This is a genomic window from Streptomyces sp. NPDC101194 (assembly GCF_044767885.1).
GTDB lineage: Bacteria > Actinomycetota > Actinomycetes > Streptomycetales > Streptomycetaceae > Streptomyces.
Map to the genome: position 1 here is coordinate 631,960 of NZ_JBIWOS010000001.1, position 47,357 is coordinate 679,316.

Annotated in this window: 42 protein-coding genes and 1 pseudogene (1 of these 43 running past the window's edge); 31 read left to right on the forward strand and 12 right to left on the reverse strand. The window is 70.9% G+C overall.

What is annotated here, in order from left to right; all coding sequences use genetic code 11:
- Together ACIRP2_RS02735 and hemW are read left to right on the forward strand one after the other, a co-directional pair.
- Positions 1–1,240, forward strand: the 3' portion of a protein-coding gene (locus ACIRP2_RS02735; protein WP_404247137.1) for a SpoIIE family protein phosphatase. 692 nt of this gene lie to the left of the window's left edge; 1,240 of the gene's 1,932 nt are visible here — the last part of the coding sequence; its start codon lies off the left edge, out of view; its stop codon occupies positions 1,238–1,240.
- A 146-nt stretch (positions 1,241–1,386) separates the two neighbouring features.
- On the forward strand, positions 1,387–2,628 hold the full coding sequence (gene hemW / locus ACIRP2_RS02740) for a radical SAM family heme chaperone HemW (RefSeq protein ID WP_404245825.1): 1,242 nt from the start codon (positions 1,387–1,389) through the stop codon (positions 2,626–2,628).
- Positions 2,629–2,671: 43 nt separating this feature from the next.
- On the opposite strand, the gene ACIRP2_RS02745 is transcribed toward hemW, so the two are convergent.
- The gene (locus ACIRP2_RS02745; RefSeq protein ID WP_404245827.1) at positions 2,672–3,493 is read right to left on the reverse strand and encodes a DUF3097 domain-containing protein; all 822 of its coding nucleotides are present in this window, start codon (positions 3,491–3,493) and stop codon (positions 2,672–2,674) included.
- A 25-nt stretch (positions 3,494–3,518) separates the two neighbouring features.
- Positions 3,519–4,241 carry an MBL fold metallo-hydrolase gene (locus ACIRP2_RS02750; RefSeq protein ID WP_404245829.1) on the reverse strand — a complete coding sequence of 241 codons (723 nt, stop codon included), beginning with the start codon at positions 4,239–4,241 and terminating at the stop codon, positions 3,519–3,521.
- A gap of 198 nt (positions 4,242–4,439) precedes the next feature.
- On the opposite strand from ACIRP2_RS02750, the gene hrcA reads away from it, so the two are divergent.
- From hrcA to ACIRP2_RS02795, 9 genes are all read left to right on the forward strand, one after another.
- The gene (gene hrcA / locus ACIRP2_RS02755; protein WP_376210749.1) at positions 4,440–5,456 is read left to right on the forward strand and encodes a heat-inducible transcriptional repressor HrcA; all 1,017 of its coding nucleotides are present in this window, start codon (positions 4,440–4,442) and stop codon (positions 5,454–5,456) included.
- Complete coding sequence (gene dnaJ, locus ACIRP2_RS02760) at positions 5,457–6,593, forward strand: molecular chaperone DnaJ (protein WP_376210752.1); 1,137 nt, start codon at positions 5,457–5,459, stop codon at positions 6,591–6,593. It begins immediately after the preceding gene.
- Positions 6,594–6,717: 124 nt separating this feature from the next.
- Positions 6,718–7,794 (forward strand): nitronate monooxygenase, encoded by a 1,077-nt coding sequence (locus ACIRP2_RS02765; RefSeq protein WP_404245831.1) that lies wholly within the window; start codon positions 6,718–6,720, stop codon positions 7,792–7,794.
- Positions 7,791–8,537 carry a 16S rRNA (uracil(1498)-N(3))-methyltransferase gene (locus ACIRP2_RS02770; RefSeq protein ID WP_404245833.1) on the forward strand — a complete coding sequence of 249 codons (747 nt, stop codon included), beginning with the start codon at positions 7,791–7,793 and terminating at the stop codon, positions 8,535–8,537. Before ACIRP2_RS02765 ends, ACIRP2_RS02770 begins: the two co-directional genes overlap by 4 nt.
- 99 nt (positions 8,538–8,636) lie before the next feature.
- On the forward strand, positions 8,637–9,170 hold the full coding sequence (locus ACIRP2_RS02775; protein WP_404245835.1) for a hypothetical protein: 534 nt from the start codon (positions 8,637–8,639) through the stop codon (positions 9,168–9,170).
- Positions 9,171–9,250: 80 nt separating this feature from the next.
- A complete protein-coding gene (locus ACIRP2_RS02780; RefSeq protein ID WP_404245837.1) occupies positions 9,251–12,517 on the forward strand; it encodes a S41 family peptidase in 3,267 nt (1,088 codons plus the stop codon).
- A 142-nt stretch (positions 12,518–12,659) separates the two neighbouring features.
- Positions 12,660–13,019 (forward strand): histidine triad nucleotide-binding protein, encoded by a 360-nt coding sequence (locus ACIRP2_RS02785; protein ID WP_404245839.1) that lies wholly within the window; start codon positions 12,660–12,662, stop codon positions 13,017–13,019.
- An 18-nt stretch (positions 13,020–13,037) separates the two neighbouring features.
- The gene (locus tag ACIRP2_RS02790) at positions 13,038–13,946 is read left to right on the forward strand and encodes a ribonuclease Z (protein ID WP_404245841.1); all 909 of its coding nucleotides are present in this window, start codon (positions 13,038–13,040) and stop codon (positions 13,944–13,946) included.
- Between the two features lie 90 nt (positions 13,947–14,036).
- Positions 14,037–15,029: an adenosine deaminase gene (locus ACIRP2_RS02795; RefSeq protein ID WP_404245843.1), complete on the forward strand. Its 993-nt coding sequence runs from the start codon at positions 14,037–14,039 to the stop codon at positions 15,027–15,029.
- On the opposite strand, the gene ACIRP2_RS02800 is transcribed toward ACIRP2_RS02795, so the two are convergent.
- A complete protein-coding gene (locus ACIRP2_RS02800) occupies positions 14,993–16,351 on the reverse strand; it encodes an MFS transporter (RefSeq protein ID WP_404245845.1) in 1,359 nt (452 codons plus the stop codon). The two genes, ACIRP2_RS02795 and ACIRP2_RS02800, sit on opposite strands and share 37 nt — an antisense overlap.
- Before the next feature lie 339 nt (positions 16,352–16,690).
- Between ACIRP2_RS02800 and ACIRP2_RS02805 the strand changes: the two genes are divergently transcribed.
- The 5 genes from ACIRP2_RS02805 to ACIRP2_RS02825 all read left to right on the forward strand — a co-directional run bounded on the left by ACIRP2_RS02805 (position 16,691) and on the right by ACIRP2_RS02825 (position 21,132).
- Entirely contained in the window at positions 16,691–17,815 is a 1,125-nt protein-coding gene (locus ACIRP2_RS02805; protein ID WP_404245847.1) for a carbohydrate kinase family protein, read from the forward strand.
- A gap of 139 nt (positions 17,816–17,954) precedes the next feature.
- Positions 17,955–18,983 (forward strand): PhoH family protein, encoded by a 1,029-nt coding sequence (locus ACIRP2_RS02810; protein ID WP_404245849.1) that lies wholly within the window; start codon positions 17,955–17,957, stop codon positions 18,981–18,983.
- Positions 18,984–18,995: 12 nt separating this feature from the next.
- Positions 18,996–19,493: an rRNA maturation RNase YbeY gene (gene ybeY / locus ACIRP2_RS02815; protein ID WP_351079104.1), complete on the forward strand. Its 498-nt coding sequence runs from the start codon at positions 18,996–18,998 to the stop codon at positions 19,491–19,493.
- Entirely contained in the window at positions 19,490–20,782 is a 1,293-nt protein-coding gene (locus ACIRP2_RS02820) for a hemolysin family protein (RefSeq protein ID WP_404245852.1), read from the forward strand. Before ybeY ends, ACIRP2_RS02820 begins: the two co-directional genes overlap by 4 nt.
- Positions 20,779–21,132 (forward strand): MmcQ/YjbR family DNA-binding protein, encoded by a 354-nt coding sequence (locus tag ACIRP2_RS02825; RefSeq protein ID WP_404245854.1) that lies wholly within the window; start codon positions 20,779–20,781, stop codon positions 21,130–21,132. Before ACIRP2_RS02820 ends, ACIRP2_RS02825 begins: the two co-directional genes overlap by 4 nt.
- Positions 21,133–21,189: 57 nt before the next feature.
- On the opposite strand, the gene ACIRP2_RS02830 is transcribed toward ACIRP2_RS02825, so the two are convergent.
- Positions 21,190–21,621, reverse strand: a complete 432-nt coding sequence (locus tag ACIRP2_RS02830; RefSeq protein WP_404245856.1) for a hypothetical protein — start codon at positions 21,619–21,621, stop codon at positions 21,190–21,192.
- A 402-nt stretch (positions 21,622–22,023) separates the two neighbouring features.
- Here ACIRP2_RS02830 and ACIRP2_RS02835 point away from each other — a divergent pair, with 402 nt between their 5' ends.
- From ACIRP2_RS02835 to ACIRP2_RS02850, 4 genes are all read left to right on the forward strand, one after another.
- Entirely contained in the window at positions 22,024–22,377 is a 354-nt protein-coding gene (locus ACIRP2_RS02835) for a cytidine deaminase (protein ID WP_404245858.1), read from the forward strand.
- A gap of 216 nt (positions 22,378–22,593) precedes the next feature.
- Entirely contained in the window at positions 22,594–23,976 is a 1,383-nt protein-coding gene (locus tag ACIRP2_RS02840) for a beta-xylosidase (RefSeq protein WP_404245860.1), read from the forward strand.
- 83 nt (positions 23,977–24,059) lie between these two features.
- Entirely contained in the window at positions 24,060–25,004 is a 945-nt protein-coding gene (locus tag ACIRP2_RS02845) for a WxL protein peptidoglycan domain-containing protein (RefSeq protein ID WP_404247139.1), read from the forward strand.
- A gap of 62 nt (positions 25,005–25,066) precedes the next feature.
- Positions 25,067–26,095, forward strand: coding sequence for a GTPase Era (locus ACIRP2_RS02850; protein ID WP_404245862.1), 1,029 nt, complete (start codon positions 25,067–25,069; stop codon positions 26,093–26,095).
- Positions 26,096–26,177: 82 nt separating this feature from the next.
- Here ACIRP2_RS02850 and ACIRP2_RS02855 read toward each other — a convergent pair whose 3' ends face one another.
- Both ACIRP2_RS02855 and ACIRP2_RS02860 read right to left on the reverse strand, forming a co-directional pair.
- Positions 26,178–26,444, reverse strand: a complete 267-nt coding sequence (locus ACIRP2_RS02855; RefSeq protein ID WP_404245864.1) for a protealysin inhibitor emfourin — start codon at positions 26,442–26,444, stop codon at positions 26,178–26,180.
- Positions 26,445–26,481: 37 nt separating this feature from the next.
- Positions 26,482–27,558: a M4 family metallopeptidase gene (locus tag ACIRP2_RS02860; protein ID WP_404245866.1), complete on the reverse strand. Its 1,077-nt coding sequence runs from the start codon at positions 27,556–27,558 to the stop codon at positions 26,482–26,484.
- A gap of 294 nt (positions 27,559–27,852) precedes the next feature.
- On the opposite strand from ACIRP2_RS02860, the gene leuA reads away from it, so the two are divergent.
- From leuA to ACIRP2_RS02885, 5 genes and pseudogenes are all read left to right on the forward strand, one after another.
- Positions 27,853–29,649 (forward strand): 2-isopropylmalate synthase, encoded by a 1,797-nt coding sequence (gene leuA, locus ACIRP2_RS02865; protein WP_404245868.1) that lies wholly within the window; start codon positions 27,853–27,855, stop codon positions 29,647–29,649.
- A gap of 238 nt (positions 29,650–29,887) precedes the next feature.
- The gene (locus ACIRP2_RS02870; protein ID WP_404247141.1) at positions 29,888–30,565 is read left to right on the forward strand and encodes a TerB family tellurite resistance protein; all 678 of its coding nucleotides are present in this window, start codon (positions 29,888–29,890) and stop codon (positions 30,563–30,565) included.
- A 363-nt stretch (positions 30,566–30,928) separates the two neighbouring features.
- Positions 30,929–31,163, forward strand: a pseudogene (locus ACIRP2_RS02875) (response regulator transcription factor); the annotation flags it as partial.
- A 57-nt stretch (positions 31,164–31,220) separates the two neighbouring features.
- Positions 31,221–31,967, forward strand: coding sequence for a DNA repair protein RecO (gene recO, locus ACIRP2_RS02880; protein ID WP_376210805.1), 747 nt, complete (start codon positions 31,221–31,223; stop codon positions 31,965–31,967).
- A gap of 35 nt (positions 31,968–32,002) precedes the next feature.
- On the forward strand, positions 32,003–32,824 hold the full coding sequence (locus ACIRP2_RS02885; protein WP_404245871.1) for an isoprenyl transferase: 822 nt from the start codon (positions 32,003–32,005) through the stop codon (positions 32,822–32,824).
- Between the two features lie 33 nt (positions 32,825–32,857).
- Here ACIRP2_RS02885 and ACIRP2_RS02890 read toward each other — a convergent pair whose 3' ends face one another.
- The 4 genes from ACIRP2_RS02890 to ACIRP2_RS02905 all read right to left on the reverse strand — a co-directional run bounded on the left by ACIRP2_RS02890 (position 32,858) and on the right by ACIRP2_RS02905 (position 36,025).
- Entirely contained in the window at positions 32,858–33,292 is a 435-nt protein-coding gene (locus tag ACIRP2_RS02890; protein ID WP_266361624.1) for a Fur family transcriptional regulator, read from the reverse strand.
- Positions 33,293–33,357: 65 nt separating this feature from the next.
- A complete protein-coding gene (locus tag ACIRP2_RS02895) occupies positions 33,358–34,251 on the reverse strand; it encodes a metal ABC transporter permease (protein WP_404245873.1) in 894 nt (297 codons plus the stop codon).
- A 2-nt stretch (positions 34,252–34,253) separates the two neighbouring features.
- A complete protein-coding gene (locus ACIRP2_RS02900; protein ID WP_404245875.1) occupies positions 34,254–35,033 on the reverse strand; it encodes a metal ABC transporter ATP-binding protein in 780 nt (259 codons plus the stop codon).
- A 38-nt stretch (positions 35,034–35,071) separates the two neighbouring features.
- Positions 35,072–36,025 (reverse strand): metal ABC transporter substrate-binding protein, encoded by a 954-nt coding sequence (locus ACIRP2_RS02905; protein ID WP_404245877.1) that lies wholly within the window; start codon positions 36,023–36,025, stop codon positions 35,072–35,074.
- 211 nt (positions 36,026–36,236) lie between these two features.
- Between ACIRP2_RS02905 and ACIRP2_RS02910 the strand changes: the two genes are divergently transcribed.
- The 3 genes from ACIRP2_RS02910 to ACIRP2_RS02920 all read left to right on the forward strand — a co-directional run bounded on the left by ACIRP2_RS02910 (position 36,237) and on the right by ACIRP2_RS02920 (position 38,484).
- The gene (locus ACIRP2_RS02910) at positions 36,237–37,619 is read left to right on the forward strand and encodes a glycine--tRNA ligase (protein WP_351079148.1); all 1,383 of its coding nucleotides are present in this window, start codon (positions 36,237–36,239) and stop codon (positions 37,617–37,619) included.
- Positions 37,620–37,735: 116 nt separating this feature from the next.
- On the forward strand, positions 37,736–37,939 hold the full coding sequence (locus ACIRP2_RS02915) for a hypothetical protein (protein ID WP_404245879.1): 204 nt from the start codon (positions 37,736–37,738) through the stop codon (positions 37,937–37,939).
- Positions 37,940–38,235: 296 nt separating this feature from the next.
- Entirely contained in the window at positions 38,236–38,484 is a 249-nt protein-coding gene (locus ACIRP2_RS02920; protein WP_404245881.1) for a DUF6243 family protein, read from the forward strand.
- An 89-nt stretch (positions 38,485–38,573) separates the two neighbouring features.
- Here the strand turns inward: ACIRP2_RS02920 and ACIRP2_RS02925 are convergent, their stop codons facing one another.
- Positions 38,574–40,043, reverse strand: coding sequence for an MFS transporter (locus ACIRP2_RS02925; protein WP_404245883.1), 1,470 nt, complete (start codon positions 40,041–40,043; stop codon positions 38,574–38,576).
- 101 nt (positions 40,044–40,144) lie between these two features.
- Here ACIRP2_RS02925 and ACIRP2_RS02930 point away from each other — a divergent pair, with 101 nt between their 5' ends.
- The gene (locus ACIRP2_RS02930; RefSeq protein ID WP_404245885.1) at positions 40,145–41,056 is read left to right on the forward strand and encodes a helix-turn-helix transcriptional regulator; all 912 of its coding nucleotides are present in this window, start codon (positions 40,145–40,147) and stop codon (positions 41,054–41,056) included.
- On the opposite strand, the gene ACIRP2_RS02935 is transcribed toward ACIRP2_RS02930, so the two are convergent.
- Positions 41,029–42,513 (reverse strand): MFS transporter, encoded by a 1,485-nt coding sequence (locus tag ACIRP2_RS02935; RefSeq protein ID WP_404245887.1) that lies wholly within the window; start codon positions 42,511–42,513, stop codon positions 41,029–41,031. The two genes, ACIRP2_RS02930 and ACIRP2_RS02935, sit on opposite strands and share 28 nt — an antisense overlap.
- A gap of 70 nt (positions 42,514–42,583) precedes the next feature.
- On the opposite strand from ACIRP2_RS02935, the gene dusB reads away from it, so the two are divergent.
- Both dusB and ppdK read left to right on the forward strand, forming a co-directional pair.
- Positions 42,584–43,732, forward strand: coding sequence for a tRNA dihydrouridine synthase DusB (dusB, locus tag ACIRP2_RS02940; RefSeq protein WP_404245889.1), 1,149 nt, complete (start codon positions 42,584–42,586; stop codon positions 43,730–43,732).
- A gap of 672 nt (positions 43,733–44,404) precedes the next feature.
- Positions 44,405–47,152: a pyruvate, phosphate dikinase gene (ppdK, locus tag ACIRP2_RS02945; protein ID WP_404245891.1), complete on the forward strand. Its 2,748-nt coding sequence runs from the start codon at positions 44,405–44,407 to the stop codon at positions 47,150–47,152.
- Positions 47,153–47,357: the final 205 nt, after the last annotated feature.

Here is a 47,357-nt window from a genome sequence, read left to right on the forward strand (position 1 = left end):
CGGCCAGCTCGACGAGGACATCGTGGCGGCGCTGGCCGGACAGTTACTGGTGCCCAGACTCGCCGACTGGTGCGCGGTCTGGCTGGAGCCCGAGAACGGCGGCCCTTCGGCCGTCCCCCGGCTCGCCAGCGTCTGGCACCGGGACGAGGCCGAGACCGGCCCGCTGCGCACGGCGCTGGAGCAGGACCCGATCCGGCTGCCCGAACGCGTGGGCACCGGACCCGTCTCCATGCCCTGGCCGGGCGGCGAGGAGGACGGCGGTGAATCCGCCGGACACGCCGCCGGGTCCGCCCTCGCCTACCGGATCACCTCGGGCGGCCGGACACTCGGCGCCGTGCTCCTGGGCCGGGAGGGGCTGGCACGTGTCCCCGACGAGGTGACCGCCCTGATCGAGGACTTCGTACGCCGCGTCGGCCTCGCCGTGGGCGCCGCCCGCGCCTACACGCGGCAGGCCACCATCAGCCGCATCCTGCAACGCGCGCTGCTGCCCGGCAAGGTCGCCGACATACCGGGCGTCACCAGCTCCCTGGTGTACGAACCCAGCGACGACGGGGTCGTCGGCGGTGACTTCTACGACATCTTCCCGTGCCCCGGCGACCGCTGGTGCTTCGTCCTCGGCGACGTCCAGGGCAGCGGCCCGGAAGCCGCCGTCGTCACCGGCCTCGCCCGGCCCTGGCTCCGGCTGCTGGCCCGTGAGGGGTTCGGCGTCGGCGAGGTGCTCGACCGGCTCAACCGGCTGCTCCTCGACGACGCGATGGAGGCCGCCGAGGCGGCCGCGCTCATGGTGGCCGCGGCCGGCGGCCAGCAGACGGCCGACACCGGACAGTCCCGCTTTCTCTCCCTGCTGTACGGGGAACTCGTGCCGCTGCCCGACGGCGGCGTGCGCTGCACCCTCGCCAGCGCGGGCCACCCGCTGCCGCTGCTGCTGCGGCCCGACGGAGAGGTGCGCCCGGCCGCCGAGCCGCAGATGCTGCTCGGGATCTTCGACGATGTCGCGTACGAGAGCCAGAGCTTCGACCTGGCGCCCGGCGACAGCCTGCTGTGCGTCACGGACGGCGTGACGGAGCGGCGCTGCGGGCCGCTCATGTTCGACGACGGGGACGGCCTGGCCCTCGCGCTCGCCGACTGTGCCGGGCTGTCGGCGGACGGGATCGCGGACCGGATCAAGCGGGCCGTGCACGAGTTCGCCGAGCGGCCGCCCGACGACGATCTGGCCCTGCTGGTGCTCCAGGCGGGGTGAGGACGAGAACGAGGGGACGAGGGGGGAGCAGGGGAAGGACGAGGGGACGGTGCGGTGCGGTCGCCGGGGGGCGGCCGTGCGGTCCGTGGGCGCCGTCGTTCCGTGATCACGGGCGTGGCTCGGAGGTTCCCGGACGGCGAGCGACAATGGGCGGTATGCCTTCCGTACTGCCCGCTGGTGAACCCGTACCCGACGACGGGGCGCTGCCCCGCCATGCCCTGGAAGGCGCCGCCGCCCGGCCGCTCGGCTTCTACCTGCATGTGCCCTACTGCGCGACCCGCTGCGGCTACTGCGACTTCAACACGTACACCGCCACCGAGCTGCGCGGCTCCGGCGGCGCCCTGGCATCCCGAGACAACTACGCGGCGCATCTGATCGGCGAGGTCCGCCAGGCCCGCAAGGTCCTCGGCGACGACCCGCGCCCGGTCCGCACGGTCTTCGTCGGCGGCGGTACGCCGACCCTGCTGGCCGCCGCGGACCTGGTGCGGATGCTGGGAGCGATCCGCGAGGAGTTCGGGCTGGCGGACGATGCCGAGATCACCACCGAGGCCAATCCGGAGTCCGTCGGTCCGGCATATCTGTCCGAGCTGCGGGAGGGGGGCTTCAACCGGATCTCGTTCGGGATGCAGAGCGCGCGGCAGCACGTGCTGAAGATCCTGGACCGTACGCACACGCCGGGACGGCCCGAGGCGTGCGTAGCCGAGGCGCGGGAGGCGGGCTTCGAGCACATCAACCTCGACCTGATCTACGGCACGCCCGGGGAGTCCGACGACGACTGGCGGGCCTCGCTGGACGCGGCGATCGGAGCGGGGCCGGACCATGTGTCGGCGTACGCGCTGATCGTGGAGGAGGGGACGCAGCTGGCCCGCCGGATCCGGCGCGGCGAGATCCCGATGACCGATGACGACGCCCATGCGGACCGTTACCTGATCGCGGACGAGGCGATGGCCGCGGCGGGCTTCTCCTGGTACGAGGTGTCGAACTGGGCCCGTACGCCCGAGGGCCGCTGCCTGCACAACGAGCTGTACTGGCGCGGCGCCGACTGGTGGGGCGCAGGTCCCGGGGCGCACAGCCATGTCGGTGGGGTGCGCTGGTGGAACGTCAAGCATCCGGGGGCGTACGCGCAGGCCCTGGCCGAGGGGCGGTCGCCCGGCGCCGGGCGCGAGATCCTCACCGCGGAGGACCGCCGGGTCGAGCGGATCCTTTTGGAGCTGCGGCTCGTGGACGGCTGCCCGCTGGCGCTGCTGGCACCGGCGGGGCTGGCCGCGGCGGGGCGGGCGGTGGAGGACGGGCTGCTGGAACGCGGGCCGTACGAGGAGGGGCGGGCGGTGCTCACCCTGCGCGGGAGGCTGCTGGCGGACGCGGTGGTGCGGGACCTGGTGGACTGAGGGGCGGAGCGGGGCCGGGCTCCGACCCCGGCCCTCGGAGGAGCTACTCGGGCGGCGCCGTCACGAAGTCGATCAGATGCTCCACCGAGCCCAGCAGTGCCGGTTCCAGGTCCCGGTACGAGCGCACCGTGGAAAGGATCCGCTGCCAGGCCGCCCCCGTGTTCTCCGGCCAGCCCAGCGAGCGGCACACGCCCGTCTTCCAGTCCTGGCCGCGCGGCACCACCGGCCATGCCGGAATGCCCACGGACGACGGCTTCACCGCCTCCCACACGTCGATGTAGGGGTGGCCGACCACCAGGACGTCCGCGTCAGAGACCAGGTCCGCGATCCTGGACTCCTTGGAGCCGGGGACCAGGTGGTCGACCAGGACGCCGAGCCTGGCGTCCGGGCCGGGCGAGAACTCGCGCACGATGGCCGGGAGGTCGTCGATGCCCTCCAGGTACTCGACGACCACGCCCTCGATCCGCAGGTCGTCGCCCCAGACCCGTTCGACCAGTTCCGCGTCGTGGCGTCCCTCCACATAGATCCGGCCCGCCCGCGCCACCCGGGCGCGCGCCCCGGGGACCGCGACCGATCCCGAGGCCGTACGCGTGGGACGCACGGGACCGGCGGCCGACGGGCGTACCAGCGTGACCACCCGGCCCTCCAGCAGGAAGCCGCGCGGCTCCATCGGGAACACCCGGTGCTTGCCGAAACGGTCCTCCAGGGTCACGGTCGGCCCCTGGGCCGTCTTCTCGCAGCGGATCACCGCACCGCAGAATCCGGTGGAGACCTCCTCCACGACCAGATCGGGCTCGGCGGGGACCTCGGGAACGGGGGCGGACCTCTTCCACGGCGGGGTCAGGTCCGGCTGGTAGCTGCGCATCGGACGACGATAGGACGACAACACCTCACGACACGCCGAAGAGGGCGGCCAGCCGGTCGCGCTGGGCCCTGACGAACGCCGCGTCCACCACCGCCCCGTGTCCCGGGACGTACACCGCGTCCTCGCCGCCGAGCGCCAGCAGCCGGTCCAGCGCGGCCGGCCAACGGGAAGGCGCCGCGTCCGGGCCCGCCTGCGGTTCGCCGGACTCCTCGACCAGGTCGCCGCAGAGCACCACCGTCGGGGAGCCGGGGACGAGGGCCACCAGATCCTGGCCGCTGTGGGCGGGGCCCATGTTCACCAGCAGCACCTGACGGCCGCCGCCCAGATCGAGGGTCCACTCGCCGCACACCTCGTGTTGAGGCGCCACCAGCACACCGGCGGCCTCCACCGCGTCGTGCTCGGGCACCCCGTGGCGCACCGCGTCGGAGCACAGCTCGTCCGCCCCGCGCTCCAGGAGACCGGCCATGCCGACCGCTCCGTACACCTCGGCGCCGGAGAAGGCCGCGGTGCCGAGCACATGGTCGAAATGGGGGTGGCTGAGTGCGATATGCGTCACCCTCCGACCCAGCAGGGCCTGTGCCTGGGCCCGCACCTGTGCCCCCTCGCGGAGCGTCGATCCGGTGTCGTAGAGCAGCGCGCCGTCCGTTCCGGCCACCAGCGCGACCGTCGCATCCCACCCGGGAAGCCGCCGCCGGCCCACTCCGTGACCGAGTCGCTCCCAGCCGAACTCTTCCCAAGAGGCGTTCATACCGCGACGCTATCCGCAAAAGACCTGCACGGTATCGCGGCAGGGTGGCCGGTCGCCCTTGCTAGGCCCCCACTCGTCCGCCGTACACTGGCCGGGGGGTTGCTGGCACTCACATCGACAGAGTGCCAGGAGGATTCCTGGGAAAGAAACAGGAACGGCCCGAGAACCACCGAGGAAACACAGCTGGAGGTGTGCGCGATGCTCAGCGAACGCAGACTCGAAGTGCTGCGCGCCATCGTCCAGGACTATGTCGGCACCGAGGAGCCCGTCGGCTCCAAGGCGCTCACCGAACGGCACAAGCTGGGGGTCTCCCCGGCCACCGTCCGCAACGACATGGCGGTGCTGGAGGACGAGGGCTTCATCGCCCAGCCCCACACCAGCGCGGGACGCATCCCGACGGACAAGGGCTACCGGCTCTTCGTCGACAAGCTCGCGGGCGTCAAGCCCCTCTCGTCGCCGGAACGTCGCGCCATTCACAACTTCCTCGACGGCGCTGTCGACCTCGACGACGTCGTGGGCCGCACCGTTCGGCTGCTCGCGCAGCTGACCCGGCAGGTCGCCATCGTGCAGTACCCCTCGCTGACCCGGTCCACGGTGCGGCATGTGGAACTGCTCTCGCTGGCGTCCGCCCGGCTGATGCTCGTGCTGATCACGGACACCGGCCGGGTCGAACAGCGCATGATCGACTGCCCCGCTCCGTTCGGTGAGACCTCTCTCGCCGATCTGCGGGCCCGGCTCAACAGCCGGGTCGTCGGGCGCCGCTTCACGGACGTCCCGCAGCTGGTGCAGGACCTGCCGGAATCCTTCGAGAGCGAGGACCGGGGAACCGTGTCCACCGTGCTCTCCACCCTGCTCGAAACCCTCGTCGAGGAGACGGAGGAGCGGCTGATGATCGGCGGCACCTCCAACCTCACCCGGTTCGGGCACGACTTCCCCGTGATGATCCGGCCGGTGCTGGAGGCATTGGAGGAGCAGGTCGTGCTGCTGAAGCTGCTCGGCGAGGCCAAGGACTCGGGCATGACCGTACGGATCGGGCACGAGAACGCCCACGAGGGCCTCAACTCCACGTCCGTCGTCGCGGTCGGCTACGGTTCGGGCGACGAGGCAGTCGCCAAACTCGGCGTGGTCGGACCGACCCGCATGGACTACCCCGGAACGATGGGAGCGGTACGCGCAGTGGCACGTTACGTCGGACAGATCCTGGCGGAGTCGTAAGTGGCCACGGACTACTACGCCGTACTCGGCGTACGCCGCGACGCATCTCAGGACGAGATCAAGAAGGCATTCCGGCGGCTCGCCCGTGAGCTGCATCCGGATGTGAACCCCGATCCGAAGACCCAGGAGCGGTTCAAGGAGATCAACGCCGCCTACGAGGTGCTGTCGGACCCGCAGAAGAAGCAGGTCTACGACCTCGGCGGCGACCCGCTGTCCGCCTCCGGCGGCGGTGGCGCGGGCGGATTCGGACAGGGCGGCTTCGGCAACTTCTCCGACATCATGGACGCGTTCTTCGGCACGTCGTCGCAGCGCGGACCCCGTTCGCGCACCCGGCGCGGTCAGGACGCGATGATCCGGCTGGAGATCGACCTGGCAGAGGCCGCGTTCGGCACCACCAAGGACATCCAGGTCGACACGGCCGTCGTCTGCGCGACCTGCAACGGCGAGGGCGCCGCGCCCGGCACCTCCGCCCAGACCTGTGACATGTGTCGCGGCCGCGGTGAGGTCTCCCAGGTCACCCGGTCCTTCCTGGGCCAGGTCATGACCTCGCGGCCCTGCCCGCAGTGCCAGGGCTTCGGCACGGTCGTGCCGACCCCCTGCCCGGAGTGTGCCGGCGACGGCCGCATCCGCTCGCGGCGCACACTCACCGTGAAGATCCCCGCAGGTGTCGACAACGGCACGCGCATCCAGCTCGCGGGCGAGGGCGAGGTCGGCCCCGGCGGCGGCCCGGCCGGCGATCTCTACGTGGAGATCCACGAGCTGCCGCACCCGGTGTTCCAGCGCCGCGGCGACGATCTGCACTGCACGGTCACCATCCCCATGACGGCGGGCGCGCTCGGCACCAAGGTGCCGCTGGAGACGCTCGACGGACTGGAGGAGGTCGACATCAGACCCGGCACCCAGTCCGGCCAGTCCGTCCCGTTGCACGGACGCGGCATCACGCATCTGCGGGGCGGCGGGCGCGGCGATCTGATCGTGCACGTCGAGGTGATGACCCCGACGAAGCTGGATCCGGAGCAGGAACGACTGTTGCGGGACCTGGCGAAGATGCGCGGAGAGGAGCGGCCCACCGGCCAGTTCCAGCCCGGACAGCAGGGGCTCTTCTCCCGGCTGAAGGACGCCTTCAACGGCCGCTGACGGTCCCCGCACACCGTTCCTGACCGCCGGACGGGCTCGCTCACCGGGCCCGTCCGGCGTTTAAGGGCAAAATGGACCGCAGGCCGCGCACGCCGAGGCGTGCGGGACGTGACACGATGCGGTCATGTCATCCGTGTTGACCGATCTCTGCCGGTATCCGATCGTGCAGGCCCCGATGGCGGGTGGGGCGTCCTGTCCGCAGCTCGTCGCCGCCGTCGCCGAGGCGGGCGGGCTGGGTTTCCTCGCCGCCGGGTACAAGACCGCGGACGGCATGTACAACGAGATCAAGCAGCTGCGCGGGCTGACCGGTCAGCCCTTCGGCGTCAACCTCTTCATGCCGCAGCCGGGGCTCGCCGACCCGAGCGCCGTCGAGGTGTACCGGCACCAGCTCGCCGGTGAGGCCGCGTGGTACGAGACCCCGCTCGGCGACCCGGACTCCGGCGGCGGCGACGACGGCTACGAGGCGAAACTCGCCATCCTCCTGGAGGACCCGGTCCCGGCCGTCTCCTTCACCTTCGGCTGCCCGACCCGCGACACCCTCGACGCGTTCGCCGGAGTCGGCACCTGCACGGTGGTGACGGTCACCACGCCCGAGGAGGCCCAGGCCGCGCAGTGGGCGGGTGCCGACGCGGTCTGCGTCCAGGGCATGGAGGCGGGCGGCCACCAGTCCACCCACCGGGACGACCCGCAGACCGACGGCACGGGGATAGGACTGCTCTCCCTGGTGGCCCAGGTCCGCGAGACGGTACAGGTGCCGATCATCGCCACGGGCGGGCTGATGCGCGGATCGCAGATCGCCGCGGTGCTCGCCGCGGGCGCGGAGGCGGCGCAGCTCGGCACGGCCTTCCTCGTCTGCCCCGAGTCCGGGGCGCATCTGCTGCACAAGCAGGCACTGACCAATCCGCTGTTCGTACGGACCGCCCTGACCCGGGCGTTCTCCGGTCGCCCGGCCCGGGGCCTGGTCAACCGTTTCATGCGTGAGCACGGTCCGTACGCCCCGGCCGCCTACCCGCAGGTCCACCATCTGACCGCCGGCCTGCGCAAGGCGGCGGCCAGGGCCGGGGACGCCCAGGGCATGGCGCTATGGGCGGGGCAGGGGCATCGGATGGCACGCGAGCTGCCGGCCGGCCGGCTGGTCGGCCTGCTCGCCGAAGAACTGGACGCCGCACGGACGGCAGTGAGCACAGGGAGTACGCAGTGACCGCACCGGTCTTCGTCGTCGAACAGGTTCCCGACGGGCCCGAGTTCGTCCTGGAAGGGGCCGAGGGCCGCCACGCCGTGTCGGTGAAGCGGCTGCGCGCGGGTGAGGACGTCGTGCTGACGGACGGCCACGGCCGTTGGACGGAGGGCGTCGTCAGGGCCGCCGAGGGAAAGGACCGGCTCGTGGTCACCGACCTGGTCGCCGTCCACGAGGAGCCCCGGCCCGCACCCCGTGTCACCGTCGTCCAGGCCCTGCCCAAGGGCGACCGCGGCGAGGTCGCCGTCGAGACGATGACGGAGACCGGTGTCGACGCGATCGTGCCCTGGCAGGCATCGCGCTGCATCACGCAGTGGAAGGGCGACCGCGGCCTCAAGTCCCTGGCGAAATGGCGCAACACCGCCCGGGAGGCGGGCAAGCAGTCGCGCCGGGTCCGCTTTCCCGAGGTCGCGGACGCACTGACGACCAGACAGGTCGCCGCGCTCGTGGCCACGGCGGACTTCGCCGCCGTCCTGCACGAGGAGCGGGGGTACGACAGCGAGCCGCTGGCCACCGCCCAACTCCCCACCCAGGGCGAGATCGTGCTGGTCGTCGGCCCCGAGGGCGGGGTCTCACCGGACGAACTGGAGGCCTTCGCCGCGGCGGGCGCCCGGATCTGCCGGCTCGGCACGAGCGTCCTGCGCACCTCGACGGCCGGTACGGCGGCAACGGCACTGCTGCTGGGGCGCACCGGCCGCTGGTCGTGAGACCGACCCGTCCAAGCCCCCTTTCGTGCGCCGGAGCCGCCCCTGATGTGTCCGCAAGCCGTCTACCGCCCCGCGGGGGAACGGTGGGAAGCTGCCCGTATGGGGACATCAAGGGCATGGGGTCAGGGAAGTATCCGTCGCTTTCTGGCCGCGTCCGCACTCGCGGGCGCGGCGGTCGCAGGTGTCGTGGCCTGTGAACCCGCGGGCGAGTTGAACTCCGCATCCATCGCCGTGACCACCGACCGGACCGGCACCAGCGCCCTGGAGCGCAACGGGGTCGATGTCCAGTGGCTCAGCTGCACGGCCGACGTGGTGGGGGACCGGATCAAGATCGCGTCGCCCTCCGCCTCCGCGCGCCGGATCGCGGACGTCGACTGCACCGGGAGGACCGGCCAGGGCAAGGCCATCACGATCGCAGGCCAGGTGACCCAGGCGCTCGACGAGCGTTGCGTGCGCGGGGATCTGACCGGGAAGGCTGCCGGGAAGGTCGTTTTCCGGGCAGATGTGCTCGGCGACTGCAACGCCGCCCCGTCGGCCGTTGCCGTGAACCCGCCCCTCGGCGGCGGCAACGGCGGCGCCCGGCCGACGGTCACCGTGACGGTCACGGTGACCGAGGCGCCCCGGGGCAAGTGATCGCGCCCGCCGTCCGGCCGCCCGGCGGAGTCCGGCCAACTCGGTTCCGCGGAGCACGCCCGCGGCCTAGGGTGATCGGTGTGACGCAGCCTGCCTACCTCCGATACCCCCATGTCCAGGGTGATGTGATCGCCTTCACCGCCGAGGACGATGTCTGGCTGGCGCCGCTGGACGGCGGCCGCGCCTGGCGTGCCAGCGCCGACAACCGACCGGTCACCAACCCACGGATATCTCCCGACGGAACCCGGGTCGCCTGGACGTCCACCCGGGACGGGGCCCCGGAGGTTCACATCGCGCCGGTGGACGGCGGCCCCTCCGAGCGGCTCACGTACTGGGGCGACGCCCGGACCTCCGTCCGCGGCTGGACGCCCGAGGGCGACGTACTGGTCATCAGCGCCCAGGGGCAGGCGTCGATGCGGCGCAGCTGGGCCAGGGCCGTCCCGGTCGACGGCGGTCCCGCGCGGACCCTGCCGTACGGGCCGGTCGGCTCCCTCGCGTACGGGCCCGGCGGACGGATCCTGCTGCTCTCGGCCACGATGGGGCGCGAGGCCGCCACCTGGAAGCGCTACCGGGGCGGCACCGCGGGCAAGTTGTGGATCGCGGCAGAGGGCGCGAGCGACGGCCCGGCGGAGTTCGTACGGCTGCACGAGGACCTCGACGGGAACATCGAAGCCCCGATGTGGGTGGGCGGCGGGGCCTTCGCCGACCGACCGGAGTCGCGCACGTCGGAACGGGTCGCGTTCCTCTCCGACCACGAAGGGGTCGGTGCGCTCTACTCCTCGCTCCCCGACGGTTCGGACCTGCGCCGCCACAGCGGCGTCGAAGGCTTCTACGCCCGTCACGCGACCACCGACGGCACCCGCGTCTGCTATGCCTCGGCCGGTGAACTCTGGCTGCTGGACGACCTGGAAGGAGCCGAGCCCCGCCGCCTCGACATCCGGCTCGGCGGCCAGCGCGCCGACCTCCAGCCGCACCCCGTGCACGCGGGCAGCCACCTCGACTCCGCGTCCCCGGACCGTACGGGACGCGGCAGTGCCGTCGGGACGCGCGGTGCCGTCCACTGGGTCACCCACCGCGAGGGCCCGGCCCGCGCGCTCGCCGTGGAACCGGGGGTACGGGCCCGGATGCCCCGCGCCTTCCAGGCGGACGGCGACCAGCACGCCGTCTGGGTCACCGACGCCGAGGGCGACGACGCCCTGGAGTGCGCCCCCGCCACGGGCACCGCACCGGGTGCCGTACCGCGTCGCCTCGCCGCGGGCCGTATCGGCAGGGTCCTCGACCTGGCCGCGGCACCGGACGGCAGCCGGTTCGCCGTCGCCGCGCACGACGGACGGGTGCTGATCGTCGAGCGGGAGAGCGGTGAGGTCCACGAGGTGGACCGCAGCGAGCACGGCGACGTCTCCGGGCTCGTCTTCTCGCCGGACTCCTCCTGGCTGGCCTGGTCGCACCCCGGACCCGATCCGCTCAGACAGCTCAAGCTCGCGCACCTCGCGGATCTGTCCGTCGCCGAGGCCACCCCGCTGCGTTTCCGGGACTTCGCCCCCGCGTTCACCACCGACGGCAAGCACCTCGCGTTCCTGTCCGAGCGGTCCTTCGACCCGGTCTACGACGCCCACGTCTTCGACCTGGCCTTCATCGGCGCCTGCCGTCCGCATCTGCTGACGCTCGCCGCCACCACGCCCTCCCCGTTCGGGCCGCAGCGCCACGGCCGCCCGACCGAGAAGGAGAAGGGCGGCGACGGCGAGGACAACCCGACCGCGCTGCCCGTCACCCGGATCGACCTCGAAGGACTCGCCGAGCGGATCGTGCCGCTGCCCGTCGAGGCCGCCAGCTACTCCACGCTGCGGGCGGCCAGGGACGGGCTGCTGTGGCTGAACCATCCGGTGACCGGGGTGCTCGGTACGAGCGGTGCCACCCCCGACTCCCGGCGGCCCGAGACCGTCCTGGAACGGTACGACCTGGAGAAGCTGCGCTGCGAGGAAATCGCCTCGGACGTCGGCGGTTTCGAGGTCAGCGGCGACGGCAAGCGGATCGTTCTGCGGACCCGGGGCAAGCTGCGAGTCGTGCCGTCCGACACCCGCGTACCGGCCGGGGACGACGACCACGACGGCGACAGCAGCGTCACCGTCGATCTCTCCCGGATCCGCCGGATCCTCGACCCGGCCGCCGAGTGGCGTCAGATGTACGACGAGGCCGGGCGCATCATGCGGGACAACTTCTGGCGTCCCGACATGGGCGGCGTCGACTGGGACGGAGTGCTGGACCGCTACCGCCCGGTGCTGGAGCGCGTCGCGACCCACGACGACCTGGTGGACCTGCTGTGGGAGGTGCAGGGAGAACTCGGCACCTCGCACGCCTATGTGACGCCGCCCGGCGGATGGCGTGACGAATCGACCCGGCAGGGGCAGCTCGGTGCGGACATCTCCCGCACCGAGGAGGGCGGTTGGCGCATCGACCGCATCCTGCCCTCCGAGACCTCCGATCCGGCGGCCCGGTCGCCGCTGACCGCACCCGGCGTGGCGGTGCGTGTCGGGGACACGATCCTCGCCGTCGACGGGCAGCCGGTCGACCCGGTGACCGGACCCGGACCGCTGCTCACCGGTTCGGCCGACAAGCCGGTCGAGCTGACCGTGTCGCCGGTGGACGGCGGCTACCCGCGCCATGTCGTCGTCGTACCGGTCGCCGACGAGGAGGCGCTGCGCTACCACGCGTGGGTCGCCGACCGCCGGGCCTACGTCCACGAGCACTCCGGCGGACGTCTCGGCTACCTCCACGTGCCCGACATGGTCGGCTCGGGCTGGGCCCAGCTCCACCGCGATCTGCGCCTCGAAGTGGCCCGCGAGGGGCTGGTCGTGGACGTCCGCGAGAACCGCGGCGGCCACACCTCGCAGCTGATCGTGGAGAAGCTCGCCCGGCGCATCGTCGGCTGGGACATGCCGCGCGGGATGCGACCGTACAGCTACCCGGAGGACGCGCCGCGCGGACCCGTGGTGGCCGTCGCCGACGAGTTCTCCGGCTCGGACGGCGACATCGTGAACGCCGCGATCAAGGCGCTGCGCATCGGGCCGGTGGTGGGTACGCGTACCTGGGGCGGGGTGGTCGGCATCGACAGCCGCTACAAGCTCGTCGACGGGACGTCGGTCACTCAGCCCAAGTACGCGTTCTGGTTCGAGGGTTACGGCTGGGGCGTGGAGAACCACGGGGTCGATCCCGATGTCGAGGTCGTGGTGACGCCGCAGGACCACGCGGCGGGCCGCGATCCGCAACTGGACGAGGCGATCCGGATCGCGCTGGCGTCGCTGGCGGAAACGCCGGCGAAGCGGGCGCCGGAGCCGCCGGGGATGTAGGGGGTGGACGAGGGAGGGGGCGGGTGCGCCCGCGGTCGGCCGGTCGGCCCGCTCGCCCCCTCCCGGTACGGGGAACGAGCCCGCCGCCGGCGCCCCGATACCATGCCGTACAACGATCACCACCGACCGAGGAGCCGACCCCATGGCGGGAGAACCGCAGCCCGACTGCCTGTTCTGCAAGATCGTCTCGGGTGACATCCCGGCGACCATCGTCCGGGAGACCGACACCACCGTCGCCTTCCGGGACATAAACCCCCAGGCCCCCACCCACGTGCTCGTCATCCCCCGCGTCCACCACCCGGACGCCGCCGCCCTCGCCGCGGCCGAGCCGGCCATCGCCGCCGACGTACTGCGCGAGGCCGGACACGTGGCCGCCGACGAGAAGATCGTGGACACCGGCTACCGGGTCGTCTTCAACACCGGCTCCGGTGCCGGCCAGACCGTCTTCCACGCGCACGCCCATGTCCTGGGCGGCCGCGGACTGCAGTGGCCTCCCGGCTAGAACGGCCGATCGCACACCGTGTCCGTACGCGAACTCGTGGTCCTCGGCACCGCCAGCCAGGTCCCGACCAGACACCGCAACCACAACGGCTATCTGCTGCGCTGGGACGGCGAGGGCATCCTCTTCGACCCGGGTGAGGGGACCCAGCGCCAGATGCTGCGGGCCGGCGTCGCCGCGCACGACATCGACCGGATCTGCGTCACGCACTTCCACGGCGACCACTCGCTCGGCCTGGCCGGGGTGATCCAGCGGATCAACCTCGACCAGGTCCCGCACCCGGTCACCGCGCACTACCCGGCGAGCGGACAGCACTTCTTCGAGCGGCTGCGTTACGCGACCGCCTACCGCGAGTCCGTCGAGCTGACCGAGGCCCCGGTCGCGGCCGACGGGGTGCTCGCGGCCACGGACGCGTACACGCTCAGCAGCCACCGGCTCTCGCACCCCGTCGAGTCGTACGGCTACCGGCTGGTCGAACCCGACAGACGCCGCATGCTGCCCGCAAGGCTCGCCGAGCACGGCATCAAGGGGCCCGACGTGGGCCGGATCCAGCGCGAGGGCTCTCTCGGCGGTGTCGCGCTCGACGACGTCTCCGAGCGCAGGCGCGGCCAGCGGTTCGCGTTCATCATGGACACGAGGCTCTGCGAGGGCGTGCACGTGCTGGCCGAGGGATGCGATCTGCTGGTCATCGAGTCGACCTTCCTCGACGAGGACGAACGACTCGCCACCGACCACGGCCATCTGACCGCCGGCCAGGCGGGCCGGGTGGCCCGGGACGCGGGCGTACGGCACCTCGTGCTGACCCACTTCTCGCAGCGCTACGACGACCCGGCCGTCTTCGAGTCGCAGGCCCGCGCCGCGGGGTTCGAGGGCGAACTGACCGTCGCCCGCGACCTCGGCCGGGTTCCCGTGCCCACCCGGCGCCTCTGAACAGGGCGGCTGCCCCGCCACCTTTGAACACGGGTGTCCACCGGCACCCGCGAACACATCAGCACCACCCTCTGTGAGCGTGAAAGACCCGTGCACCTCCCCAAAGCCGAACTCCACCTCCACATCGAAGGCACCCTCGAACCCGAGCTGGCCTTCGCGCTGGCCGAACGCAACGGCGTGACGCTGCCGTACGCGGACACCGAAGAGCTGCGCACCGCCTATCTCTTCGACGATCTGCAGACCTTCCTCGATCTGTACTACGCCCTGATGGCGGTGCTCCGGACCGAGGAGGACTTCGAGCAGCTCGCCGACGCGTATCTCACCCGCGCCGCGGCCCAGGGCGTCCGGCACGCGGAGATCTTCTTCGACCCGCAGGCCCACACCGCCCGCGGCGTCCCGATCGGCACCGTCGTCGAGGGGCTCGGCCGGGCGCTGGACCGCAGCGAGGAGAAGCACGGCATCTCCACCCAGCTGATCATGTGCTTCCTGCGCGACCAGTCCGCCGAGTCGGCGCTCGGGACCCTGGAGGCCGCGAAGCCGTATCTGCACCGGATCAGTGCGGTCGGCCTGGACTCGGCGGAGGTCGGGCATCCGCCCGTCAAGTTCCGCGAGGTGTACGAGGCGGCCGGGGCGCTCGGGCTGCGCAAGGTCGCCCATGCCGGTGAGGAGGGCCCGCCCGAGTACATCCGCGAGGCCCTGGACGTCCTCGGGGTCGAGCGGATCGACCACGGGCTGCGCTGCATGGAGGACGCGGACCTGGTGGGACGGCTCGTCGCCGACCGGGTGCCGCTCACCCTGTGCCCGCTGTCCAACGTACGGCTGCGCGCCATCGACACGCTGGAGGAGCATCCGCTGCGGGCCATGATGGCCGCCGGACTGCTGTGCACGGTGAACTCCGACGACCCCGCCTACTTCGGCGGCTACGTCGGGGACACCTTCCACGCCGTGCACGAGGCGCTCGGTCTGGACCACGAGCAGCTGCGCACCTTGGCCCGCAACTCCTTCGAAGCGGCCTTCCTCGACCACGACGAGGATCGCAGGGCGCGCTATCTCGCCGAGGTCGAGGCGTACGAGTTCGACTGACCGGCACCGCCCGACGGGCCGGCCGTCCGGAACGCGTTCCGGACCGGGCGCCTGCGGCGCAGCGCGGGCAGGCTGATCTCCGTGACGGCCTGCTCGGGCGCACCCAGCTTGGGCACGGCGCCGGGCACCGCTCCGGTGGTGACGGCGAGCAGCGCGGCCGGGGCACCGCCCCTGCGCCGCACCGATCCGGGCACCAGCGGCCGGCCACCGGTGTGCAGGGCGACGGCCGTGACCGGGGCCGCGACCAGGAGCGTGACGGTGCCGAGGATCAGTCCCATGACCGGGTAGCCGGCCTGCTCGGACAGCACACTGCCGAGGACCGGTCCGCAGGCCACCCCGACGGATGAGGCGGAACCCGCGAGCACGGCCCATCGGCCGCGCACGTCCAGGGAAGCGGCCAGCCCGATCAGGTACGACAGGACCACCGGGTAGACCGTGTTCCACAGGATCTCGCCGGTCGCGAACGAACCGAGACTCCCGGCGGACGAGCTGAGCACGATGCTCGCCGCGATGATCACGGTGCCCAGGCCGATCGGCACCGCCCGGCCGAGCCGGGCGCCCAGCACTCCGGCGCCCATCACGCCGAGCAGGCCCGCACCGAGCGCGGCGGCGAACACGGCGCCGATGGTGACCTCGGAGAGACCGGCCTGGACCACGCCGATCCGGCTGCTGACACCCCACAGCGCGTTCTGCGCCATGGACCAGACGAGCATGCCGCCCGCCAGCACCAGACCGGAGCGCCGGTGCGGCAGCCGGCCGACGACGGGGGCCGCGGGACCGGCGGGCGCGGGGCCGCCGAGCCGTGCGGTGGCGGGCCAGACGAGCAGGGCGACCAGGGCGATCGAGGCGAACGGCAGGCGGTGGCCGCCGCCGAGGTGCGGGATCGTCAGATAGAGGGCGCCCGCCGTCGCGGAGACGCTCAGCAGGCCGAGCGACGAGGTCCGGTGCGGATCGCGCTGGGCCGCGATGCCCGCCGCGGCCACGGCGGTGGCCGTACCGGAGCCGAAGCCGCCGATCATTGCGCCCATGACCACCAGCGGCACGGAGCCCGCCAGCGCGGCGCAGCCGTATCCCGCCATGGCCAGCACCAGCCCGATCCGTGCCGGGCGTCGTGGCCCGTACGTCTCGACCCGGCCCGCCAGCGTGAATCCGGCCGTCGCCGAGCTCAGCAGCAGGGCGCTGCCCACCAGACCTGCCTGGGCGGTACTGAGGCCGAGATGGACGGAGAGCCGCCCGACGATGGTGGGGAGCAGATAGGCGGCGAGGTAACCGGCGGTGAACACGGCGACCAGGGGCCACGCGGCGCGAGGGCGCGAGGACATGGGCGTTCCTGAAGACATGCCGAAGGAGGCAGAGAAGGCAGGGGAGGGCAATGCGGGACATACAGGGGGAGACGGTGCACGCGTCGGCAACTGCCGCCAACGGGGCTCGCGGGCCAATTTGTATCAACTGCGTCCAGCCCACCGAAAGCCGCCCTGATGTGATCTGAATCACATATGCGTTTGCGCTTCGGATGCCCGGGTAGCCGCCCATGTTTGTGCAGGTCAGCGCGTTGGGATGCGGAGTCGGTGCGGGCCCCCGGGAGGGGGCGGCGCGGACCCTCCGGATACAGGAGCGGATCGGGCACACTGGCCGCATCTGCCACGACCGGGGAGCGCAAGGTGAGCACGGACATTCCAGCCATCGACCCACTGGACGGGCTGCGTGCCCCGCAGGACCCGGACTGCGACGTCTTCCTCACCGGCACGGTCTTCCTCGACATCATCTTCACCGGCCTGGACAGCGCCCCGGTGCGCGGTACCGAGTCCTGGGCGCGCGGCATGGGCTCCAGCCCCGGTGGGGTCGCCAACATGGCCACCGCGCTCGCCCGGCTGGGCCTGCACACCTCACTGGCCGCGGCGTTCGGCGACGACCACTACGGGGAGTACTGCTGGGACGCCCTGGAGCAGGGCGAGGGCATCGACCTGTCCATGTCGCACACCGTCCCCGGCTGGCACTCACCGGTGACCGTCTCCATGGCGTACGAGGGCGAACGGACGATGGTCTCGCACGGCCACGAGGCCCCGGGACCCGAAAGAGCCCCCGGCGTCGTGCTCCCGGCCGAGGAGTCCGCCTTCCCGCGCTGTCCGCCCCGCGCGCGTGCCGCCATCGCCTCGCTCGTCCCCGGGCGCAGCGAGCCCTGGGTCGCCAAGGCGGCCGGGAACGGTGCCCGGATCTTCGCCGACGTCGGCTGGGACGAGACCGGCCGCTGGGACCTGGGCGCCCTGGCCGACCTGGAGCACTGCGAGGCGTTCCTGCCCAACGCCGAGGAGGCGATGCGCTACACCCGCACCGACTGCCCGCGCGCCGCCGCCCACGCCCTGGCCGAACGGGTGCCGCTCGCCGTGGTCACCCTGGGCTCGGAGGGCGCGTACGCGGTGGACGCGGCGACCGGGGCGAGCGCCGAGGTGCCCGCCATCGAGGTCGAGGCGCTGGACCCGACCGGGGCGGGCGACGTCTTCGTCGCAGGCTTCGTCACCGGCACCCTGGCGGACTGGCCGCTGGCCGATCGGCTGGCCTTCGCCGGACTGACCGCGGCGCTCTCGGTGCAGGAGTTCGGCGGTTCGCTGTCGGCACCGGACTGGGAGGAGATCGCCGCCTGGTGGCAGCAGGTGCGCACCTTCGCGGACCAGGACCCCGCGGCGCTCCAGCGGTACGCGTTCCTGGAGGAACTGCTGCCCGCGGCCGCCCGGCCGTGGCCGCTGCGCCGGGCCGTCCCGACGATCGGCTTCCGCCGTCCGGCCTGAACGGGGCAGTGGTGTTCGCAGCCCTGTGCGAAAAAGCCCTCGGTGTTGTCGGTGCGGAGTCGTACGCTTGGTAATCCAGAGGTTGTCGATCGGCGAGAACCCTGCAACAGGAGGTATGTGCAGGCCACAGAGCCGGCCCATGACTCAGACACCCACAGCCCAGACCCTGGCGCCGGGGCAGGCGCGAGCCCAGTTCACCGTTCCGGCCAAGCATCCGATGGTGACCGTCCTGGGCTCCGGTGACGCCCTGCTGCGCGTGATCGAAACGGCCTTCCCGGCGGCCGACATCCATGTCCGGGGAAACGAGGTCAGCGCCGCCGGAGACGCGACGGAAGTCGCCCTGATCCAGCGCCTGTTCGACGAGATGATGCTGGTGCTCCGCACCGGTCAGCCGATGACGGAGGACGCAGTGGAACGCTCGATCGCCATGCTCAGGGCGAGTGAGAGCGGCGACGGGGACGGCCAGGAGACGCCGGCCGAGGTGCTCACCCAGAACATCCTCTCCAGCCGCGGTCGCACCATCCGTCCCAAGACCCTCAACCAGAAGCGGTACGTCGACGCGATCGACAAGCACACGGTCGTCTTCGGCATCGGCCCCGCGGGCACCGGCAAGACCTATCTCGCCATGGCGAAGGCGGTCCAGGCCCTGCAGTCCAAGCAGGTCAACCGGATCATCCTGACCCGGCCCGCCGTCGAGGCGGGCGAGCGTCTCGGCTTCCTGCCGGGCACGCTCTACGAGAAGATCGACCCGTATCTGCGTCCGCTCTACGACGCCCTGCACGACATGCTCGACCCCGACTCGATCCCGCGGCTGATGGCGGCGGGCACGATCGAGGTCGCGCCGCTGGCCTATATGCGTGGCCGCACGCTCAACGACGCGTTCATCATCCTCGACGAGGCCCAGAACACCAGCGCCGAGCAGATGAAGATGTTCCTGACCCGGCTCGGCTTCGATTCGAAGATCGTCATCACCGGTGACGTCACCCAGGTCGACCTGCCGAACGGGACCAAGAGCGGTCTGCGTCAGGTCCAGGAAATCCTGGACGGCGTCGAGGACGTCCACTTCTCCAGGCTCACCTCCCAGGATGTCGTCCGGCACAAGCTGGTCGGCCGTATCGTCGACGCGTACGAGAAGTACGACAACCGAGACAGCCACAACGGGAAGTAGTCGCAGCGCACCATGTCGATCGACGTCAACAACGAGTCCGGAACCGAGGTCGACGAGCAGGCGATCCTCGACATCGCCCGCTACGCGCTGGCAAGGATGCGGATCCACCCGCTCTCCGAACTCTCGGTGATCGTGGTGGACACCGACGCCATGGAGCAGCTCCACATCCAGTGGATGGACCTGCCGGGGCCGACGGATGTCATGTCCTTCCCGATGGACGAACTCCGTCCGCCGTCCAAGGACGACGAGGAGCCCCCGCAGGGGCTCCTCGGTGACATCGTGCTCTGCCCGGAGGTCGCCAAGAAGCAGGGCGAGGACGCGGAGACCCGGCACTCCATGGACGAGGAGCTCCAGCTCCTCACCGTCCACGGAGTGCTGCATCTCCTCGGGTACGACCACGAGGAGCCGGACGAGAAGGCCGAGATGTTCGGCCTCCAGGCCGCGATCGTGGACGGCTGGCGCGCCGAGCGAGGCCTGACCGGCCCCTCGCCCGCCCCCACCGTCTCGTGAGCGTCCCCCTCGTCCTCGGTGCCGTTCTGCTGGTCGTCGGCGGCTGGCTGGCGGCCTGCGCGGAGGCGGGCATCGCCCGCGTGTCCAGCTTCCGGGCCGCCGAGGCCGTCCGCTCCGGGCGGCGCGGCAGTCGGAAGCTCGAACAGGTCGCGGCCGATCCGACCCGGTATCTCAATGTCGCCCTGCTGGTGCGGGTCGCCTGCGAGATGTCGGCCGGTGTGCTCGTCACGTACGCCTGCCTGAAGGAGTTCCCGCAGACCTGGGAGGCGCTGGCCGTCGCGATGGCCGTGATGGTCCTCGTCTCCTATGTCGCCATCGGCGTGTCGCCGCGCACCATCGGCCGCCAGCACCCGCTGAACACGGCCACCGCCGCCGCCTACGTGCTGGTGCCGCTGGCCAGGGTCATGGGCCCGATCCCGCAGCTGCTGATCCTCATCGGCAACGCGTTGACGCCCGGCAAGGGGTTTCGCAAGGGACCGTTCGCCAGCGAGGCCGAACTGCGGGCACTGGTCGACCTCGCCGAGGCGGAGTCGCTGATCGAGGACGAGGAGCGCCGCATGGTGCACTCCGTCTTCGAGCTCGGTGACACGCTCGTGCGCGAGGTCATGGTGCCTCGGACCGACCTGGTCTGCATCGAGCGTTACAAGACGATCCGGCAGGCGCTGACCCTGGCGCTGCGCTCCGGTTTCTCGCGGATCCCGGTCACCGGGGAGAACGAGGACGACATCGTCGGCATCGTGTATCTCAAGGACCTGGTCCGCAAGACGCACATCAACAGGGAGTCGGAGGCCGATCTGGTCTCCACGGCGATGCGTCCGGCGGCGTTCGTGCCCGACACGAAGAACGCCGGCGATCTCCTGCGCGAGATGCAGCAGGAGCGCAGCCACGTCGCCGTCGTGATCGACGAGTACGGCGGCACCGCGGGCATCGTCACCATCGAGGACATCCTCGAAGAGATCGTCGGCGAGATCACCGACGAGTACGACCGTGAACTCCCGCCGGTCCAGGAGCTGGAGAACGGCTGCTTCCGGGTGACCGCCCGCCTCGACATCGGCGACCTGGGGGAGTTGTTCGGCCTCGACGAGTTCGACGACGAGGACGTGGAGACGGTCGGCGGTCTTCTCGCGAAGGCGCTCGGACGGGTTCCGATCGCCGGTGCGTCCTCGCCGGTCGACCTGCCCGACGGCCGCCGGATCCGGCTGACCGCGGAGTCCCCGGCGGGCCGCCGGAACAAGATTGTCACGGTGCTGGTGGAGCCCGTGGAGCCGGAGGGGGTGGAGGAAGGGTGACTCCGCAACAGCTGAGGGCGTTCTGCCTGGAGTTCAACGCGAGCGTCGAGGAGTTCCCGTTCGGGCCGGAGGCGTCCGTCTTCAAGGTGCTCGGCAAGATGTTCGCGCTCAGCACGCTGGACGCACGCCCGCTGACGGTGAACCTCAAGTGCGATCCGGACGAGGCGGTGCGACTTCGCGAGGAGTACGACGCGGTGGTGCCGGGCTGGCACATGAACAAGCGGCACTGGAACACGGTGACGGTCTCCGGGGTGCCGGACCGGGTGCTCCGTGAGCTCGTCGAGGACTCCTACGACCTGGTGGTGGCGGGCCTGCCGAAGGCGGAACGGCTGCGACTGGACCGGGCGTAGGAGACGGCGAACCTGTTCCCCGGTTCCTGACGCCTCTGTTCACTCGTGAGGGGGCAGTCAGCGTGCCAGGGGCAGGGCGACCGCCATCGCGTTCCGGTCCGTGCGGCTGATCAGCGGGAAGACGATCTTCAGACCCTGCTCGCCTTCCGGTGAGGAGATGACGAAGGACGAGTTGAGTATGCGTTCCTTGACCTCCGAACGGACGAGGCCGGCGCGCGGAATCGTCATCAGGTGTTCCTCCGGCCGAGCGAACGTCGGGTTCGCCCGGAAGATGAAGATGCGACGGTCGGTCATTGCCAGATACATCGGGGTCGGCACCGGGATCACGGCCATGCCACCGCTCGCGATCGCCGAGGCCGCCGCGAATGCCGCCGTCCGGCGCACAGAGACAGAACTCAGGTTCACGATGGTCGCCACCTCGACCTGCTCCTGGGGATCGAGCATGGGGCTGAGGGCGGCCAACAGCAGCCGGCGACGCTTTCCGTTCACGGGCGACACTCCTGAAAGGTTGGGCGTGAACCGGACGGCACGCTCCCGTCCGGCAGGTGACTTCCCGGGCGCTGCTGCAGGGTCCTTGTGCCCGCCGCGGGCCGGACTCTTCCGCGAAGCCCGGTCGGCGTGAGTCGTGCACACCTTGCCATACACGGGATCGCGGACCGTGCCTCGGTCGGACAAGGGGACTTCGCGGTGACAGGAGGCGTCCGGTGAGCGCGTGTCATTGCAGCGGTCCACCGGTACCGGCCGCCGCACCGGCACGCGATCGCACCGCAGGTCGTCGCTCGGTTCCGGACGGCGTGCCCGGACTGCTCCGCGGACGCCCGGTGCCGGGGTGGCCGCGCGCCACCGGTGCCCGCGGACCGTACCCGTCCGTCCGGTTCGTATGCTCGGCACATGACTGAGAGCACCGACCTCGGCCCCGAGGACCGCAAGATCGTCACGCTGGCGCGCAGCGCCCGCGCCCGCAACGGCGTGCCGGAGGGCGCGGCCGTACGGGACGAGACCGGACGGACGTACGTCGCGGGCACCGTCCGACTGGAGTCGCTGAAGCTCAGCGCCCTGCAGACCGCCGTGGCGATGGCCGTGGCCAGCGGCGCCACGTCGCTGGAGGCGGCCGCGGTCGTCTCCGAGGCGCAGACCCTGTCGGACGCGGACCGCGCCGCGGTACGGGACCTGGGCGGCCCGGACACCCCGGTCCTGCTCGCCGGGCCCGACGGCGCGCTGCGGGTCAGCGTGACGGCGGGCTGACGGCGACAGGATCCGCACACGGTGTACGAACGCCCCGCACCCCACCGGCGCGGGGCGTTCGCACACCAGGTGGGAGAAATGCGGATCTTGACACCATCTGATGGTCCATCAGTCGGTGCGTTTCGCTTCCATTGACTTCTTTTCGGCCGGAGTCGTCAATGGGCCCCCTGTCGGCGCAGAAGAGCCGCTGCGCCGCATCCGGCAGGAGGGGGCTCCATGCGTCCGACCGTTCGAAGCATCAGCATGCGAAGATCCGGCGCGCGAAGACGTTCCGGGCGCGGCCGTCGCTGGGGCGCCGCGCTGGGCGTGGGTGCGCTCGTCGTGGCCGGGGGCGGGGGACTCGCGGGCCCCGCGCAGGCCATGGTGACGGCCTCCGTGCCGGTGGACTTCCCCACCCACTGCATCCCGCCGGCCATCGCGGGCATCCCCCCGATCGACGGGCCGACCAAGGCCGAGATCACCGTCGACAACGCCGCACCCATGGTGGGTGACACCGTCACGGTCACGTACACCGTCGTCGAGCCCGCCGCGGGCAACCCGGTCGATCTGGCCCTGCCCGCCGACATCATGACGCCGACCGGCAAGGTCACCGTCGGCGGCGCGCAGTCCGCGAGCATCACCGTCGCGGGCCCGAAGAAGAACGCCCCGGTACCCGGCAAGGGCGACTTCCCGTCGTTCTCGATGACCGGCACGTTCACGGTCACGGCGCCCGGACAGATCACGCTGTCGCCCGGTGACTACAACATCCACACCAGCTACATCATGGAGCTGGACACCCCCTGCACGGTGACGGATCCGCCCGCCCCCGTCTCCGAGACGATCCTCGCGACGGACGGCGGCGGCCAGGTCAACGAGCGTGCCATCCGGCTCGGGGCGGCGTCCGGCAAGGCGGGCGACGCGGTCACCGTGACCGGGTCGAAGTTCACCGCGGGCGCGGACGTCACGCTGGCGGGCCGGGCCGGGGACAACCAGACCGCCGACACGGCCACCGTCAAGGCGGACGGCTCCGGCGGCTTCAGCGGCCGGCTCACCGTCAACGATCCGGCGACCACCGGCATCGTGGCCTACGAGGGCGGCGGCTGGGACGCGGCCAAGGGCGCGGGCCCGCAGGCCTACACCGTCACCGGGGGCGGCGGCGGGATCCCGGACGGCAGCCAGCGGCTCGACTCGACCGTGAAGGCGGGCACGCTGTCCATGGTCCAGGCCGGGGACACGGTCGAGATGTCGGCGGTCGACTTCGGCCGGGGCGGTGCCTCCCGGGGCTCCCTGCAGACGGTGACGGTCGAGGACTACCGCGGCGGTCCCGCCGGCTGGTCCCTGACCGGAAAGGTCACCGACTTCAAGGGCCCCGGCGGCGCCACGATCGGGGCGTCCGAACTCGGCTGGACCCCGGTCTGCGCGACGAAGGCCGGAAGTCCCAGCACCTGTGCGGCCGGTTCCCAGGGGCCGGTCGGCAGCGCGGGCGCCACGCTGGCGTCCACGCCGAACGGGACCTTCACCGGCGGCGAGTTCACCGTCGACGCCCGGCTCGCGCTGAACGTACCGGCGTACACCGCCCCCGGCGCGTACTCCGGCGTGCTCACCCTCACGCTCACGTGACCGAGCAGCCCCGACCGATCCGGTGGACCGGGCGCGCACCCGCCCGGACCACCGACGACACGACCACCCGGGGGTCCCGCACCGTGCGCAAGCTGTCCGTACTCCTCCTGGCCGGCGCCCTGCTGCTGTTCGGCGCCCCCGCGGCCCACGCCGCGGACAACGGCAGCTGGTCGGTCTACCCGGCCATCGCCCGGGCCGGTCAGCGCCCGTACTTCTACCTCTCCGCCGACCCCGGCACCACGCTCGACGACCGGGTCACCGTCACCAACAAGACGGACCGGCCGCAGACCTTCCGGCTGTACGCGGCCGACGCCTACAACACCCCGCGCGACGGGGGCTTCGCCGTCCGTGCGCAGAACGAGAGACAGCGCTCGGTCGGCGCCTGGGCCAGGACCGGCCGCGACCGGGTCACGGTTCGGCCGCACGGCTCGGTCACCGTGCCGGTCACCATCACCGTTCCCGAGGACGCCGAGCCGGGCGACCACCCCGGCGCCCTCGTCGCCCTCGACGAACGTGTCGACCCCGCCGACGCGGGAGCGGTCGCCGTCGGCATCCGCAAGGCGGTCGGTGCCCGGATCTATCTGCGGGTGAACGGACCGACCATGCCCGCGCTCTCCGTCGACGACGTGAAGGTCGAGCACACCCAGCCGCTGGTCCCGGGCACCGGGAAGAGCCGGGCCGTGATCTCGTACACGCTCCACAACCGGGGCAACGTGACCCTCAACCCCAAGGTCGCCCTCAGGGCCGAGGGCCTCTTCGGCCGCACCCTGCTCGCCCGCGACCTGAAGAAGATCCCCTCCGAGCTGCTGCCCCGCCAGCAGGTCCGGCTGACCGAGCAGTGGGCGGACGCGCCCCAGCTGGAATGGGGCGAGATCGAGGTGACCGCGAGCGCCCGCGACACCCGCGAGTCCGCCGCCGTCGGGTACTTCGCCCTGCCCTGGCTGATGGCCGGGGTCCTGCTGGTGATCGTCGGCGCAGGCGTGGGGCTGTGGATCCGGGCCCGTCGCAGCCGTACCGGCACGGCCTGAGACGACGCGCGACAGGCCCCGGCGCGCCCCTTGGTACGGCGGGGCCGCCGGGATCGGGGACAATGGGCGCCATGAGCGTTCGACCTGACACAGAAGCCGCTGCACAGCAGGCTGCGAACAACGCCCCGCACCGGGCCGGTTTCGCCTGCTTCGTGGGCCGCCCCAACGCGGGCAAGTCCACCCTCACGAACGCTCTGGTCGGCCAGAAGGTGGCGATCACCTCCAACCGGCCCCAGACCACCCGGCACACCGTGCGCGGCATCGTGCACCGCGAGGACGCGCAGCTGATCCTGGTCGACACCCCGGGCCTCCACAAGCCGCGCACCCTGCTCGGCGAGCGTCTCAACGACGTCGTGCGCACCACGTGGGCCGAGGTCGACGTCATCGGCTTCTGCCTGCCGGCCGACCAGAAACTGGGCCCCGGCGACAAGTACATCGTCAAGGAACTCGCGGGCATCAAGAAGACCCCGAAGATCGCCGTCATCACCAAGACCGACCTGGTCGACTCCAAGCAGCTCGCCGAACAGCTGCTCGCCGTCTCCCGCCTCGGCGAGGAGCTCGGCTTCGAGTGGGCCGAGATCATCCCCGTCTCCGCGGTGAAGGCGGAGCAGGAGGCGGGACGCAGTTCCTCGAACAAGGGCGGTGGCGGGAGAGGGGCCGGCCAGGTGGACCTGCTGGCCGACCTGATCGCCCCGCTGCTGCCCGAGGGCCCGCCGCTCTACCCGGAGGGCGACCTCACCGACGAGCCCGAGATGGTCATGGTCGCGGAGCTGATCCGCGAGGCCGCGCTCGAAGGAGTGCGGGACGAGCTGCCGCACTCCATCGCGGTCGTCGTCGAGGAGATGCTGCCGCGCGAGGACCGGCCGGCTGACAAGCCGCTGCTCGACATCCATGCCAACGTCTACATCGAGCGCCCCAGCCAGAAGGGCATCATCATCGGCCCGAAGGGCAAGCGGCTGAAGGACGTCGGCACGAAGTCGCGCAAGCACATCGAGGCACTGCTCGGCACGCCGGTCTTCCTGGACCTGCACGTGAAGGTGGCCAAGGACTGGCAGCGCGACCCGAAGCAGCTGCGCAAGCTCGGGTTCTGACCCGGGTCGGGGACACGCCGGGTCTCCGGCAGCGGCTCGGGCGCATGCGCGGCTCTTGCCGCGGCCGGGGCGCGCGCCCCTCTCACGCGCCCTCCTTCAGGACGCGTGAGATCAGTGCGCGCTGGGCGTCGGTCAGCCGGGGGTCCGCGCAGTGGACGGTCCGGTCACCGACCGTGATCCGGTACCGGAAGCCGTCCGGGACGCCGCCGGGCGGGGTGTCGTGGCCCGAGACGAGCGCCGAGCGGGCCAGTGCCTCCCACTCCGCGGCGTCGGCCCGACCGGCGGTGTCGACCTCGCCATGGCGCGCGATGCCGGCGAAGCCGCCGGTCCTGCTGACCTGAATCCGCATGCGGTCTCCTCCATCACCGGACGGGCCGGAACATGCCCTACGCGGTCGGTACGCCCACCTCCGACCATGCCTTCAGGACGGCCTCCGTCTCGTCGCCCTCTCCGAAGCGGCTGCGGGCCGCGGCCACGGTCAGCCGGGCGAAGGACGCGAAGTCCGCGTCCACGGCCAGTCGACCACCTGTGAGCACATCGAACCAGAGCTGGCCGGCGCGTTCCCACGCGTTGCCGCCGAGCGCCGTCGCCAGGAGACAGAACGCCCGGTTCGGGATGCCGGAATTGAGGTGCACTCCGCCGTTGTCCTCGCCGGTGTGGATGTAGTCCTCCATGGACGCGGGCTGCGGGTCCTTGCCGAGCACGTCGTCGTCGTACGCCGTTCCCGGTGCCTTCATCGAACGCAACGCCTCGCCCCGGACACCGGGGGCCAGCAGTCCGGCGCCGATCAGCCAGTCGGCCCGGTCGGCGCTCTGGCCCAGCGAGTACTGCTTGACCAGGGAGCCGAAGACGTCGGACATCGATTCGTTGAGCGCGCCGGACTGGCCGTAGTAGCTCAGATTGGCGGTGTACTGGGTCAGGCCGTGCGTCAGCTCGTGGGCGATCACGTCGATGGCGACGGTGAAGTCCAGGAAGATCTTCCCGTCCCCGTCGCCGAAGACCATCTGCTCGCCGTCGAAGAAGGCGTTGTTGTACTTCTCGTCGTAGTGCACGGAACCGATCAGCGGGAGCCCGTTGCCGTCGATCGAACGGCGGCCGTACGCCTTGAGCAGCAGTTCGAAGGTGGCGCCGAGTCCCGCGTACGCGCGGTTGACGCTCGCGTCCTTCGTCGGCTCCTGGCCCTCGGAGCGGACCTTGGTGCCGGGCAGCAGGGTGCGGTGACGGCAGTCGTACAGCGTCCGGTCGGGCTTGTCGGACGCCTCCTGGCCGGACGCGGGGGTGGCGGGCACGGTGACGACCGTGGCCATCTGGCGGCGGGTGCGGCGGGCGGCGTCGCTCTCCAGGGTGCGGCGGGCGGGGCCCGCGAGGTCGGGGTCGTCGGACTGCGACAGCTTGTCGAGGACATGGGGCGGCACGATGGTGCAGAAGACGGGGCGGAACCCGTGCTGAGACTGAGGCTGCATACAGCCGACTGTGGCACCGGGTGACGGACATGTCACTGGTTGCGACCAGGATTGACGAAATGGAGTGATCGATCACTCCTGGGCGTTTCCGGCGCCCGGTCCCGCATACTGATACGGGACGGACGCATCAGGCGTCTCTCGGTTAGTCTCGTCGCATCATGCGTTTCGGGCTGCTTCTTCTTAGCTGCCGCGGCGAGGGCCTGTAGTCGTAGGCCGACCCCCTCCCCGCGGAGTCTGGTGCTGCAGCGACACAGTCGGCCGTCCCATTGGTTGGACCCCGAGGAGCCGTACGCCATGACCGCCGCACATCCCGCTCAGACGCCCGCCGGGAACGCCGTCGGACGTCCCACGCCGATCACCAACGCCACTCAGCTGCAGAAGCCGTCCGGCATGCCGATCCACAAGTACGGCCGGTACGAGGCCGTCGAGATCCCCGACCGCACCTGGCCGGACAACCGGATCACCGTCGCGCCCCGCTGGCTCTCCACCGATCTGCGCGACGGCAACCAGGCCCTGATCGACCCGATGTCGCCGGCCCGCAAGCGCGAGATGTTCGATCTGCTCGTACGCATGGGCTACAAGGAGATCGAGGTCGGGTTCCCGTCCTCCGGCGAGACCGACTTCGCGTTCGTCCGCTCCATCATCGAAGAGGGTGCGATCCCCGAGGACGTGACGATCTCCGTCCTGACGCAGGCCCGCGAGGACCTGATCGAGCGGACCGTGGAGTCCCTCGTCGGCGCCCACCGCGCGACCGTGCACCTGTACAACGCGACGGCGCCCACCTTCCGCCGGGTCGTCTTCCGCGGCTCGAAGGACGACATCAAGCAGATCGCGGTGGACGGCACCCGGCTGGTCATGGAGTACGCGGAGAAGCTGCTGGGCCCGGAGACGATCTTCGGCTACCAGTACAGCCCCGAGATCTTCACCGACACCGAACTGGACTTCGCCCTGGAGGTCTGCGAGGCGGTCTGTGACGTCTGGCAGCCGGAGGAGGGCCGCGAGATCATCCTCAACCTGCCCGCCACCGTGGAGCGTTCGACCCCCTCCACGCACGCGGACCGGTTCGAGTGGATGTCGCGCAACCTGTCGCGCCGCGAGTTCGTCTGCCTGTCCGTCCACCCGCACAACGACCGCGGCACCGCCGTCGCCGCCGCCGAACTGGCCATCATGGCCGGTGCGGACCGGATCGAGGGCTGCCTGTTCGGCCAGGGCGAGCGCACCGGCAACGTCGACCTGGTCACCCTGGGCATGAACCTGTTCTCGCAGGGCGTCGACCCGCAGATCGACTTCTCGCAGATCGACGAGATCCGCCGCACCAGCGAGTACTGCAACCAGATGGAGGTCCACCCGCGCCACCCCTACGCGGGCGACCTGGTCTACACCGCCTTCTCCGGCTCCCACCAGGACGCCATCAAGAAGGGCTTCGACGCCATGGAGGCCGACGCGGCCGCCCGGGGCACGACGGTCGACGACATCGAGTGGGCGGTGCCGTACCTGCCGATCGACCCGAAGGACGTCGGCCGCAGCTACGAGGCCGTCATCCGGGTCAACTCGCAGTCCGGCAAGGGCGGAATCGCCTATGTCCTGAAGAACGACCACAAGCTGGACCTGCCGCGCCGGATGCAGATCGAGTTCTCCCGGATCATTCAGGCCAAGACGGACGCCGAGGGCGGCGAGGTCACGCCGGCGCAGATCTGGTCCACGTTCCAGGACGAGTACCTGCCGAACCCGGACGACGCCGCGGCTCAGTGGGGGCGCGTACAGATCCGCTCCGGCCAGACAACGACCGGCTCCGACGGCCGGGACACCATCACCGTCGAGGCGACCGTGGACGGCGCGGACACCGTGCTGACCGGTACCGGAAACGGCCCGATCTCCGCGTTCTTCGAAGCGCTGCAGGCCATCGGCATCGATGCCCGTCTGCTGGACTACACCGAGCACACCATGAGCGAGGGCGCCAGCTCCCAGGCCGCCTCGTACATCGAGTGCGCGATCGACGGCAGGGTCCTGTGGGGCATCGGCATCGACGCCAACACCACGCGTGCCTCGCTGAAGGCGGTCGTCTCCGCCGTCAACCGCGCCACCCGCTGACCCGGTGCCCGAAAGGGCATGAAGCCGCACGGCCGAGGACCCCGTCCACCCGCACCCGGGGGGCGGGGTTCGGCCATCTCCGGCGGTTGTGACGACCGAGGTACTGACGCCACATCGTGACTGTGGTTAACATCACGTCGACACGGCAATGTTGCCGGAGCGGCACCTCCCGTGCCCTTGGGGTCACGGGGGAGTTACGGAGGTGTGCGACGTGCGGTCAGCCCTGGGACAACGCGCCATGAAGCTGCGTATCTGCGGCATCCGCACCATCTGGGACACCGTCGGTGACGGGGAGTTCTTCTGCCCCGGCTGCGGCGGCGACCGCAACTACCGCCGGCTCACCGGCCGTCGCCGTTTCGCGGTGCTCGGCGTGCCGATGGTGCGGCGCGGCACCACGGGACCGGTCGTCGAATGCGCCGCCTGCCGGGACCGGTTCGACACCGACGTGCTGGACCACCCCACCACCACCCGGTTCTCCGCGATGCTGCGGGACGCCGTGCACACGGTCGCGCTCGGCGTCCTCGCGGCCGGCGGCACCGCCTCCCGCACGGCCCTGGAGGCCGCGGCCACCCTCGTGCGCGACGCCGGATTCGACGACTGCACGGAGGAACAGCTCTCCACCGTCGTCGAGGTCCTCGCCGCCGACATCGGCCACGGCGCCGCCTTCGACCCGGCGGCCGAGGCGTGCGGCGCGGCCCTCGCCATCGAACTGCACGAGGCACTGGAACCCCTCGCCCCGCACCTGGCCCCCGCCGGACGCGAATCGATCCTGCTGCAGGGAGCCAGGATCGCGCTCGCCGACGGCCCGTACGGGCAGGCTGAGCGCGAGGTGCTGACCACGGTCGGCGGAGCGCTGCAGCTCTGCGCCGAGGACACCGCCCGACTGCTCGCGGCGGCCGCGCGCACCCCCTCCTGAACGGCCCCGTCCGGATCGGGCGCGTACTCCCGCGGGAGTAATCGGACCCGCGGGCCCACTGCGGCAGTAGCCGCGAACTCGGCCCCGGGTACGACGTATCGGCCGCTTTCCGCCGGAAGTCTGGACAGGAATCCAGACACCCGGCGGAAGGGGGCCCGTCATGAGGGCCGCATCGGAATCGAGCGGTACGCGTTCACGGCCGCGCAACGGGCGGCGCGTGCTGCCCTGGGCGGTCCTCGCCCTGTGGGTCGCCGCGATCGCGCTCGTCGGCCCGCTGGCGGGCCGGCTCGTCGTCGCCGTCGTCGCCGTGTGGGGCGCCTCGCTCGGCATCGGCGGACCCCCCGTACCCCGCCCGCGGGAGCGCCCGGCGGCCCGGACCGCCTGTCCGAACGGGAGCGCCAGGTGCTCCGCCTGGTCGGGCGGGGGGTTGAACAACGCGGAGATCGCACAGACCCTCGGCCTCAGCCCGCTCACCGCGAAGACCCATGTCAGTCGGATCATGGGCAAGGTCGGCGCCCGCGACCGGGCCCAGCTGGTGATCGTCGCGTACGGATCGGGCCTGGTCGTACCTGCCGCGGGCGGGCCGGACGGGGAGTAGGCGGCCCCTGCCCGGGGGCGGGCCCGATGAGCCGTCCCCGTACCGGACAATGGACGCATGAGCTTGTTCCGGGACGACGGCGTGGTGCTGCGCACGCAGAAGCTGGGCGAGGCCGACCGGATCATCACGATCCTGACCCGCGGCCACGGCCGGGTGCGGGCCGTCGCCCGCGGCGTGCGGCGCACGAAGTCCAAGTTCGGGGCACGGCTGGAACCCTTCTCCCACGTGGACGTGCAGTTCTTCGCCCGGGGCAGCGAGCTGGTCGGCCGCGGCCTGCCGCTCTGCACCCAGAGCGAGACGATCGCCCCGTACGGCGGCGGCATCGTCACCGACTACGCCCGCTACACCGCGGGCACCGCGATGCTGGAGACCGCCGAGCGGTTCACCGACCACGAGGGCGAGCCCGCGGTCCAGCAGTACCTGCTGCTCGTCGGGGGACTGCGCACCCTCGCCCGCGGCGAACACGAGCCGCATCTCATCCTCGACGCCTTCCTGCTGCGGTCGCTCGCCGTCAACGGCTACGCACCCAGCTTCGAGGACTGCGCGAAGTGCGGAATGCCCGGACCGAACCGGTTCTTCTCCGTCGCGGCGGGCGGCGTCATATGCGGGGACTGCCGGGTACCCGGCAGCGTCGTACCCTCGGCTGAGGCCGTCACCCTGTTGAGCGCGCTGCTCACCGGCGACTGGGAGACTGCGGACGCGTGCGAGGCGCGTCATGCCAGGGAGGGGAGCGGACTGGTGTCCGCCTATCTGCACTGGCATCTGGAGCGCGGACTGCGCTCACTGAGGTACGTAGAGAAGTGACACAGGCAGATCAGGCAGAGGGAGCGAGACAGTTCATGGCAGTACGCGGGATGCTCGGCGGCCGTAACCGGCGCGACTACAAGACCCCGGAGCCGCACCCCTCCGGAGCCACGCCCCCGAAGATCCCCGGCGAGCTGGTGCCCAAGCACATCGCCGTCGTGATGGACGGCAACGGCCGCTGGGCCAAGGAACGCGGCCTCCCGCGCACCGAGGGCCACAAGGTCGGCGAGGGTGTCGTCATGGACGTCCTCAAGGGCTGCATCGAGATGGGCGTCAAGAACCTCTCGCTGTACGCGTTCTCCACCGAGAACTGGAAGCGGTCCCCGGAGGAAGTGAAGTTCCTGATGAACTTCAACCGGGACGTCATCCGCCGCCGCCGTGACGAGATGGACGAACTGGGCATCCGCATCCGCTGGGTGGGGCGCATGCCCAAGCTGTGGAAGTCCGTCGTCCAGGAGCTCCAGGTCGCCCAGGAGCAGACGAAGGACAACGACAGGATGACGTTGTACTTCTGCGTCAACTACGGTGGCCGGGCCGAGATCGCCGACGCCGCGCAGCGCCTCGCGCAGGACGTCGCGGCCGGGAAGCTGGACCCGTCGAAGGTCAATGAGAAGACGTTCGCGAAGTACATCTACTACCCGGACATGCCGGACGTCGACCTCTTCGTCCGCCCCAGCGGTGAGCAGCGCACGTCCAACTACCTGATCTGGCAGAGCGCCTACGCCGAAATGGTCTTCCAGGACGTGCTCTGGCCGGACTTCGACCGCCGCGACCTGTGGCGGGCCTGCCTGGAGTACGCCCAGCGGGACCGGCGGTTCGGCGGCGCGGTGGAAGCGGCTCAGGAGCCGAAGGGCTGAGGAAGGGGGGTCCGGGGGCACGCCCCCGGACCGTCAGCCCTTCGCGCTCGCGCACTCCGCGCACGTTCCGAAGATCTCCACCGTGTGCGCCACGTTCACATACCCGTGCTGTGCGGCGATCGTCTCCGCCCACTGCTCCACCGCGGGCCCCTCGACCTCCACGGCCTTGCCGCACATCCGGCACACCAGGTGGTGGTGGTGATCCCCGGTCGAGCAGCGCCGGTACACGGACTCGCCGTCCGTCGTGCGCAGCACATCGACCTCGCCCGCGTCGGCGAGGGACTGAAGGGTGCGGTAGACGGTGGTCAGCCCGACCGAGTCGCCGCGGTGCTTGAGCACGTCGTGCAGCTCCTGGGCGCTGCGGAACTCGTCCACCTCGTCGAGCGCCGCCGCCACCGCCGCCCGCTGCCGGGTCGACCGGCCGCGTACCGGGGCCGCGTTCGTTCCACTGATCGGCGCCGTCGCCACAGCAGCCTCCTCGTGTCGCCCGTACCTGTGTCGGGCCATTGTGCCAGCCCGTCCGGGCGTCACGGTCAAACCCGGAGTTCGTCCGTGGCCGAACGGGAGGCCGGTACCTCAAGAGTGCACTCCCCGAACGCCGCTTCGCTCTGCCGGGCGCGCCTTCTGGCCAGCGGGGTCGCGAGCAGCGTCAGGCCGACGAAGGCCACGATGGCCAGCAGCACGATCGTCGCGCCGGGCGGGACGTCCTGGTAGTACGAGGTCACGGTGCCCGCCAGGGTCACCGCCGTACCGATGACGACCGACAGCACGAACGTCACCTTGAAGGACCTGGAGATCTGCTGCGCCGCCGCGACCGGGACCACCATCAGCGCGCTGACCAGCAGCAGCCCGACGACCCGCATCGCCACGGTGACGGTCACCGCCGCCGTCACGGCGACCAGCAGGTTCAGTGCGCGCACCGGCAGGCCGGTGACCCGGGCGAACTCCTCGTCCTGGCTGACGGCGAAGAGCTGCCTGCGCAGCCCCAGCGTCACCAGCAGCACGAAGGCGGCCAGCAGGCAGATCGCGGTGACGTCCTCGGTGGAGACCGTGGACAAAGAGCCGAAGAGGTACGAGGTGAGGTTGGCGTTGGAGCCGGTGTCGGAGAGATTGATCAGCAGGACACCGCCCGCCATGCCGCCGTAGAACAGCATGGCCAGCGCGATGTCGCCGCGGGTGCGCCCGTACCAGCGGATCAGCTCCATCGCGACGGCGCCGAGGACGGCGACCGCCGTGGCCATCCACACCGGGCTGGTGGAGAGCAGGAAACCGAGGCCGACGCCGGTCATCGCGATATGACCGATGCCGTCCCCCATCAGGGCCTGGCGGCGCTGGACGAGGTAGACGCCGACGGCGGGGGCGATGACGCCGACCAGTACGGCGGCGAGCAGGGCCCGCTGCATGAAGGGAGGGTCGAGGAATTCCATGATCAGCTCAGCAGTCCGGTCCGGACGGGCTCGGAGGCCGCGTGGGGGTGTACATGGTCGTGTCCGGGCAGGGCGTGCTGGCCCAGCGCCTTCGGGGGCGGCCCGTCGTGCATCACACAGCCGTCGCGCAGCACGATCGCGCGGTCGATGAGCGGCTCCAGCGGGCCGAGCTCGTGCAGGACGAGCAGCACCGTGGTGCCGGCCGCGACCTGCTCCCGGAGCGTCGACGCGAGGATCTCCTGGCTGGCCAGGTCGACGCCGGCCATCGGCTCGTCCATGATCAGCAGCTCCGGTTCGGCGGCCAGCGCCCGCGCGATCAGCACCCTCTGGTGCTGCCCGCCGGAGAGCGCGTCCACCGAGTCCTTGGCCCGGTCGGCGAGGCCGACGAGCTCGATGGCCCGGTCGACGGCGGCCCGGTCGGCCTTGCGCAGCAGCCCCAGCTTCGTACGGGACAGCCGCCCGGAGGAGACGACCTCACGGATGGTGGCGGGGACGCCGCCGGCCGCCGTGGTGCGCTGGGGGACGTAACCGACACGCGCCCAGGTGCGGAAGCGGCGCAGCGGGGTGCCGAACAGCTCGACGGAACCACCGGAGAGCGGCACCTGGCCGATGACGGAGCGTACGGCGGTCGACTTGCCCGAGCCGTTGGCGCCGAGCAGGGCGACGACCTCGCCGCGGTGGACGGTCAGGTCGATGCCGCGCAGCACCACACGCGCGCCGAGTGCGGCCGTGGCGCCCCGCAGGGCTATGACGGGCTCGGTCGTGCTCCCGGACTCGGGCATGAGCGCCTCCGATGCTGCTGTGGCTGGTGTTGCGTGGATCACTTCGCGCCGAGCGCCTTCTGCAGGGCGGCGAGGTTGGACTGCATGACCTCGATGTAGTCAGCGCCCTTGGACTTGTCCGTGATTCCCTCCAGCGGGTCCAGGACGTCGGTCCTCAGCCCGGTGTCCTTGGCGAGGGTCTTCGCGGTCTTGTCGCTGGCGAGCGTCTCGAAGAATACGGTGCTGACCTTGTTCTTCTCCGCGATGGTGTGGATCTCGTCGATCCGGGCGGGGCTCGGCTCGGCCTCGGGGTCGATGCCGGCGATGCCCTCCTGGGTCAGACCGTAGCGTTCGGCCAGGTATCCGAAGGCGGAGTGGGTGGTGATGAAGGTCTTGGTCGCGGTGTTCCTCAGACCGTTCGCGTACGCGGTGTTCAGGCCGTCGAGCCTGGTGACCAGCGCGTCCGTGTTCTTGCGGTAGTCCGCGGCGTGGTCCGGGTCGGTCTTCTCCAGCGACTTCCCGACGCCCTTGGCGACCTCGGCGTACTTCACGGGGTCGAGCCAGATGTGGGGGTCGGCTCCGGCCTCGTCGCCATGGTGCTCATGACCGTGTTCGTCGGCTCCGGTCTCGGTGCCGTGGTCCTCCAGCGTGGTGAGCTCGGAGGCGTCGACGACGTCCTTCGCGCCGGACTGCTTGATGGCGTCGTCGACGGCGGGCTGGATGCCCTTGAGGTAGAGGACGTAGTCGGCGTCACCGAGTCCGCCGATCTGCCGCGGGGTGAGCTCCAGATCGTGCGGCTCGACGCCCGGCTTGGTCAGCGTGGTGACGGAGACGTGCTTCCCGCCGATCTGCTCGGCCAGGAACTGCATCGGATAGAACGAGGCCACCACGTTCAGCTTGTCGCCGTTCTTGTGATCGGCGGCATTCGAGCCGGAGCAGGCGGTGAGCGCCGTGAGGCCGAGGACGGCTGCTCCGGCGACGGCGGCGGTGGGTATGAGGCGGCTTACGTTCATGACAGTCATTTTCAACAAAATTGGAAACGATTGTCAACAAGCCTGATGAGGTGACCGCTCGACCGTCCGCGCCGGTACCGATTTGATCGAAGGGGCGTGCCCGCCGGTAATCTGAAGCATTCGCCCGCCCGTCTTCCCGACCACCACCCCCCCCCACGAGGCGCTTCGCGCCACCCTTGTCCAGTTCCGTCGTCGTAATGAAGAGAGCACCGTGGCCGCCGACAAGATCGACTCCATCGTCAGCCTGAGCAAGCGCCGTGGCTTCGTCTATCCCTGCAGTGAGATCTACGGTGGTCAGCGCGCCGCCTGGGACTACGGGCCGCTGGGCGTGGAGATGAAGGAGAACCTCAAGCGCCAGTGGTGGCGCTACATGGTCACCTCGCGCGAGGACGTGGTCGGTCTCGACTCGTCGGTCATCCTGGCCCCCGAGGTGTGGGTGGCCTCCGGCCACGTCGCCACGTTCACCGACCCGCTGACCGAGTGCACCTCCTGCCACAAGCGCTTCCGCGCCGACCACCTGGAGGAGGCGTACGAGGAGAAGCACGGCCACGCGCCCGCGAACGGCCTGGCCGAGCTCAACTGCCCCAACTGCGGCAACAAGGGCACCTTCACCGAGCCCAAGCAGTTCTCGGGCCTGCTCTCCACCCACCTCGGCCCGACCCAGGACTCCGGCTCGGTCGCCTATCTGCGTCCCGAGACCGCCCAAGGCATCTTCACCAACTTCGGCCAGGTGCAGCAGACCTCGCGCAAGAAGCCGCCGTTCGGCATCGCCCAGATGGGCAAGTCCTTCCGCAACGAGATCACTCCGGGCAACTTCATCTTCCGCACCCGCGAGTTCGAGCAGATGGAGATGGAGTTCTTCGTCAAGCCGGGCGAGGACGAGGAGTGGCAGCAGTACTGGATGGACCAGCGCTGGAACTGGTACACGGACCTGGGCATGCGCGAGGAGAACATGCGCTGGTACGAGCACCCGAAGGAGAAGCTCTCCCACTACTCCAAGCGCACGGCGGACATCGAGTACCGCTTCCGCTTCGGCGGCAGTGAGTGGGGCGAGCTGGAGGGTGTCGCCAACCGCACGGACTACGACCTCAAGGCGCACTCCAAGGCCTCGGGCACGGATCTGTCCTTCTTCGACCAGGAGGCCGGCGAGCGCTGGACCCCCTACGTCATCGAGCCGGCGGCCGGTGTCGGCCGCGCGATGCTCGCCTTCCTCCTCGACGCGTACATCGAGGACGAGGCGCCCAACGCCAAGGGCGTCATGGAGAAGCGCACCGTGATGCGTCTCGACCCGCGCCTCGCGCCGGTCAAGGTCGCCGTCCTGCCGCTGTCCCGCAACCCGCAGCTGTCGCCGAAGGCCAAGGGCCTCGCCACCGACCTGCGGAAGAACTGGAACATCGAGTTCGACGACGCGGGTGCCATCGGCCGCCGCTACCGTCGTCAGGACGAGATCGGTACGCCGTTCTGCGTCACCGTCGACTTCGACACGCTCGACGACAACGCGGTCACCGTGCGCGAGCGCGACACCATGAAGCAGGAGCGCGTCTCCCTGGACCAGATCCAGGCCTACCTCGGCGCCCGGCTGCTGGGCTGCTGACGCACCACGGTTCGACGACGAAGCCCCCGGTTCCCCGTACGGAACCGGGGGCTTCGTTGCACACTGTCCACGCCGAGCGTCGCGTCCGCGCGCCCACGCGTCCACAGGAGGCTCCGATGCCGTCCATGACCACGAGCAAGGTCAGCAGATGGGATCAGCACGGCCGTGAACACGTCGTCCACGTGACGAAGTCGGGGATGCAGCGGCAGTTGAGCTGCGACACCTGCGGCTGGCGCAAGGCGGTGCAGTTCCTGCCCTGGCTCAAGGCCGGGGAACATCTCGCCGAGGCCCATCGGGCGACGGTCGACCCGACCGCCTGAGCGGACCGTCCGCACCCGGCGCCGTCACGCGCGAGGTCGTCTCCGTGGAGCCGTCGGGCGCACGGGCCGGGCCGCAGGGGGCCGGCGCGCCGGTGAACTCGGCGGTGACGGCGGGACCCTGCCCGGGCGCGCGGAAAATCGGGTGCCCGGCCCGGTCCGGCCGGGGTACGGTTCCGGCATGTATTCGTTCTTCCAGATCTACGAGTGAGCGCGCGGCGGGTTGAACCACCCGCCGCCCATCGGATCGATTCCAGGTCGCTTCAGACCTCACTTCCGACCAAGAATGGGAGAACACCATGGCCAAGAGCCGTAACAACCTCCTCGGTGTGGGCGGACAGCGCAAGAAGCTGTCCCGCGCCGATCAGCAGGGCGTGGGCCCTGCCCGCGATGCCGACCGCAGGACCGCCGCCGGCCAGAAGCAGGAGCTGCTGCGCAAGATGCGTGAGCGCGCGCAGTCGGGAGCGGCCTCCGCGCAGACCGGGCCGTCGTCGGACGACTCCGCGCCGTCGAGCGGGTCCGGGCAGGACGCCTCGGCACAGAGCTGACACCTCATCGACATCCGTACGACCGGGGGCCCGGATCACCAGAAGTGATCCGGGCCCCCGCCCGTGTCCGTGCGCCGGCGCCCCCGTGCTCACGCCACTCTGCGCGGCAGCCGCAGGCTCAGCAGCGTCGTCAGGACCACCGCGGCCAGTTGCACCAGCAGCGTCGTGGCCAGCGCGTCCCGCATCCCGGAGCCCGGGGCCAGGGAGAGGAACAGCGTGCCGAGCGTGGCCACGCCCAGGGCCAGGGCGGCCTGCTGAGTGGTCGTCATCACCCCGCCGCCCACACCGGCTCGCGCGGCCGGTACGTCGGAGAGCACGATGCGGAACAGGACGGGCAGTTGCAGCCCCTGTCCGAGCCCCGCGATCGCGACGCCCGGCATCAGCCCCAGCACGCCGAGGCCCGACCATCGCTGCCACACGGTGAACACGAGCACCAGGACGCCCACCGCCTGGATCACCCCGCCCGCCGTCACGACCCGGCTGCCGTACCGCAGGATCAGTCGTGGGCCCGCCAGGGACGCCACGAAGAAGGCCACCGCCATCGGGGCCATCGACAGACCCGAGGCCGCCGGGCCGAGCTTCAGCCCCTGCTGCAGCGCCACCGCGATCACGAACATGAAGCCGCCGAAACCGATCGAGAAGGGCACCACCAGCGCCAGCCCGCGCCGCAACGACTCCAGCCGCAGCAGGCTCGGCGGCACCAGCGGGGTCTGCCCGAGCCGGTCGGCCAGCCGCTCGACCCGGTAGAAGGCGTACGCGGCGAACGGGAACAGGGCCAGCGAGACCCAGGTCCACACCGGCCAGCCCGCGGCGCGCCCCTCCGTCAGCGGAGCCAGCAGCGTCAGCAGCGACACGGTCAGCAGCAGTGTCCCCGGTACGTCGATCGGCGCGGGCTTGTCGGAACGGGTCTCCGGCACGGCGCGGGCGGCCAGCACCAGCCCCACCGCCGCCACCGGAACGTTCACCAGGAACACCGAGCGCCAGCCCGCGCTCTCGCCGAACACCGACGACAGCGGGGCGGCGGCGACGAGCACACCGCCGAGGATCTGGCCCGCGACCATGGAGAGCCCGGCCGTCGCCCCGTACAGGCTCAACGCCCTCGCCCGCCGGTGCCCGGACGTGGCCGCCTGAATGGTGGCGAGCACCTGCGGCAGCATCAGCGCCGCCGCCGCGCCCTGCGCCACCCGTGCCCCGACGAGTGTCCAGGCGTCCGGGGCGAGCCCGCAGGCGAGCGAGGTGATGCCGAAGGCTGCGATCCCCAGCAGGAAGAGCCGGCGCCGTCCGGCCGTGTCGCCGAGCCGTCCGCCGAGCACGAGCAGCACGGCATAGGCGAGCCCGTAGCCCGCGACGACCAGTTCGAGCAGCGCGGGGCCCGCGTTCAGATCGTGGTCGATCGTCGGCAGGGCGACATTCACGATGAAGAAGTCGATCAGCGGCAGTGCTGCGCCGAGCAGCACGGTGAACAGCCCGAGTGCGCCGAGCACCGGAGCGGGGTGGTCGTGCCGCACCACTCGGACGGTGGTGGCGGATACTTCCGTCCGTACAGTTGATTCACTCACGCCATCGAGAATCGCCACCATCCCAGCCTGGTACCAGAGTGTCTTTATCCTGGTACCAGCAGCACCTGGCAGAGCGCCGGGCCGTTCGGCACGCTGGAGGTATGACGACCATGGCGAGCGAGTCGCCCGACGTACTGATGTCCGGGGCGCCGGCTCCCCGGAGGCCCGAGCCCTCCGAGCCCGACGTCCGGCGGCACGAACTCGCGGACTTCCTGCGCAGCCGCCGTGAGCGGATCACCCCTGAGCAGGTCGGTCTGCCCCGCGGTCCGCGGCGGCGGACCCCCGGCCTGCGGCGTGAGGAGGTCGCCCAGCTCTCCGCGGTCGGTGTCACCTGGTACACCTGGCTGGAGCAGGCCCGCGACATCCAGGTCTCGCCCCAGGTCCTCGACGCGCTCGCCCGCGCCCTGCTGCTCGACCGCACCGAGCGCGGCCATCTCTTCTCGCTCGCCGGCGCCGTCGACCCGTCGCCCGGCGCGGACTGCCCGAGCATCACCCCGGCGCTGCGCGAGATGCTGAGGCAGCTGGACCCCATTCCGGCCTGCATCCAGAACAGCCGCTACGACATCCTCGCGTACAACCGGACCTACGGGCGGCTGCTCTGCGACCTGGACGCCGTCGACCCCGACGACCGCAACTGCATGATCCTCTCCTACACCAACCCGCAGTGGCGCGCCGCCGTCGTCGATCTCCCGGAGATGAACCGGGTCATGGCCGCCAAGTTCCGCAGGTCGATGGCCGGACATCTGGCCGAGCCCGCGTGGAAGGCGCTCCTCGGCCGGCTCGAGGCGGTCTCACCGGAGTTCCGCGAGCTCTGGGCGCGGCACGAAGTGGTGGGCCCCGGCGGCCGGACCAAAATCTTCCGCAACGCCCATGTCGGACTGCTCCGCCTCGACCACACCGACCTGTGGCTCGGCCCCTCGTCCGGGCCCCGCATGGTGACGTACACCCCCGCCGACGACGAGACCGCGCAGCGGCTGCGGCGGCTTCAGGCCCTGGAGCCCGCCGAGGTCTGATCCCCGACCGGGGCATCCGCCGGCGTCTCCAGCCGCTCCGCCGTGCGACGTGCCGTCTCCCGCGCCCAGCGCCCACTGGTCAGTGCCCCCACCAGCAGGACGCACACCCCGCAGCCCGTGAGGACCCACCAGGCGGGCTTGCTCGCGTCCACGAAGGCCGCCGCGTACGCGGCGCCCCGCGGGGACCCGGTGCCGGCCACGCCGGCCGCCAGCACCGCACCGATCACGGCGACCCCGAGCGTTCCGCCGACCTGTCGGCTGGTCGAGGCGACCGCCGCCGCCACACCGGCCTGCGAGCGGGGCATCCCGGAGACGGCCGTATTGGTGATCGGGGCGTTCACCATGCCGAAGCCGAGGCCGAACAGCACATAGCCGGTGAACAGCAGGACGTCGTCCGTCTCCGCGTCGAACGCGGCGAACAGCAGCCCGCACGCCGTCATGGTCACTCCCGCGACGAGCAGTGGCAGCCGCGGCCCCCGGCTGCCGACCAGCCGCCCGGACAGGGGTGCGCAGACAAAGGTCAGGGCCGCCATCGGGAGCATGTACAGACCGGCGTGCAGCGCGCTCAGACCGCGCACGTTCTGCAGATACAGCGTGTTGAGGAAGAGGAACCCGCTCAGCGCGGCGAACGCGCAGACCGCTATGGCGGTGGCCCCGCTGAACGGGGCGCTGTGGAAGAACCGCAGATCGATGAGGGGCTCGGCGCGCCGGGGCTCGTACAGCAGGAGTCCGACGACCGCGCAGGCGGCGAGCGCGGCGAACGTCAGGATGCGCGGCGAGGCCCAGCCAGCCGAGGGCGCCTCGATGATCGCGTACGTCAGCGAACCGAGCAGCGCGATCACCAGCAGCTGTCCCACGGGGTCGGGACGGCGCGGCTTCGGGGCGCGCGACTCGGGGACGTACCGCCAGGTGAGCAGCAGCGCGACGAGACCGACCGGCAGATTGATCCAGAAGATCGACCGCCAGCCGACCGAGTCCACCAGCAGGCCGCCGATCACCGGACCCGCCGCCATGGAGATGCCGACGACACCACCCCACACCCCGATGGCACGGGCCCGCTCGCGCGGGTCGGTGAAGGTGTTGGTGATGATCGACATCGCGACGGGATTCAGCATCGAGCCGCCCACCGCCTGCACCATCCGGAACGCCACCAGCGACTCGAGGTTCGGCGCCAGGGAGCAGAGGACCGAGCCGAGGGTGAAGAGGACGAGCCCGATCTTGAAGATCTTCCGGCGCCCGATCCGGTCGGCGGTGGAGCCCGCGAGCATCAGCAGCGACGCGAGGACGAGGGTGTAGGCGTCGATCGTCCACTGCATGCCCGCCACGGTGGCGTGCAGTTCCTTCTGCATGGACGGCAGGGCGACATTGAGGACGGTGTTGTCGAGGCTGACGATCAGCAGGCTCATACAGCAGATCGCCAGTACCAGCTGCCGTCGGCGGGGGCTCAGCTCGGGCATACACGGATAGTACGGTTAACTAACGAACTCTGCCGACGGGCCGCTCCGTGCCGTACGCGACAATGGAGCAATGACCACGCTCGCCCCCTCGCCCCCGTTGCTCCGGATCGGCCCGCACACGGTGCAGCCGCCGGTGGTGCTCGCGCCCATGGCCGGCATCACCAACGCCCCGTTCCGCACCCTGTGCCGGGAGTTCTCCGGCGGCAAGGGGCTGTTCGTCAGCGAGATGATCACCACGCGCGCGCTGGTCGAGCGCAACGAGAAGACCATGCAGCTCATCCACTTCGACGCGAGCGAGACCCCGCGATCGATCCAGCTGTACGGCGTGGACCCGGTCACGGTCGGCAAGGCCGTCCGCATGATCGTCGACGAGGATCTCGCCGACCACATCGACCTGAACTTCGGCTGCCCGGTCCCCAAGGTGACGCGCAAGGGCGGCGGCTCGGCGCTCCCGTACAAGCGGCCCCTGCTGCGCGCCATCCTCAACCAGGCGGTCTCCAACGCCGGCGGGCTGCCGGTCACCATCAAGATGCGCAAGGGCATCGACGACGACCACACCACCTACCTCGACGCGGGCCGGATCGCCGTGGAGGAAGGCGTCACGGCCGTCGCCCTGCACGGCAGGACGGCCGCGCAGCACTACGGCGGCACCGCCGACTGGGACGCCATCGCGCGGCTCAAGGAGCACGTCCCGGAGATCCCCGTCCTCGGCAACGGCGACATCTGGAGCGCGGACGACGCCCGTCGGATGATGCGCGAGACGGGTTGCGACGGAGTGGTCGTGGGGCGCGGCTGCCTGGGCCGCCCCTGGCTCTTCGGCGACCTGGTGAGCGCGTTCGAGGGTACGCAGACGCGGCGGGCGCCGGCGCTCCGCGAGGTCGCCGACGTCATGCTGCGGCACGCGACGCTGCTGGGGGAGTGGATCGGCGACGAGACCCGCGGCGTGATCGACTTCCGCAAGCACGTCGCCTGGTACCTCAAGGGTTTCTCGGTCGGCTCCGAGATGCGCAAGAAGCTGGCGGTCACCTCGTCGCTGGACGAGCTGGGCGGGCAGCTGCGGGAGCTGGACCTGGACCAGCCGTGGCCGGACGGAGCGGACGGGCCGCGCGGGCGCACCTCGGGCAACAACCGGGTCGTGCTGCCGGACGGCTGGCTGAAGGACCCGTACGACTGCGCGGGAGTGAGCGCGGACGCGGAGCTGGACACCTCGGGCGGCTGAGGAGACGCCGCTGGGGCCCGACGGGGGCCCGGAAGAGCCCCAGGGCCCTTCCGGGCCCTTCGGGTTCTCCGGGCCTCTCGGGCCTCTCGGGCCCCTTGAGGAGACTCGTGGCGTCAGAGGCACCGCGTGCCTCTTCATCTACGTCGCTCATCTGAGCGCAATATTCGGCCGGATTCGGCGATATCGAGCCAAGTGGCGGCCGAAGTGGATTCCCGTCGCGTGCTGTGCGCCGAATTCACTCACGCTGAGCTGCCTCTCGATGATCACTCGGTGACCGCCGAGCGCCGCACAGGCGTCCGGATGGTGACATCTGAGCGCCGATCGTAGAGTGATTCTCGCCACCCTGAGAGTCGAGTTGCTCAGATGAGCGCGAATTTGGGAGCTGCATTTCTCAAATGGTGGCACTCGGTGCCAAGTGACTCCACTTTGATCGATCGATGCCATCTTTGCGCTGTGTGGTCAATGTGGGGATTTTTCATTGCGCTGAGTGCTCATTCATTCAAGAAATGAATGCAGTCCCTCGATCGAGGGACAGGTCCCGTCACTTTCGATCTGCTGGCGGACGGGTGGTTGAGGCCTCATGACGCGCAAGTGGACGTACCAGGGCACCTTCGATCTGGGTATGTTCCTCGCCGTCAGGGCAGCCACCGCGTCCTCGAGGAGTCGAGACCCGTGTCGGAAAACAAAGATTCCCACGTATCCACCCCGGATTCCCGGGAGCCGCAGGGCCAGAAGTTCGTCTATGACTTCACCGAGGGCAACAAGGACCTGAAGGACCTGCTCGGCGGGAAGGGTGCCAACCTCGCCGAGATGACCAATCTCGGGCTCCCCGTCCCCCCGGGCTTCACCATCACCACCGAGGCGTGCAAGGTCTACCTCGACAGCGGTGAGGAGCCGACGGAGCTTCGGGCCGAGGTCAGCGCGCATCTCGAAGCCCTTGAGGCCCGGATGGGCAAGAAGCTCGGCCAGGCGGACGATCCGCTGCTGGTCTCGGTCCGCTCCGGCGCCAAGTTCTCGATGCCCGGCATGATGGACACGGTCCTCAACATCGGCCTCTCCGACGCGTCCGTGGTCGGCCTCACCGCCCAGGCCGGTGACGAGCGGTTCGCCTGGGACTCCTACCGCCGTCTCATCCAGATGTTCGGCAAGACCGTGCTCGGCGTCGACGGCGACCTCTTCGAGGAGGCGCTGGAGGCGGCGAAGGAGGTCAAGGGCGTCACGGTCGACGTGGACCTCGACGCGGCCGACCTGAAGAAGCTGGTCAAGCAGTTCAAGAAGATCGTCTCGCGGGACGCCGGACGGGACTTCCCGCAGGACCCGCGCGAGCAGATGGACCTGGCCATAAAGGCCGTCTTCGACTCGTGGAACACCGACCGGGCCAAGCTCTACCGCCGCCAGGAGCGCATCCCGGGCGACCTCGGAACGGCCGTCAACGTCTGCTCGATGGTCTTCGGAAACCTCGGCCCGGACTCCGGTACGGGTGTCGCGTTCACCCGTGACCCGGCCAGCGGCCACCAGGGCGTCTACGGCGACTACCTGCAGAACGCGCAGGGCGAGGACGTCGTCGCCGGTATCCGCAACACCGTGCCGCTCGCCGAGCTGGAGTCGATCGACAAGAAGTCGTACGACCAGCTGATGCAGATCATGGAGACCCTCGAAACGCACTACAAGGACCTGTGCGACATCGAGTTCACGATCGAGCGCGGCCGGCTCTGGATGCTCCAGACCCGGGTCGGCAAGCGCACCGCCGGTGCCGCCTTCCGGATCGCCACCCAGCTTGTCGACCAGGGGCTGATCGACGAGGCCGAGGCGCTCCAGCGGGTCAACGGGGCGCAACTGGCGCAGCTGATGTTCCCGCGCTTCGACGACGAAGCGAACACGGAGCTGCTCGGTCGCGGTATCGCCGCCTCGCCGGGTGCCGCGGTCGGCAAGGCCGTCTTCGACTCGTACACCGCGGTGAAGTGGTCCCGCTCCGGCGAGAAGGTCATTCTCATCCGCCGCGAGACCAACCCCGACGACCTCGACGGCATGATCGCGGCCGAGGGCATCCTGACCTCGCGCGGCGGCAAGACCTCGCATGCCGCCGTCGTCGCCCGCGGCATGGGCAAGACCTGTGTCTGCGGCGCCGAGGACCTCGAAGTCGACACCAAGCGCCGCCGGATGACGGTGGGCGGCCGGGTCGTCGAGGAGGGTGACGTCGTCTCCATCGACGGCTCCACCGGCAAGGTGTACCTCGGTGAGGTCCCCGTCGTGCCGTCCCCGGTCGTCGAGTACTTCGAGGGCCGGATGCACGCGGGCGCCGACGACGCCGACGAGCTGGTCGCCGCCGTGCACCGGATCATGGCGTACGCGGACCGGGTGCGCCGGCTGCGGGTGCGGGCCAACGCCGACAACGCCGAGGACGCGCTGCGGGCCCGCCGCTTCGGCGCCCAGGGCATCGGCCTGTGCCGTACCGAGCACATGTTCCTCGGCGAGCGCCGCGAGATGGTCGAGAAGCTGATCCTCGCGGACACCGACGCCGAGCGCGAGGCGGCGCTGGAGGAGCTGCTGCCGCTCCAGAAGGCCGACTTCATCGAGCTGTTCGAGGCGATGGACGGACTGCCCGTCACCGTACGGCTGCTCGACCCGCCGCTGCACGAGTTCCTTCCCGACATCACCGAGCTCTCGGTACGTGTCGCGCTCGCCGAGTCCCGCAAGGACGCCAACGAGAACGACCTGCGACTGCTCCAGGCCGTGCACAAGCTGCACGAGCAGAACCCGATGCTCGGTCTGCGCGGAGTCCGTCTCGGTCTCGTCATCCCCGGCCTGTTCGCCATGCAGGTCCGGGCGATCGCCGAGGCCGCGGCCGAGCGCAAGAACGCCAAGGGCGACCCGCGCGCCGAGATCATGATTCCGCTCGTCGGCACGGTCCAGGAGCTGGAGATCGTCCGCGAGGAGGCCGACCAGGTCATCGCCCAGGTCGAGGCCGCCACCGGCACCCGGCTGAAGCTGACCATCGGCACCATGATCGAGCTGCCGCGTGCCGCGCTGACCGCCGGTCAGATCGCCGAGGCCGCACAGTTCTTCTCGTTCGGCACGAACGACCTGACGCAGACGGTGTGGGGCTTCTCCCGTGACGACGTGGAGGCCTCGTTCTTCACGGCGTACCTGGAGAAGGGCATCTTCGGGGTGTCGCCGTTCGAGACGATCGACAAGGACGGCGTCGGCTCGCTGGTCCGCAGCGCCGTCGCGGCCGGCCGGGCCACCCGTCCCGACCTGAAGCTCGGCGTCTGCGGCGAGCACGGCGGCGACCCGGAGTCGGTGCACTTCTTCCACGAGGTGGGCCTGGACTACGTGTCCTGCTCCCCGTTCCGCATCCCCGTCGCCCGCCTGGAGGCGGGCCGGGCGGCGGCGGACTCGACGGGCAGCGACAGTCGCTGATCCGGCGCCCCGACCCCGGGGCCGCCGAAGGCTCACTCGTACCCTCACCGAGCCCACGGCGGCCCCGGAACCACCGAAGGCGGGGGGCCCCCCCCCCGGGGGGGGCCCCCCGGGGGTGGTTTTGGGGGAGGGGGTGTTGGGGGGTGTGTGTTTTTTTTGCGCTCCCCCGCACGTGAATAACGCCACTTGGGGGAAAATGCAAACA

What these genes read in the sequence shown, in the direction of transcription:
- ACIRP2_RS02855 (WP_404245864.1), bottom strand. Translation starts at nt 26,444, where the DNA reads ATGCGGATTCAGGTCAGCAGGACCGGCGGCTTCGCCGGCATCGCGCGC.
- ACIRP2_RS02765 (WP_404245831.1), top strand. Translation starts at nt 6,718, where the DNA reads ATGTCATCCGTGTTGACCGATCTCTGCCGGTATCCGATCGTGCAGGCC.
- ACIRP2_RS02905 (WP_404245877.1), bottom strand. Translation starts at nt 36,025, where the DNA reads ATGAACGTAAGCCGCCTCATACCCACCGCCGCCGTCGCCGGAGCAGCC.
- ACIRP2_RS02785 (WP_404245839.1), top strand. Translation starts at nt 12,660, where the DNA reads ATGGCGGGAGAACCGCAGCCCGACTGCCTGTTCTGCAAGATCGTCTCG.
- leuA (WP_404245868.1), top strand. Translation starts at nt 27,853, where the DNA reads ATGACCGCCGCACATCCCGCTCAGACGCCCGCCGGGAACGCCGTCGGA.
- ACIRP2_RS02810 (WP_404245849.1), top strand. Translation starts at nt 17,955, where the DNA reads ATGACTCAGACACCCACAGCCCAGACCCTGGCGCCGGGGCAGGCGCGA.
- ACIRP2_RS02745 (WP_404245827.1), bottom strand. Translation starts at nt 3,493, where the DNA reads ATGCGCAGCTACCAGCCGGACCTGACCCCGCCGTGGAAGAGGTCCGCC.
- ACIRP2_RS02900 (WP_404245875.1), bottom strand. Translation starts at nt 35,033, where the DNA reads ATGCCCGAGTCCGGGAGCACGACCGAGCCCGTCATAGCCCTGCGGGGC.
- hemW (WP_404245825.1), top strand. Translation starts at nt 1,387, where the DNA reads ATGGGCGGTATGCCTTCCGTACTGCCCGCTGGTGAACCCGTACCCGAC.
- ACIRP2_RS02800 (WP_404245845.1), bottom strand. Translation starts at nt 16,351, where the DNA reads ATGTCCTCGCGCCCTCGCGCCGCGTGGCCCCTGGTCGCCGTGTTCACC.
- ACIRP2_RS02850 (WP_404245862.1), top strand. Translation starts at nt 25,067, where the DNA reads ATGGGCGCCATGAGCGTTCGACCTGACACAGAAGCCGCTGCACAGCAG.
- ACIRP2_RS02870 (WP_404247141.1), top strand. Translation starts at nt 29,888, where the DNA reads ATGAAGCTGCGTATCTGCGGCATCCGCACCATCTGGGACACCGTCGGT.
- dusB (WP_404245889.1), top strand. Translation starts at nt 42,584, where the DNA reads ATGACCACGCTCGCCCCCTCGCCCCCGTTGCTCCGGATCGGCCCGCAC.
- ACIRP2_RS02930 (WP_404245885.1), top strand. Translation starts at nt 40,145, where the DNA reads ATGACGACCATGGCGAGCGAGTCGCCCGACGTACTGATGTCCGGGGCG.
- ACIRP2_RS02775 (WP_404245835.1), top strand. Translation starts at nt 8,637, where the DNA reads ATGGGGACATCAAGGGCATGGGGTCAGGGAAGTATCCGTCGCTTTCTG.
- ACIRP2_RS02935 (WP_404245887.1), bottom strand. Translation starts at nt 42,513, where the DNA reads ATGCCCGAGCTGAGCCCCCGCCGACGGCAGCTGGTACTGGCGATCTGC.
- ACIRP2_RS02920 (WP_404245881.1), top strand. Translation starts at nt 38,236, where the DNA reads ATGGCCAAGAGCCGTAACAACCTCCTCGGTGTGGGCGGACAGCGCAAG.
- ybeY (WP_351079104.1), top strand. Translation starts at nt 18,996, where the DNA reads ATGTCGATCGACGTCAACAACGAGTCCGGAACCGAGGTCGACGAGCAG.
- ACIRP2_RS02750 (WP_404245829.1), bottom strand. Translation starts at nt 4,241, where the DNA reads ATGAACGCCTCTTGGGAAGAGTTCGGCTGGGAGCGACTCGGTCACGGA.
- ACIRP2_RS02895 (WP_404245873.1), bottom strand. Translation starts at nt 34,251, where the DNA reads ATGGAATTCCTCGACCCTCCCTTCATGCAGCGGGCCCTGCTCGCCGCC.
- hrcA (WP_376210749.1), top strand. Translation starts at nt 4,440, where the DNA reads ATGCTCAGCGAACGCAGACTCGAAGTGCTGCGCGCCATCGTCCAGGAC.
- ACIRP2_RS02860 (WP_404245866.1), bottom strand. Translation starts at nt 27,558, where the DNA reads ATGCAGCCTCAGTCTCAGCACGGGTTCCGCCCCGTCTTCTGCACCATC.
- recO (WP_376210805.1), top strand. Translation starts at nt 31,221, where the DNA reads ATGAGCTTGTTCCGGGACGACGGCGTGGTGCTGCGCACGCAGAAGCTG.
- ACIRP2_RS02915 (WP_404245879.1), top strand. Translation starts at nt 37,736, where the DNA reads ATGCCGTCCATGACCACGAGCAAGGTCAGCAGATGGGATCAGCACGGC.
- ACIRP2_RS02885 (WP_404245871.1), top strand. Translation starts at nt 32,003, where the DNA reads ATGGCAGTACGCGGGATGCTCGGCGGCCGTAACCGGCGCGACTACAAG.
- ACIRP2_RS02835 (WP_404245858.1), top strand. Translation starts at nt 22,024, where the DNA reads ATGACTGAGAGCACCGACCTCGGCCCCGAGGACCGCAAGATCGTCACG.
- ACIRP2_RS02840 (WP_404245860.1), top strand. Translation starts at nt 22,594, where the DNA reads ATGCGTCCGACCGTTCGAAGCATCAGCATGCGAAGATCCGGCGCGCGA.